We start from the raw sequence: 57671 nt of genomic DNA, 5'->3' as shown, positions 1-57671 counted from the left end.
CGGCCGGCCACGAGGCTGACGGCCTTGCCACTCCGTCCGGCGCGGCCCGTGCGGCCGATGCGGTGCACGTAGTCTTCGGCATCGTAGGGCAGCTCCAGATTGACGATGAGATCGATGTCGTTCACGTCCAGTCCACGGGCGGCCACGTCGGTGGCGACCAGGACTTCCACGTTGCCGCTGCGGAAGTTCCGCATCACGCGCTCGCGCATGGTCTGGTTGATGTCCCCATGCAGGCGGTCGGCGGCGTAGCCACGGGCCACGAGGGCGTCGGTGGCGTCATCCACGGCACGCTTGGTGTTGGCGAAAACGATGGTCAGGCGAGGGGACTCGATGTCGATGACACGGCAGAGGACCTCCAGCTTGGAACGGCCCTGCACTTCGTAGTAGCGCTGCTCGATGGTCGGGGTGGTCAGCGCCTTCTGCTGAATGGTGATCGTGGCGGCATTGCGCGTGTAGTTTTCCACCAGGCGGCGGATGCGAGGCTCAAAGGTGGCGGAGAAGAAGATCGTCTGGCGCTCCTCGGGCACGGCGGCCATCAGGCGGTCGATGTCGTCGCTGAAGCCCATGTCCAGCATCTCGTCGGCTTCGTCAAAGACGAGCGCCTTCAGGCCGTCGAGCTTGATCAAACCGCGCTCCATGAAGTCCAGAATACGGCCCGGGGTGCCGACGACGATCTGGGAGCCGCTCTGTAGCGCACGGATCTGGCGGTCGTAGGAAGCGCCGCCGTAAACCGGCGTGGCGCGCACGCCTTCCTTGAAGGAGGCCAGTTTGTGGATCTCTGCGCAGACCTGCATGGCCAGCTCGCGGGTGGGGCAGAGAATGAGGGCCTGCACATGGCGCTGGGAGCCGTCCACCCCCTGCACCACGGGGATGCCGAAGGCCATCGTCTTGCCGGAACCGGTCTGGCTCTGGCCCACGACGTCACGTCCGGTGATTGCCACGGGAATGGCTTCCGCCTGGATGGGTGAGGGCTGCTCAAAGCCGAGGGATTTGACGGCTTCAAGAAGCTCGGGGGCGATTCCCAGTTCTGGGAAGGTGTGGGTACTCATAAAACTAAAACGAAACGTGCCCTCAGAATTTGAGGGGTGTCATACTTCCACCGATAGAGGAGATAAGCAAGGTGTTTGATCGCCAGGGGGAGGGGAGGGGGAGGGCCGGGCCAGCTGGCGGCGGGCATGCAGGCGAAGTTCCAACCCACTTTTCAAAGGGCTGCAGCGGCTGCTCGATGATGGGATGTGCGTCAGCTCAATGCCTTGACACGCGCAGGCGCACGAAACGTTGGGCCACATCTGCGGCCGCAGGCACGGTGACCTTTATTTGCTGGGTCAGGCCATCGTCGCTGACCACCAGGGGCGCGCTGGTGCCGTTGGTGCTCCAACTCTGCGGGTTGAGATCATCGCTCCACTCGACGGCATAAGTGATATCCGTCGCCGCCTTGTTTCTGGTGTAAGTAAAGTCCAGCCCTCCGCTGTTTCTGGATGGAGTCGCTGGCATGGCGTCGCTAAGAACGGGATTTTTGGCCGTGGCGAATTCCATCAAGTTCACCACCCCATCACCGTCTGGGTCAGCCAAATCGCCGCTGATCGACAGATCTGCCAAGGTGCTGGTGGAGAAACGTGAGGCGAGCCAGGCATGCCATGCTGTGCCGGGCGTGATGGCCGCGAGGGCGCTGGGATCTGCCAAAGCGGCGTTGACAGGAGCGCTCAGAATGAGCCGGAACAAGCGGATGTCAGCGGTCGTCGTGTCAGGCAGCAGGGATATGGTGATGGTCTTGCTCGTTTCACCGGCGTCGAAGGTCAAGGCGCCGCTGGCTCCAGTGAAGTCAGTGCCGGCCAGCGCTGTGTCGTTTTGGGTGGACCAGGAAATGCTCACCGATTGAGTGGCAGGGAAGGATAATGCGACGGTGAATGTTACGGTCGAAGCGGAACCGTTTGCTCCGAGCAGCGGGCCCATGCTGGGCTGGATGCTGGCAAGCTTGTTCTGGTCGACAGTCGTCCAGTCATCGGCCACGATGCCGCCGGTGTCGCTGCTGTTTGGATTGAAGCACCAAAAAGTCCAGCTGATGCCCCTTTTTCCTGCCTCGAGGTCGTTGCTGCCGTTGAGGTCGAAGTCTCCATCCATGTAATCGGTGAGCTTGTCCATCCATTGCTGGTCGCTCAAGGTCTGGAGCTTGCTGCCAAACTCGCCGACGATCACAGGTGCGAGGTTGTTTCTGAAAACATAGCCCCAGTAGCCGTCCCATACGCCGCCGAGGTTCTGCGGATAGTTTGCTGCGCTAAACCAGCTCTGGGCGGCGACGCTCGAGGGGTAGTCGTGGATGGAATAGACCAGCTTGTGCTGGGTATTCAAAGTCACAGGCAGGGTGGCTACTCCCTTTAAATTCCCGCCCCACCAATAGGACTGTCCGCCGAACTGTTCGACGCCCTCGATGATGATGAGCCAGTTTGGATTGGCCGCGAGAATCGCGTTGCCACAGCGTTCGGCGGCCTTGTTCCAATCCGTCGCGGGAGAGCTGTTTCCCCAGGTGGCGGTGCGCTTGGGTTCGTTGGAAAGATCAGCGCCGATCACCGTGGTGTTGCCTGCATAGCGACTGGCAAGCATCACCCAGTCATCAGTCCATCGTTGCTCGGTGTAATAAGCATCACCGCTGATGAACCAGAGGTCTTCATTCAAATAACCGTCTGCGGCGGAAGAATGGCGGTCCAGGAACACCCGCAGACCTATCTGTCCGCAATACTCGATCACCTTGTCGAGGCATTGCAGGGGGGCAAGACCCTGCAGCTCGGGATTAAGGGCAAAGTTGATGCTGTTCGTGGCGGCCCCTGCGCGCAGCATCGCATTGGAGTACGGGAGGCGCAGCGTGTTGAAGCCAAGAGTTTTGATTTGATCCAGGGCGGATTTGTAGCTCCGCGCCCAGAGGCCGTGGAGGACCATGTTCGTCGTCTCGAACCCGAACCAGTTGATCCCGGTGATGCGCACTGTGCTGCCCGCTGCATCCACAATCTGACTCCCGTTTGTGGAGAGAAATCCGGTGCCCGCGGAGACTGCGGAGCGCACCACCGTCACGTCACTGATCGAAATCGCTGGCGGTGTGCTGACCACAATGGAGAACGTTTTCGATGCCGTTTTTGCAGGCGAGGAGCTGTCCGTAGCCACTACCGTAAAGTTTGCGGTGCCCGTCGAGGTCGGTGAACCGGAGAGCACCCCGGAGGTGCTGAGAGTGATTCCAGCCGGCATGGCGCCCGCGCTCAATGACCATGCATAAGGTCCCGCGCCGCCCGTGACGGCGAGCGCCTGCGAATACGGGCTGCCAACGATGCAGCCGGGCAATGCGCTGGTGGTGATGACGGGGTTGGATGTGCTGCCGCCCACCGCCACGCCATTGAAGATGTAGTTGGTTGGCGGCTGCGCTTGATCGGCCGGGTCGGCGCTGAAGCCGACAGCCACGCTGGCACCCACCGAGATGGCGGCATTGTAACCGGCGTTCTGAACGATGTAATGGGTGCCGGTGTGACTTGTGATGGTCCCATTCCAAAGATTCGTAATCGTGCCGGCGAAGTCGAACTCCAGCGTCCATCCGTTTACCGATGTGTCGCCGTTGTTGGTCACGGTGATTTCACCGTTGTAGCCCGTCGCCCAGGAGCTTGTGACTGAAAATGCCACGGCCACGCTGGAAGAAAAAGATGGATAGGCATTCTGCACCAGTTCCACGAACTGGGAGTCGAACCAGCGCCCCGAGACAGGTGCGTTCGGCAGGGCGCCGGTCATTTGATAGCCATTGAGCGAGTTGCCCTGGTAGGTGGGGTCGCACATGCGGTCAAAGCCCTTGCCGTCGGGGTTGTCGGGGCCGGTGGGAATCAACGAGCTGGAGCCGTCCGATTCACCCGGTGGTTTCACCCAGACGAAAGCATCGTAGCCTGGCGCGGGATTCACCATGGGCCTTGCGCCGATCCCGGCGCCGCTCTGGTTGCCCCAGTTTCCTTTGTGGATCCGTTTGTCGAGCGTGGTCGCGCGGACAAAAGTGCTCAACGTGGTGGATGTGGAGGGCCCGGCCGGACGGCTCGTTCCGCCCCAGCCATTGCGCGATGTGTCCAGCAACAGGCCGATGGTGGCCGGATAAGCATCCGTTCCGCTGATCAACGCTGCGCGCAGTGCTGTCGCATAGTGCTGTTCGTCGATGAAATCATTCCAGTCATACCACACCGCCACAGACCGCACGGGTTTTCCGCCGATCATCTGGCTCGCGGTCATATACGGCTCCGCAAAAACGTTGTAGTTCGCTGTGTTGCTGATAAAGCCGTCCACCTTGCTGATGCCACCCGGAATCCCCGCGCCGACCTGTTTCAAAAGGGTGACAAAAGGATTGAAGTTGTTCGACCAACCGAGCCATCCCGCATGGGCCACATCGATATACGCATAGGTATTGGGCAGTGAGCGCAACGTGCCAACGGCATATTGGATGCCCTGAACATAGGCACCCGTCGAACTGGCCTCCGCGACCTTCGGGAAGCTCAGGTTGGTGATCAAGTTTGGCAGCGAGTCGGGCTCGATGACCATCACAATGCGCAGACCGCTGTATTTGGGCTGGCTGATGATGTTGTAAATGGCGTCGATGTATTCGGTCTTATAGCGAAGGAGTCCATTTTGTGCGATGAGCAGTTCGCCATTCGAAGCCAGTGCTGCGCCGTCGCGATTGGGCAGGTCGTAGATGACGATGCCGACCGCATTCGCGCCCTGGATCAGCGCTTGATCCAGGTGGCCGGCCAGGCCGCGAGGATAGGACCCAGTGCCATTCACCGCGGCGATGCTGTCCAGCCAGAGGAAGGTGGGATAACCTGCAACCCGTCGCATTTGCTGACCCAGCGCGCCCCCATGAACATCGGCGGATGCATTCACCAAGCTCGTGTAGTCCACGTTTCGATAAAACGTCGCGCCGACGAAGGGGTTGTCCAGATGCACCGGTGTCTGCGATATGGCAGTCGCCGATAGCGCCAGCGCGGCAATCGCATTGGTCAGAGCCCATGTGAGGGGAAAGCGCATGACTTTCAAGTTTTCGAAGATGAGTTTTTTCCGGTGATGATGTTCCTGCGCCTTAACGCAAGGCATGAAGCAGGATCGCCAGCAAGACGACACCCAAGGCTCCGAGGACTGCGAATGCCATTTTGCGCCGCTGGCTGGACGACGCTTTTTGGAATTTGCGCCACAGGAAAGCCGAGCTGACAAGGCAGACCGCGATGTAAACGACGAAAGACAAAGGGGAGCTGTTCATGGCAAAGAGGTGCGTGCGGCCGGTTGCTACTTGTCCTTCCGCAGGATGATGCTCCTGGCGGTGAGCCTGCCGCCGTCCGACACGGACTCCACGGTCACGCTGGCGCCGTCTTTAATGTCGGAGATTTTCAGGGGCTTGCCTTGCTGGCGGATCTTGGTGCTGTCGGTGATGGTGAATGTCAGTTCGCGCCCGGCCATCACTACGACCTGTCTGGCCCCCGCGTCCACTTTCGCAACTGTGCCAAGCCAGGACTGCGGAGTGCCTGTGTTGTCCACGGCGACTGGCTGCGTTTCCAGCTTTGTAATCATACCGTACTCGGCGAAAGACGCTTTGTGATGAGCGGCCAGTTCGTCGTTGAAGCCTGGCGGCTGGAGCGTGGCAGCCCACGAGGCCAGCCTGGTCTGCAAGCGCGCGGCGACCTCCGGCTTTTCTTTGATCAGGTTGCGACTCAAGTCCTCGCCCTCCGGTGTGGTGATGTCGAAGAGCATGCGCTCGTGTTCGCCGAGCTGAATGAGCTTCCAGGGATGCTCCTGGATGGCCGCCTGGGACAACCAGCGCCAGTAGATCGCCTCATGAGGCGCCGCCTTGTTCTGCCCGGTGAGGAACGGCATCAAGTTCACGCCATCGAGATTGTCGTGTGGCAGGCCTGCGAGAGCGACGGCCGTGGCTGCGACGTCGAGGCTGATGACGGGCTGGTCGTAGATCGTGCCTGCGGGCCATTTGCCGGGCCATGCTGCAACGAACGGCGTGCGAATGCCACCCTCGCTCAGCATGCCCTTCTGCCCGCGCATCGGAAGGTTGACGGAGCCATCCCACCCCTCGCCGAGAGGCGCTCCGTTGTCGCTGATGAAGAAGATGAGGGTGTCTTTCTCCGCTCCCATCTCCCTGAGCTTTGAGCGAATGCGGCCAAGACCTTCATCCATCGCGGCGATCATGGCCAGCGCCTGCCGTCGTGGCAGAGGCAGGTTTGCAGGTGTCTGTGAGAACCAAGGCTCTGGAGATTCCAGCGGCACGTGAGGTGCAAACCAGGCGAGGTAGAAAAACCAAGGCTGCTTTGGCTGCCTGGCGCGGCGATCAAGGAACCCGAGCGCGGCCTCCGTCTGCACCTCCACACGAAACCGGTCGTCCTTGACGAGGTGCGGGGCGTCAGCAAACGGCCGGCCCTTCAAGTCGTGCGAGGCATAGTATTGGGTGCGCTCCCCGCGCCAGTATTCATCGAAGCCCTGCGCGTGCGGCATGAGCTCCTTGTGCAGGAGCGGTGCATTGCCCTGGCCTTTGCTTATGTCCAGGCCCCACTTGCCGGCCATGCCAGAGACATAGCCCGCGGGCTTGAGCCGTTCGGCAATGGTCAATTCGGAAAGAGGCAGCAAGCCCCTGCGGTTATCCTCCAATCCGAACCGCTGCTGGTAGCGACCTGTGAGGACGCCTCCGCGGGAGGGGGCGCATTGCGGTGCAGTTACGTAGCCGCGTTTAAAGAGCACCCCTTCGCGCGTAAGCTGGTCGAGATTCGGTGTGCGGATGTCCTTGTCCGCTCCTTGCGCACCCAGATCGGCCCAGCCGTGGTCATCGGAGTAGATGAGCAGGATGTTGGGCTTGTCTGCGGCGAGGCTTGAACTGCAAAGCGTGCAGAGGAGCGCAGCGCGAATGGCGTTAAGTTTCATGGATTCGAGTTGGGAAATTTAGAGGCTTCGATGATTCGATACAGGCAGAGGCAGGCGCTGGGTTCGGCTCTTCAAGGCGCGAATGGTGGATAAGCATTCCGCACCAGTTCCTCGAACTGCGCCTGGAACCAGCGCCCGGCGGCGGGTGCGTCCGGGAGGGCATTGGTTCGGGTATGTCCGTTCAAATCGTTGCCTTTGTAGGAGGGATCGCACATTCGGTCGAAGCCCTTGCCATCCGGGTTTTCAGGGCCTTTTGGGATGAGTTTGCTGGAACCGTCGGAGTATCCCGGAGGCTTCACCCAGACGAATGCGTCATAGTTAGGCGCTGGATTTGCCATCGGACGTGCTCCGATGCCTGCGCCGCTTTGGTTGCCCCAGTTGCCTTTATGGGTGCGTTTGTCGAGCGTGCTCTCTCGAACGAAGGTGCGGAGATCGGTCGAGGAACTTGGGCCTGCGGGCCGGTTCGGGCCGCCCCAACCGTTGCGCGATGTGTCAAGCAGCAGACCGAGGGTGGCCGGATAAGCATCGGCTCCCTTGATCAATTCGTCGCGCAACGCATTGGCGTAGCTTTGCTCCTCAATGTGATCGTTCCAGTCATACCAGCCTCGCAGCGAGCGCACCTCCCGCCCTTTGATTTTTTGATCTGGCCTCATGTAGGGTTCGGCGAAGACGTTGTAGTTTGCCGTGTTGCTGATGAGTCCGTCCACCTTGCTGTTGCCGCCGGGGATGCCTTTCCCCACCCGCTTCAACAGTTCGGCGAAGGGCTTCAGGTTGTGCGGCCAGCCCAGCCAGCCAGCGTGGGCCACATCAATATAGGCGTAGGTGTTTCCAAGAGATCGAAGGGTGCCGATGGCATATTGTACGCCCTCGACATAGACGCCGGTGCGCTGCGCCTCGGCAACGCGGGGGAACTTGAGGTTTGTGATCAGATTTGGCAGTGAATCCGGTTCGATCACCATCACGACACGCAGCGCGGCATACTTCGGCTGGTTCAGGATTTTGAAAATCGCGTCGATGTATTCGGCCTTGTACCTTTGAAAGCCATTCTGCGCGATGAGCAGTTCACCATTCGATGCGAGTGCCGAACCATCGCGGTTCGGCATGTCGTAAATCACAATGCCAATGGCGTTTGCGTTCTGGGCAAGCGCTTCATCCAAATGCCCCGCCAGGCCGCGCCCATAGGAGCCGGCACCTTGCACTGCAGCAATGCTGTCAAGCCACACAAAGGTGGGAAACTCAGCCACGCGGCGCATCTGCTGTGCCAGAGGGGCCGTCTGGCCGTCCGCTGCCGCATTCACCGCGGCAGTGTATTCCACGTTTCGATAAAAATTCGCCCCCACGAAGGGATTATCCAAATGCCCGTCATCGGGCTGGGAGGTGCCCTCGCGGATCTTCGACTCGTCCGCCGGCAGTCGGCCCACCACCCCGCGCTCAGCATCGAGCACCAAGGCTTCGCCAGCAACCAGCAGGACGGCGGGTTGCTCCGGGGGCGTCACTTCCACGCGGCCCTCAAACACATGCACCTCGACACTTTCAGCCCCGGCCGCCAGAACGCCAAATCGCGTGCCAAGGTCCACCACGCGACCCGCGCATGTCTCGACTGCAAACCCTCGCCCCTCGGGCGGGACGGCGACCGTGAGACGTCCGCTGAGGAGCCGCATTTCCGCAGGCCCCAGACGCTGGACGCGTGCGGGCCCGTGAACGGTAACTCTGGCGCCATGAGCGAAGTCGAGCGTCGTCGAACCACTCTCAACCACCAGAGGAGCAGGCCCCTTTGCCTCATGCCACAAGTTCGCCACGAAGAATACGAATACAAGTCCCGCCGCCGCAGCAGCCAGGAGCGGACGCCGTGAAAACCAGCGCTTCTCACGGACTGGCGCGGATGTATCTGAAGAGGTCAGCAGTTCATTCACGGCCTCCAAGGAGACTGCATGAGCTTCCAGGGCCACGTCCAGGTTCATGTAGCGCAGATACAACCGCGCCACGGCATCATCCTGCTTGAGGGCAGCTTCCAGAATCCTGTCTTCCTCCTCCGTGGTGAGTCCGGAGATGTGGCGCTGGATGAGATCGTGCCAGTCCGTTTTCATATGGGTTCTTCCGTTCCAAGAGTGCGCTCCACACAATCAAGCAAGGCATGCCGGATGCGGTGGAGCAGTTTGTAGAGCGCCATCGGCGTCTGGCCGCGCCGGGTGGCAAGATCGTCGATGCGGGTGCCTTTCGTGTAGGCGGTGAGCACGAGATCTTTTTGTGAGACGGGGAGCTTTTGCAGGCAGCGCTCCAGTGCTTCGCGCTCCGAAAGATGCTGCGGCTCCTGCTCTACGGCCAGGTCCGCCAGGCGGCTCACCAGTTCGTCATCAAACACATGGCGGTCACGCACCCGGCGCCGCAGGTGCATCCGTGCCATGTTTCGCGCTACGCCAAAGGCCCAGGGCCGGAACTCCTCCGCCGAGGCGAAGCCCTGCCAAAGTGCCACGATGACCTCCTGCATGACCTCCGAAGCCTCCTGCCTCGTGGGCAGCAAGGACCGGACGAATGTATGCAATGCCACCTCGTGCTCCGCATAGAGGCGGAGAAACTGGTCATGCTGAGGAAGGTTTGACGGTGGAGGCATGGTGACGACAACACCACTCGTTGCCAGTCAACGGCTCATTTGCCGAAAAAAATTTCAGGAGCGGGGCGCAGCAACTTCATTTCCTGCCCATGGATGACTGCGACCGATGGTTCCGCCAGAGGTTTGAGGCGTGTTTGGAGTTTTGCGCGGCGCGGATTCATAGTGACATGCCTGCGCGGTGAATGTGGAAGCTGATTTTAAGACAACAGCCTTTGCCACAGCTGCCAGAATGCGTCGTCCTCGCCCCCCTGACAGCCAAAAAAAAGCCATTCTCCAGCATGGACGAGTGCAAAAGTTTCCCTAGAATCGCGTTTTCGTCAGTTACCAACCCACGGGCACCACCATGCCCGTACTCCAACCATGTCCACAGCTTCAGCTCCTTCGTCGTCGTCTCCCACGTCCCTGCGCAACGCCGTCATCCGCCTCGCGGGCAATTCTCAGGACGGCATTCAGTCCATCGGCGGGTTCCTCGCACGTCTCGCAGGCCGCACGGCGCAGGAAGTGATGACATACATGACCATTCCGTCCACGATTTCGGGCGGGCCTTCGATTTTCCAGGTGCATCTGGGTTCTGGCGAAGTGCTGCATGAAGGGGATGAGGCGGACGTGCTCGTGGCCTTTTACAAGCACAGCTACCAGAACCACATCGGCGCTCTGCGTGATGGCGGCATCTGCTTCTACGACACGGCAGACATGACGCCCGAGGACATCAAAAACGAGCGTGGCATCATCCACATCGGCGTGCCCTTCACCTCCGCGACTGTGGAGGCGGTGGGCGGATCCACCCGCGACCGCGGCAAGAACATGTTTGTGCTTGGCATGGTGTGCGCCGTCTTCAATCTGGACAAGGAAAAGCTGGTGGGCATCGTCAGCCGCCAGTTTGGCAAGAAGGATGAAAGCGTGCTGCGCAATGCGCTGCTGGCCTTTGACGCCGGCTTTGCCTACCAGGTGGGCGACGTGGAGAAATTCGCGTTTGTGCCTGGCGAAGCTCCCGGCGGCCACCGCATCAGCGCAGACGGCAACCAGATGCTCACCCTGGGCCTCATCGCCGCTGGTGTGCGCTACGGCTCCGCATATCCGATCACTCCTTGGTCTTCGATCATGGAAACGCTGCGTGCTGAACTTCCGAAATATGGCGGCATCTACGTGCAGGCCGAGGACGAACTGGCCGCTGTGGCCATGACCATCGGTGCCGCATTTGCAGGGCACCTCGCCATCACCGGCAGTGCAGGCCCGGGCCTGAGCCTGAAGATGGAAGCGCTCGGCTACGCCAGCATGGCGGAAATTCCCCTTATCGTGGTGAACGTGCAGCGCGGCGGCCCTTCCACAGGCCTGCCCACCAGCGTGGAGCAGTCTGACCTCATGCAGGCCATCTACGGCAGCCACGGCGACAGCCCGCGCATCGTGCTCGCTCCGAAGGACGTCGAAGACTGCTTCTACATCGCTCTCGAGGCTGGCAAGCTCGCCAAGAAATTCTCCTGCCCGGTCATAATCCTGAGCGATCAGGCCCTGAGCAGCCGCATCGAGGCTTTCGAAGAGCCCGATCTCGACAAACACTGGGTGGAGCCGGAGCTGGATCTCTCCACGCGCCCTGCCGACTTCAAGCCCTATCCGCTGGACGCCATCACCCGCCATGCCCCTCCGGGTGCCAAGATGGCTGGCGGCAAGTACCCTATCTCCACCGGTCTGGAGCACGACGAAATGGGCCACCCCAGCGGCAGCCCGAAGATGCACACGCTCATGACCGCCAAGCGCCGCAACAAGCTGGTGCAGCTTGCCAAAGAACTGCCGCTACCCGAGATCCATGGCGATCAAGAAGGGGACGTCCTCGTCATTGGCTGGGGAAGCACCTACGGCCCCATCAAGGAGAGTGTGGACCGCATGCGCGCCGAAGGGCACAAGGTGGGTGCCATGCACCTGCGTCACCTGCACCCCATGCCGGACGGACTGGACGGCCTCTTCAAGAAGTTCAAGCACGTCGTCTGTGTGGAGATGAACGACTCCGGCCTCTACGGCTACGGCCAGCTCGCCACCCTCCTGCGCGCCAGCCTCGCAGATCCGCGCATCAAATCCGTCTGCAAGACCGACGGCCTCGCCTTCCGCATCCGTGAGATCGTCACCGGCGTGGAGAAAATCATGAGCGCCCAGGCCTGATCTGAAACCGCAGCAGTACAATTTTTAACTTTCCCATCCCCATGTCCACCGCCATCGACACCCCCGCCGCTCCTGCCGCGGACAAGCTCACGAAAAAAGCCCTTACCGCCGACCACCCGACGTGGTGCCCCGGCTGCGGCGACTTCGCCGTGCTGAACATCTTTTACCGCGTGCTGGAGAAGCTGCAGTATCCCCATGAAAACATCGTCTGCGTGGCCGGCATCGGCTGCTCCAGCCGCTTCCCGTATTTCATGAACACGCACGGCATCCACTTCATCCACGGCCGTGCTTTGCCCCTCGCCACCGGCATCTCCCTCAGCCGTCCCGACGTGCACGTCTTCGTCTTCGGCGGTGACGGCGACGGCTTCTCCATCGGCGGCAACCACCTCAACCACGCTGCGCGCAAAAACATCAAGCTCACCTACGTCATCATGGACAACTTCGTCTATGGCCTGACCAAGAAGCAGACCAGCCCGACGAGCCCCATCGGCTTCAAGAGCAAGACCGATCCGACCGGCAGCATCGACCGCCCGATCAACCCCATGCGCCAGCTCCTCGCCAGCGGCGCCACCTTCATCGCCCGCACTCATGCCGCGCAGGTGAAGCACATGGAGGCCATGTTTGAGCGCGCCATTTTGCATGATGGCTTCAGCGTGGTGGAGTGCCTCAGCGAGTGCGTCATGTTCTACGCCGGTGCCTTTGACGACAGCACACCCCGCAAAGGTGGCACCTACGACCTCATCGACGAAACGCAGCACGACGTCACCGACGAAACAGCCGCGTTTAAGCTGGCCGAAAATCTCGCTCCTGGAAAATTCGGCGTCTATTACCAGGTCAACCGCCCCACCAAGAATGCGCTGGAGCAGAAGTGGATCGACGACACCCAGTCCAAGCTCGGCGGTGTTTCGCAGAAGGAGATTCTGCAGAAGCGCTTTGAAGCGATGCGCTAGAGCAGCGGCTGCGCCGTCAAGGCGCGGTCCATGATCAGACTTTAAGCCCCGCCATGACAGGCGGGGCTTTTTGCTGTAAGGGAAGTGACGCAGGCGCTTCTGCCTGCAAGTCGGGTTTCCCAACGTTCTTATCGCAGCCTCGCAAGCACTTCATGAAGAAAGCGCTCAAGTCCTTGCTGCTTGCATGCCTCATGGCGAGCTGCCAGTCCCATGAATCGCGAATTCCGCTTTTTGAAGCGAGGCATGATCAGCCGATTTCGGTCACGGTCAGAACCCGTGACGAGGCGGAACTCAAGCTCTGGGAAAACTGCCACAGGCGTGATGTGGGGTTTGTTGTCAAAAACTCCCATGGACAGTCAATGCCACGCACTCTTGTCTGCATCTTCTGGGCTGACACCTCAGAGCTGGAGCGTGCAAGACACGATGCCACGGAGATCAAGGTCCTGGTGCAAAAGGAAAAGGAAACGGACGCGTTTCTGATTGGTAAGCATGACGCCATCATGCTGGGGCAACGAATCGAGAAGCCGGGAACGTACCTGCTGGAGTTTTACGTCCATTGCTATGATCGCAAACATCGCCTCCTCTACTCCGGCAAGACCAGGAAGATTCGCGTCCATATGGCAGACCGCACCTTTTTGGAGGGGCGAACAAGCCGAGAGGCTTCGGAAATAACCTTGTGGGTCCACTCGAGTGGTAAGCTTTGAATGAGACGGCTGCGGCGTCTTGACCTCGCGGCTGGCTCCGCCACCTTGAAGACCTCCCCTCATGCGCATCCACACCCTCGATCTCCACTTCATCGGCATTCCCGGCCTCATCGCTTCGTTCCTGGTGGAAAGCGGCGGGGAATATGCGCTGATTGAAACGGGGCCAGGCTCCACACTGGAGACGCTGCGTGCGGCGATTCGTAACTCGGGTGTGAATGAAGCGGCGATCAAGAAGGTCTTCGTCACCCACATTCACCTCGATCATGCCGGGGCTGCCGGATGGTTCGCGCAGCAGGGGGCCACGGTGTACTGTCACCCGAATGCCACCCGGCATCTGATTGATCCATCCAAACTGATCGAAAGCGCCCGCATGGTCTACGGTGATCAAATGGATACCCTGTGGGGCGAGATGCTGCCTGCGCCCGCGGAGCGCGTGGTGGCTTTGCAGGACGGTGAAAAGGTGCCGCTTGGCGAGGTCGAGATCATCGCCTGGGACACGCCCGGTCATGCGCGGCATCATCATGCCTTTCTGATTGGCGATGTTTGTTTTACGGGCGACGTGGCTGGGATGCGCCTGGAACACAGCCGCTACCTTTCCGTGACCGCTGCGCCACCGCAGTTTGACCCGGTCGCTTATGGGCGGTCGCTTCAGCGCCTGCTGGCGGCAAATTTCAAAACACTTTACCTCACTCATTTTGGCAGAGTGGATGATGTGGAATGGCATCTAAGCCACTACCGGGACCGCGTCTCTGAAGTCTATGAGCGCGTGGCTGCTGATTTCAAAGCGGGTGTCAGCACGGAGGAAAATCGCAGCCGGTACGCCGCTGCCGAGCACACCATCGCCATGGCGGCGGGCGTGGATGAAGCGCTCTGGCGCAAAGGGGAGGACGCCAACGTCACGTCCATGTGCGCCGATGGCGTGCGCCTCTATTGCGAGAAAGGACGCTGAAGGCTCGGACGTTTTCTGACGGTCAGGTTGAGCAGCCACTCCACAACCCAACCCAACCGCCAGCATGATCGAGCTGTGGTCACACATTTTTTATGCTTGGGGCGAAGAATTTCAAAAAATTCCCTTAACCATTCCAAAATATTGATGTAAGTTTACAAATTGTTGCAACGGAAACGATTATGAGTAACCTCGCTTTTGAATTGGAAAATGGCCGGGAAAAAAAGGCTTCGGCCATCCCCGGCATCTCGGCAGGACGCATGGTGGAATTCTCCGCCGCAGCAGCCGACGCGCAGGCTACTTACGAGCGCTGGCATGCAGAACTCCAGTCTGTGCAGGGGCAGCACCGGGCGCGTGCACTGGAGCTGCAGCAGATGACGCGGCTGCATGAGCAGAAGACTTCCGAGGTGAACCGCCTTCTCAGCCTGGAGGCCAGCATGAATGAGCAGCTGTCCAAGCTGAACGGGCACCGTGAGCTGCTGCAGGGCCGGTTGCAGGAAATCAACAACCGCTACCTGCAGGAGCAGGGCCGTTTGGAGAAGACACAGCAGCAGGTGAGCGAGTGGGAAGGGCACAAGCAGGCCATGGAGGCGCAGGTGGCCGCCGCATCCAAGCAGCTGTCCGGTCTGAAGGCCGAGTCCGCGCTGCTGAATGAACGCAGTTCGGAGCTTTCCGATTTGCTGCAGAAGGCGATCGATGAAGTGACCCGCCAGCAAGAGCGGATCGTCGAGGCGCGTGGCGCCGTGGTGCGGCACGAGACTCGGCAGCAGGAACTCACGATCAACATCGCGCGGCTGGAAGTGAATGCGCAGCAGATCGAAGCGAACGTAAAGCTTAAGCAGGAGCGCCTGAACTATCTGGAAGAAGCAGGCAGCAGAGCCACGGGGCATGTGGTGGACCTGACCGCGCGCTACCAGACGCTGGAGCAAAATTTTTCACAGCTCACTGCGCAGTGCCGCGAGAGCGAGGCCTCGCTGAATCTGACCCGGGGTGCCATCTCGGACGAGCGGGCACGGCTTCAGGAGATTCGGCAGGCGGTGGAAAAAACCGGCCGGCACCACACCGATCTCGAAAATGCCATCAGCGACCTCGCCAACCAGCGCGAGGCGGCGGCGGCGGCACTCAATGACCTTCATGCCGAGGCGGATCAGCATGAGGAAGCCTTGCTTCTTCTCCGACAGCAACGTGCGGAAAGCCAGATCGAAATGGAAGACCTGCGCGACCGCGAGAAGGCGGCTGCACAGACCTTGCTCGCACGGCGGGAAGAACTCGTCCGAGCGGAGGAAAAGCTCGGCATCACCCTCAATGAATGTGCGGAGGCTGTATCCCAGCTGGCAGATCTGGGGCGTGCGGTGGCCGAGCAACAGCGGCTGGAAGCCGGGGTCGCTGCGCAGATGCAGCTTTTGAAACAGGAGGTGGCGGACCTCGGAGCCAAGCGCCAGGAACTGCAGGAACAGATCGGCCAGAAGGAAAGTGCGCTGGCAGAACTGGGAGAGCAGCATCGCTCTCTCGGTGCGGAGATTGTCGTTTTGACAGGCACGCGGCAGACCACGGCAGATGCGGTCGAAGCCTGCCGCGCCGAACTGGCCGGCACGCAGCAGAAACTGCAGAACACGCAGAGCGAGTGTGAAGCCGCAGAAAGACGCCTGAGCGCACTGAATCAGACCTTGCAGGTGCGCACGGAGGAGGAAGCCATTCTTGGCGACCGCATACACGCCCTGGAGCAGAAGTCGAGGCAGCTTGAAACGCAGACCCTGGAGCAGACCAGCGCACTCGAAAAGCTGCGGCAGGAGCGCATCGGTGCGGAGATCGAGCTTCAACGCCTCGGCCAGCAGCATGAAGAGGTGGGCATTCGCCTTGAGACGCGCCAGACAGAACTGGACGCCACCACGACTCGCCTGCAGCAGACGCATTCCGAATGCCAGCAGGTGGAGGAGAGACGCACCGCCCTGAACCACGAGGTGGAAAATCTGCTCATGCGGCAGCAAAACCAGGAGGCAATCCTGCGTGAGATCGAAGCGCAGATCGCCCGCCGTGAGCAGGAGCGTGAAACTTCCACCGCAGCGGCCCGGCAGGCGCAGCAGGAGCACGAGGCCGCCGCTGCCAGCGTTGTGACCGTGCGCAAGGAACTTGCCGAGCAGCAAGTCTGCCTGACGGAGACCACGGCCAAGCTTTCCGAACTGCAGTCCCGGGTGCAGACGACCGAAAACAGCCTCACGAGCACTCGTGTCACTCTGGCCGGCCAGGAGCAGAAGCTGCTCGAAACGCGCGGAGCGCTCGATGCCGTGACGCAGGAGCTTGCGCTGGCGCATGACATCAAGGTCACTCTCGAAGCGCTGACTTCACGGCAGGCCAACGTGGCGGCTGCCGAGCAGCATCTGGCAGATCTCAAGCAGCAGGTGGAGACGGCATCCCAGCGCCGCACTCAGCTCGACTCCGTGCTGAGCGAAACCACCCAGCAGCTCGCCACCGCCACTGCACGTTGCGATGCCGTCAATCATCAGGAAACCGAATCCCGTCAGCAGGTCGAACTGCTGACCGCCCAGGAAAAAGACCTGCGTGAGGAGATTGCGACGCTGACCACCTCGGCGCAGCAGGAGCGCAGCATGTACGACGAACTGCGCTCTCTTTCGAAAGAAGCCCGCCGCGTGCACGATCAGGAAAGCGCGGAGCTTTCATCGCGCATCCAGCACGCGCGTCAGCAGCTCGCTGGCTGGGAGTCGCAGATTACTTCGTTGCTTGACTGGAAGGAGAGGATGGACCGGAGCCTGAAACAGCAGCAGACCGCCGAGCCTGACTCTGCGGAAGCGCGCAATGCCATGCACGAAGTGCACATGACTCTCGGCGCACTGCGCCACCTGGTGGAGCAGTTCCAGGCGAGCAAACTGGAGCCCGTTTCTCCAGCGCCGGCCGCCTTTGCAGCGGATGCCCCGGCTGCCATTCTGCGTGCGAAGCTTTCGAGCACGACGCTCGCCTCCGCGAACGCCGCCGGTTTGTCCTCCCTTGGCGAAGGCAGATTGAACGGCGGGCTCGGCCGCCTGCGGGAAGAACTTCAACGCGAGGAAACACGCCTGCACCTGCTGCGCCAGAATTCCCGCACCTTGGAGCTGCGTGCGCGCAGCCGTGCGCAGTTGCTCGCCGGTTCGGACGAAGGAGCGGTGCAGACCACAGAGGCCCTGGAGGCACAGTCGAGCTGGGATGCACGGGTCAAGCAGGCCGCGCTTGATGAACAAAACCTCATGGAAAAAATCACCACGCTGAAAGCTCAGATCGCCGAGATCCGGGGAGAATACCAAGCCCAGATCGAAGCCTCCAAAGGCGCCGCTTGATCGCGGCTCCTTGGGCGAGGGAAGAAACGAGCATTATCTGGGACGGGGGCGGCGGCGGGTGCTCACCACGCGGGAGCGGGCGCTCAGCTGCATCTTGCGCCCCAGCACCAGCAGGATCATCAGCACCACAGCGCGGGTCATCCACCAGCGCTTGTCACTGGGCTCCGAAGCTACCGCCGACTCCAGTGCAGACGCGACTGCCGCGGACGGTTTCACCGCTCCGGATCCTCCACCAGGCACAGCCATGGGCATTGTGGCTGCGGGAGCGGCCAGCGTGGCCGGGGCCAGTGTTGCGGCGGGCGGGGCAGGGGCAGGAGCCGGGCTGGTCATGGAAGCACTGGCGGCTTTTTTGTCCGCCTCCTGCTCGAAAGGATCATCAGCATATTCGGTGTCATAGGTGTACTCGGGTTCCTGCACACTGAAGGGCACCTCGGTCACGCGTCCGTCCTGCTCAAACACACCACGGATCGTCTGCATCGGTCCGGTCTGCTCAAAGATCTCGAAGCCCAGCCAGAAGTCCTCAAGACGTTTGCCATAGATGACCTGCGTGAAGGTCACATCCATTTTCCGCGCGGAATAGTCCGGCTCCGTCATCGGCGGCGTCTGCGCCGGCTCCGGCCACAGCGCCTCAAAACGCACCCCAGAACCGAGCGTGGCCTCCTGGGCATTGATTCGCAGAAGCACGTGCTTGTTCAGATATTCCGCGATGCGCGGCTGCGCCGCCGTCAGTTCCGCCATGCTGATCTTCTGGTCTCCATCCGTGTCGATGCCCACAAACCTTGTGAGCGTCAGGAGATTGAATGTGAATCGAATCTCCAGCTGGTGCGGCTTCGGGCGCACGCGCATCTCGCTCTGGTCCGCAGGGTGGGAGAAGGCGGACTGACAGAGGACGAATGCTGCCCAAAAGCAGAAGCTCTTCATGCCTGAGGTTGTTGAAAGCGGCGCCATCGGATGATGCCATAGACGAGCAGAGCAAGGGCGAGGGCAACAAAAAGTACTTCATCTGACTTTAACTTATCTGCGTTACTGATCAGATTTTTGAATGCTGACATTGCAGGCAGAGAAAGTGCAAAAAGAACCGTTATTACGACTGTGAAGGTCCACCGACACAAGCGGCTTGGAAGCGCTTCGTTTGAAGTCAGGCTGATGAGCGCGAAGCCGAGGCTAAAAGCCAGGATGCCAGACAACATCGACCATGTTTCTTCGGGGAAAATGTATTGCACCCAAAGCGTCAGACGCGGCTGAAGGTCTTCAGGTTTTGGATGCCAGACAAACTCGGAGATTTGAATCAAATTTCCCGCTGCATAGTGAGCGATAAGCAAAAACCAGCCAAATAAAACGCCGTCCACGACAGCCAGCAGCCGTCTTGTCCAGCGTTTGTTGGGTTCAGTGGTCATTCATCATTCCAGCGTGATCCACATGGGCGAGACCCACACAAGCTCTCCGTTGGTCTGCTCGCCGCGGAAGTAGTAGTAGCTGGTCTTGCCTTTCTCGGGCTTCGGATCGGTCCAGGTGATGTCGATGGTTTTCTCCTTGGCGATGGTCATGGGGATTTCGACGTTGTCCTTGACCATCGTGACTTTCTCAAAGGGCATGGTGCCGATGAGCTTGAGCTTGAAGGTGGGCGCGCCTTTGACGGAGAATTCGTCTCCCATCATGCGCTCTTTGCCGTCGGCGGCAGTGCAGCGGCTGTCGGCGATGATGTTGTCGGTGGCGCCGTAGGTGTGACGCTGGCGCATGGCTTTGATGATGCCTTCGCGGCTGTAGTCCTCGGCGAGGATCATGGCGTAGCTGATGTGGGTGCTGCCGTGGTCGCTGCTGCTTTCAAAGCCGAAGCGGTAGCCTTTGGCAAAGGCATCGCTGATCCAGCCGCCCGGTTCCCAGCCACCAATGGCGTCGTTCTCTGTGGGGCAGCGGGGGCAGCCGGGGTATTCGTAGTTTTGGCGTGCGCCCTGGTAGACTTCCACCATCGGCTCAAATTCTCCGCCCCAGTTGCGCCAGTCCGTTCCCATGCTGCCCACGCTGGTATGGCTGGCGCAGACGCCACCAAATTTTTTGAGGTATTTGTACAGCATGTTGGTGTCCGGGGCGGGTTCGTGCACTCGGGCGTCGCTGATGGGCAGGCGGGGCAGGGTACGCACGCCACGCTGGGCAAAGACCACATTGCGGTGGCCTTCGGGGTAGCTCACGCTGCGCTCGTAGCTGAACATGGGGGTGAAGGCCTTGGGCAGGAAAAAGGCGTCCGTGGTCTTCTGCGTGAGCCACCAGGTGTACTCGCGGCCTCCGCCGTTGTCGTGGTCACCGTTGCCGATCCAGTCCATGGAAGCGGCGTCGATGGCGTAGCGCCACATGTCTTCCAGCGGGCCGTCATTTGCGCCGTCTCCGCTGATCTCGGTATGGCGGTGGAATTCTCCGCGCAGGATCTGCCGCTCCGTGCCGGCAATGGTGGAGCGATAGCCGCGTATGGCGCTGAGTTCCGCGCGTTCCGCCGTAGTGCGCTTGCTGGGAGCTGGATTGTCCAGCACAGCGGCGGTGAGGGGACGCAGCTCGCACGGTTTCACGGCGCCTGCCGCGTTCAGGCGGCTGAAGTACACATCATTGTCAAAGGGGTCCTTGCTTGCGTCCAGAGAGGCATTGCCGCCTTTGCCACCTGGGATTTTGGCGCGGTTGAAATCGGCCATGCGGTCCTGGCGGTGATCGCTGCTATGCGCGAGGAAGAGGGCCTTGGGTCCCGCCGCGAGTGCGGGAAGATTGTACATCAGGTTGTCGCTGTGGGGGATGGTGATGGGACCCACCCATTCCTTGCCATCGAGATAAGCCGCCACGCTGCCCCAGGTGCTGCCCAGCGGGCCACGGAAGCTGTTTAAGCGCGTGCGTGCGATGAGCCAGATGCGCCCTTCAGTGTCGCAGATGATGCGGCCAAGATTGTTGTAGGTCTGCGGGCCTGTCGCTTCGGCGTGCGCCCCCGGTGCGCCTCGGCGTTCGGCAGGACGCTCAAAGGCGAGTCCATCCGGAGCTTCAGGGCTTTTGGCAGGCGCTGGAGCGGTGACGTCCGCGCCGCGGCCTTTGCCCTTGCCTTTTTTGCCAGCTGCTCGGGCGGCCTGGGCGCCCGGCATCGCATCGGCGATGCTTCCCTGCGGCTCCTGCAGCGTCTTGCCGTCCCACACCACGATGCCGATTTCACGATTGCGGTACAAGCCGATGCCGTCATTGCTGTCATAGGCGCCCCAGTCCTTGCCCCAGGTTTCTCCGCTTTTTTCATACGCCACCCACACCGCGCCCTGATGATCGTAAGCCACAGAGGCGCGCGCTTCATACTGGGCGGTGTTTGCCACGGCCATGGGCTTGAAAGGGCCGCTGCCATTCGCGCCAAGCACGCACAGCCACACGTCGTAGTCGCCCTTTTCATAGGTGTCCCAGCCCAGGGCAAACTGACCGCTGCTCTCGGCGCGCGGATCCGCGCTGAGAGATGGATTCCAGCAGTTGCCGCTGCTGTTGGAAACAGTCTGTGCAGCCGCCCACGCTCCATCCTGATGGGTGCGGGTGCGGATCTCAAATTTGCCGTCCTTCGCCGCCATCCACGCCACCATCACCGTGCCTTTCGTGGAATGCGCTGCCACAGGGCAGAGGTCATTGCCCGGGGAGCTGGAGAGGTTCTCCACCGGCCCGAGCTTCTCCTGGGTGTAATGACGCGCCAGAACCTCGAAATTGCCGTCCACTCGCTCGCTCCACACGATCCATGCTCCGCCCTTGCCATCGAGCGAGACGGCGGACTTGTAAATGTCACGTCCGGCTTCCGTGACGGCGATGCGGTCCTCCTCCCATTTGTTCCCCTTGCGCAGGTGCAGCCACAGCTGGTCGCCTCCCGTGGGCGTGGCGAGGTAGGAGAAGTCCTCCGGCTCCTTTTCCAGTCTTCGTGCGCGTTCATCGCGGTCCAGGCCGGGGGTGAAACTCTGGTAAACTAGAAAGCCGTGTCCATCCGGGCCGATGGCCAGGGCAGGGAAGTCATCATCCGTACGCTCTGGAGAGAGCTTGCGCAGATTGAAGGCCGTGCTCTGCACTGCCACGCGCCCATCCATGAGGTCGAGCGCCTCGCCGGGCGTCACATCGCCCAGTTTGAAAGTTACGTTGCACTGCGCGGTGGTGACCTCCACGCTGCTTTCGGGAGTAATATCCTTGAGCTTTACATAGACCCCGTTTTCAAAAATAGGGCCGAGCTGCTTGGCCATCCCGCCGATCTTTTTGGGATTGTTACCACGCGCACCCTTGGCACCAGCCCCCTGCGGCGTGCGGGTGGATGCCTTCCAGGAAGTCTTGTCCTTGACGCCATCCTGCTGCTCAAAGCGGTAGCCCGTGACTTCCGATACCTCCCCGGGTGTCACCTTGATGCTGCCATCCCAGACGGTGCCGGCTTTGTCATTGAGGCCGAGCTGGATCAGCAGCTCGGTATCGGCGGCGGAGGCGAGGCCACCGAGCAGGACGAGGGGAAAGAGAATGGATTTCATGGCTGGGAGCGGCGTTAAACGAAGGGATTTGGCCAATCTCGCGCCGAGTTTTGAGAAGATTTCGCGCCGATGTAAATCGGGAATTGACCTTCGACATGGAAACCGCCTAAAACGATAAACTGAATGAATGCCATCCGGCGGTTGGTAAAAAAGCTGCTTGGATTGCGTATGTTCAGGGCCGTGCGCGCTGCGGCTCTCTCATCTGACAAACCTAACATACTCCTACATTACATACACCACATGAAGAAGACAGCACTCACCCTCCTCTGCATCGCCGCCAGCCTCGCCACCGCCAGCGCGGACGACGTCATCAAGGGCGCGATGAAGAAGAATTGGAAACCCGAGGATGCCATCGCCAAAAAGGTTGGCAAGGGCGAAGCCACCGACGCCGAGCTCGACACCTTGATCAAGTGCGTGCAGGCCATCTGCGCCGCCACGCCGCCGAGGGGCGAAAAGGCTGCCTGGGTGGAAAAGTGCAAGGCCATGGTTGCCGCTCTGCAAAAAGTGAAGGCAAAAGACACCGCTGGAATCAGCGAGTTCAAAAAGGCCAACGACTGCAAGGCCTGTCACAACGTCTTCAAGCCTGCCGCCAAATAAGGCCCGGCTGACAAAATTGGTCTCAATCGAGATTTTCGGAGGCTCCGTTCACCCGAACGGAGCCTTCTTTATTTCTGCTTCTTGCGTGTCCCGGCGGATGCTCCAATATCCGGGCAAACCATGCCCACCACGTACCACATCGTCCCCACCGAAGCCCACAACGCCCTCGTCCGCGCCGCCTACCAGCACCGCGGCTACACCCAGGCTGAGGCCGAGGACGGCGCCCGATTTTGCGAGATGGCCTCGGCCCACGGCATTCGCACGCACAACGCCATCAAGGCCCTGCACCTGGACCACCTCTTCGGCAGCGCCACGGGCGGCTGCAAGCCCGGCGCGGAGATCGAAGTGATCAAGAAGCCCTTTGCTGCCAGCGAGGCCTGGGACGGAAAGCTCAAGCTCGGTCAGAGCGTCGCCTTCAGCGCCATGGAGCGCTGCATGCAGATGGCAGACAAGTACGGCATCGGCCAGGTCAGCGTGGACAATGCCTTCCACTACCTCTGGGGCGGCGGCTACGTCATGGATGCGGCCAAAAAAGGCTACATCGCCTACACGAATTGCACCTCCACCCTTGGTGAGGTCGTTCCCTTCGGCGGCAAGTTCCCTGTGCTCGGCACCAATCCCCACTCCTGGGGGCTGCCTACGCAGGACGCCTGCGGCTTCCCCATCGTGATCGACTGGGCCACCTCCACCGTGGCCATGGGCCGCGTGCAGCAGCTCAAGCGTGAAGGCAAGCCCCTCCCTCCCGGTGCTGCCGTGGACAAGGACGGCAAGCCCACCACCGACGCCAACGAAGCCGCCTGGCTGCTCCCCTTCGGCGCGCATAAAGGCTACGGCCTCTCCCTCCTCATCGAAGTCATGGGCGGCATGATCGGCGGCGGCATCCCCACCCTGCGCGGAGGCGGTGCGCACCCCGACATCAAGTCCAAGCCCTTTCCAGCAGGCGAGAAGCGCACCTCCTCCTTCTACTTCCAAGTCATCCACCCGGACGCCATCAGCACCGGCCTCTTCTCCAACGGCCGCAGCTTCAATGAAAACGTGAAGGTGGTGATCGACGACATCCTCGGCCACGGTAATGAGTCCTGCATGCTCCCCGGCCAGCCCGAAGCCCAGAACGCCGCCCACACCGCCAAAGCTGGCGGTCTGCTCTTCAGCACCGCGGAAGTGGAAGCGCTGAACGAAATTGCTGATGAGGCAGGCGTGAAGCGCTTCGATGTGGCCGCGCTGGGCACCTACGAGGTGCCGTAAATCCGGGTCATTCCAGGTTGAAGAATTCAGGCTGCCGCAGCGAGGAACGCCGAGAAGGGGCTTCGCGCGGCTGCGTGTGCGCCATGCGTTGCCTGAATCGCTCCGTTAGCCGGGACGAATCTGACCGTGGTCAACAACACTCGGGCAATGACCTCGTGCACGTCTGGGTCCGAAACTGTGTCTTTGCCTGGGGCCTCAATGCCAACGGCGAACTGGGAGACACCACCACCGACAATCGCTCCGTGTCCGTGTTTACCCACCTCTCCCTCACGGCACCGCCGTGAGCGGAGCATGGAGTGCCATACGTTCTAGATGCCGTGCAGGACCTGTCCTGGCTGCGCGAATCTAGTAAATCATCGCATTGTCCGGCGCGGTCGTTTCTTCCACCTTGGTAGCTTCGATGATTGGAACTGTTTGATTGCCTTCCTTCTTGTAGTTCATTTTACCGACAACCTTGACCCAGGTCATGTCTTTGATCTCGGGGGCTTTTTTGCCGAAATCGATGGGGACGGAGTATGGGCGGGCATCAGCGGCGCAGCACTGGACGAGCATGCGGAAAATGCGCATGCGGTGGCCTTCGGCGTTGTTGACCTTTTCAGGGAGGATCTGCGCCACGGTCTCGACCATCTGGCCGGTCAGCACCTTCTGAATCTCCGTGTCGCCGCCGGTGTAATACAGTTCGGGCACTTCGAGGATGAAGTTGCCTTCCTTGCTCTGCGGCACCTGCTTTTTGAGGTCTTCAAAGGTAAAGCTGCCCTGGCTTTTCGCTGCCTGTCCGGGAGGCGGCATGGATTTCGGCGGCGTCTGGGTCTCCGCAGCGGCGGCAGAGGCGGTGGCGACTCCGGGCGGCGGAGTTCTGGCTGGCGCGGTGGCTGCAGGAGCAGTGGCTGTAGGAGGGCTGTCCGTCGTTGTGGCGGCCGGAGGCAGATCGGTTTGTTTCGTGGTCGTGATGACGGCGGCCACTTCGGGCTTCGCTGCAGCCTTGGATTTGTTTTGCAGGGAGAACTGCTCCGCTCGTGAGGTGTCCTGGTAATTCGGATCGTACAGCCCTTTGTTGACGATGGCATTCGGGCTGTATTGATCCGGGGTGGAAAGCGCAGCCCAGGACAGCGGTGCAGCCAGAATAAGCAGCACGAGGATGCGGCCCGGCCAGGAACTTTCCTCTAAAATGCCGTGGGCGTGGCCCTCATGGCTGTGATCGTGATGATGATGCCCGTGCCCGCAGCAGCCGGCTTTGTGTGCGTGATCGTGGGAATGGTCATGCCCGCAGTCCTTGTGCTCATGATCGTGGTCATGGCCGCAGGTGCCGTGTTCGTGCTTGTGCTCATGGGCGTGATCATGCCCGCAGTCGCCGTGCTGATGTTCATGGCCGTGGTCGTGTCCGCAGCCACCGTGCTTGTGCGCATGGTCGTGGCCGCAGTCCTTGTGATCATGATCGTGGGCGTGGTCATGGTCATCATGCGAGTGGCCGTGGTCGTGGCCTTCGCAGCCCGCGTCTTCGGCTCCAATGGTCAGCAGGTTGAAGAGTCCGAGCACGGCCAGGCCGATGCCGGACACGAGTACCATCGGGCGGAAAATGCCGTCCGGCGGCAGGTAGTTGACCAGCCGGCCGCTGGTGTAAAAGTACAGCAGCACGCCGCCCCAAAGCAGGAGCATGGCGACACTGAGAAGGTGAACGAGGGTGCGGGTGGCACTCATGGCGGTTTAGGATTTGGTGTGAAGTTTGAGGATCAGGTCCATCCAAGGCACAGAAAGGAGACCGATCAGGACGAAAAGCCCCACGAGCAGGTATACGACCACCTTGCGCTGGAAGACGCTGGAGTACATGAAGAGAAGCTTGATGTCCATCATCGGGCCGAAGACCAGGAAGGCCAGTTTGGCCGCCATGGAGAATGCCGTCATCGGCGCGGCAATGAAGGCATCCGAGGTGCTGCAAAGCGAGAGCACGATGGCCAGTCCCATGAGGGAGGGAATCGCCAGCCAGTCATTGCCAGCGACCGTGTTCAGTAGGGACTGGTTGATCTGGGTGTTAAAGCCCGAAGTAATCACAACGCCGATGGCAAAGTACATCGCCGTATCCAGGAAGTCGCGCATGGAGCTGCGCATGGCGTGCACCAGCTTGCCGTTAAATCCCGCAGCAGGAGCGTGCACATGACCGCCGTCCGCCTCGAGGCTTTCGATCTTATTGGCGATGCTCGCCCGCAGCACCTGGCCCGGTTTGAAGCGCAGCACCACAAGGCCGATGATCACCGCGACTAGGTAGCCGAGAGAGAGGCGCGCGATCGTCATGCTTGCATTTCCAGCCGTGGCCACGGACAGACCCTGAAACTCCTTGAAGGCCGTCATCGTGCTGATGGCTACGATGGGGTTCATGATCGGAGCGGACAGCATGTACGTCACCGCACAGGAAAGAGGGAGGCCCTTCTGCACCAGCCGGCGGATCACTGGAACCACGGCGCATTCACACACCGGAAACACCAGTCCCAAAAAACCCGCGATCAGCGTGGCCAGCACCTTGCTCTTCGGCAGCACCCGGTCCAGCAGCTTCGCCGGCAGAAAGGCGTCAATGATGCCCGAAAAGATCGTTCCAATGAGTATGTAGGGAGCGCCTTCGAAGACGATGCTCAGGAAGGCCATGAGGAAATCCCCAAAGCGGCTGGGTGCGGGCAGATCGGCGAGAAAAATCATGAGGTTGGAACGGAGAGTCATAAACGCGCCGGGAAGGCGGGTTCAAGCGGGAAAGAACGGGGGAAACGCGGAATGTTGTATGTCAAACTCCGAATGGGATTGCGGCGGAGGAGTGGTTTTGGTGGAATATCCCCATGAATGAGAGACCGGAACGGCGCTGGGGGTGTCTGCAATGGAGTATTGTGCTGGCCGTGGTTTTGCTGGGCGGGATGCTGATTGCATCGTTTTTTCCCATGGTTTCCAGACAAGGTCGGCAGACGGAAGGGGTAAATAACTGCAGGCAGATTATTATGAGCTTGAAAATGTATGCCAGGAACAACGGTTCAGCCTATCCAGATTCAGTTCATTACGAAAAGGCAGCTTCATCGAATCAAGCGTTTCGCAGGCTGTTCCAAGAGGGAATTGTGGAGGCTGAAGGCATCTTTGGCTGTTCTAACAGCGTTTTCGTTCCCGATGGGAAGATTGGGAATGCTCCGGGCTTCACCAAGGCTCTTACTCCTGGCGAGTGCCATTGGATGCTGCTAAAATCTCAAACGGACACATCCGCTGGCGATATTCCTGTTGTCGTGGAAAATGCACTCAATGCTTCTTGGCCGCCGAGATGGGATGCCTCGGGAGAATCAGGACGCAAGCGTGGACGCTCATGGCCTGGTGGCAAAATCCTCATCGGTCGCAATGACGGCTCAGTAGCTGCTGAAAAACTACGCCCGGACGGCACCGTTGACTGGCACTCTTCAGGCGATCTCGGTCCGGATGGAAAAAGCTGGATCGACTCACTGACTCCAGAGCAGGGGGGTAGTCTTTCCTACTGGGACATTGAGGAGAAATAGCCCCGCACTGTGCCTGCTTTGCGCATCCATGGGCAGGATTTGCGATGCTCTATGAAGGTGGGGGAGGTGTGCGTTGATGGGGTAACGCGCACCAACTCCACACCGACTCATACCATGAAATCCATTCTTGTTCCCCTGTTCCTCAGTCTGGCCATGACCGCCACCGTGTTCGCCGCATGGCCCATCAATGACGAGTGCCCGGTGGACCACAAGGCTTCGCGTCCGATCTACCGCGTGAAGACGGACGAAGGCTTTGTGTCTTTCTGCTGCACCGAATGCATGCAAAAGTTTGCCAAATCTCCCGGATCCTACCCGGTGAAGAAAAAAGAAGTGGCGAAATGATCACGCGCCAGCGTCTTGGAAGATAGAATCCTGCAAGCAAACTGCGTTTGTGCCGGGAACTATCTTCCATCGGCATGCCAAATCATCCTTTCGATCTCAGCCAGCGTTCCATCTGGGTCTTCGGCGGCGCGGGTTATCTCGGCGCTGCCGTGATTGCACAACTGGCGGAGTTGAAGGCCCGCGTCCTTTGCGTGGATCTTGAGGACCGTGCTGCGCAGATGGTCGCCAAGGCCGGCTTGCAGGCGCAGGTGGCTGCAGCCTCGCTCAATGCATCGGACGTCTCCGCTGTGGAGGAGTTTGTTCAGGCTCAAATCTCAGCTCACGGCGTGCCCGACGGGCTGGTGGTGATGACGTATGCCTCCACAGCCAAACGCTTCGATGATCTCACACCGGAGGATTTTGACATGGCAAACCACGGCAATCTCACCGCCACCTTTGCCTTGGCTCGTGCCGTTGGGGCTCGGATGGCGGAGCAGGGCAGGGGCAGCATGGTGCTGTTTTCCAGCATGTATGGCAGCGTCTCGCCCGATCCCGCCGTGTATGCCGCTCCGATGAACCCGAACCCCATCGAGTATGGTGTCGGCAAGGCTGGAATCCAGCAAATGGCGCGGTATCTGGCCGTGCATTGGGGCAGGCAAAGCGTTCGCTGCAACAGCATCTCCCCCGGTCCCTTTCCCAATCCCTCGCTGCAGCTTCAGAAGCCGGAATTCATCGAGCGCCTCGCGCAAAAAGTGCCGCTTGGGCGCGTTGGGCAGGCGGCGGAGATCGCGGGGGCGGTGACTTTCCTGCTCAGTGATGCCTCTTCTTTCATCACCGGCCAGAACCTCGCCGTGGATGGTGGGTGGACGGCCTGGTAGCACTTACAGCGTCTCGCCGCGAATCAGCTTCGGCATCAGGCGGATGGCCCGCGGAGGCAGTGTGCCGGTCTCGGCCAGCTGCCGCGCTGCTTTGCACACACTGCGGGCGAACTGGCTGGTGTTTGAAGCATAGCGGGTGGCGGCCGGCACCGTGTGCTGCAGAAAGGTTTCGTCATCACGCGAGATCACCGCCATGTCCTGCGGAACGCGTTTGCCACGCTGTGCAAGAAACATCAAAACCGTCACCACATGCAGCGCCCGTGCCACCACGCAAGCCGTGGGCGGTCGTGAGGAGTGCAGCGCTTTTTCCAGGGTGGCACAGAGGCTTGCGGCCGTGCCATCGTGCAGGATCACCTGCAAGGCGGGTGCTTGGCTGCTTGCCAGGGCCTCGCGCAGTCCCTGCTCGCTCTCAAGATCTCCGCCGTAATCTCCCGTGGGCCGGATGAATGCGATGTTGCGGTGGCCTTTCCGGCAAAGCATGCCGCCGGCATGACGGCAGAGTGCGCGGTAGTCCGTGTCGATGGAGGGCAGGCTGATCTCCGGCGCGCAGGAACCCACCACGAGGCAGGGCACATGCTGGCGCATGAACCAGCTTTGCACCGGGGCCAGGGAACCAAACAGCAGCCACGCCGCCGCCGGGGAGCGCGCCGTCAGAGCCTCCAGCGCACGTGCCGGCTTGGCGGAAAAGCAGGCGGTGCTCACGTGCACCTCGAAGCTGAAGCCGAAGCGCGAGAGCTGGTCGCGCATTTCATCGACCATCACCACTGTGCTGGGAGACATCTCCAGCAGAGGGCGTGGAGAGATGAGGGCGATCGTGCGTGAGCGCGTCGTTCGGGTCTCGGCTTTGGCGGCCAGTTTGATGCGCCGTCGCTGACGGTCCGCCACCTCCACGCTGCCATCCCGCTCCAGCTCCTGCAGTGCCTCGCGCAACGTGTGCCGGCTTACCTGCAGGCGCTCGCACAGCTCCCGTTCTCCAGGCAGGTGGCCCTGCCAATGCCCCGCGAGGATGGACTCCCGCAGACTCTGCGCCGTCAGCGTGACAAGCGAGACACGCTGCGGAAGGCGCGGGCTGGTGGAGGCATCGGAAGACATCTGGTTTGGATAACAGACCAGAATCAAGGCCTTGTGGCAACTCGTTTCGACTGCCTCTTCTCCGCAGAACTCATGAAACTCTTCGCACTTTGTCTCGCCTTCGCCTGTCTGGCCCGTGCTGAAAGCACCGTCACTTTCAATCTCGATCCCACGCCGGAAAATCCGCGCAATTCGGAAGGCTCCTTTGCCACTCTGGCCTCCGGTCGCATCATTTTCTGCTACTCGCATTTCTACGGCGGCGCGCGCGATGAGAGCCCTGCGCGCATTGTGCGGATTCATTCCGATGACCAGGGCCGCACCTGGAGCGCTCCCGTGACTGTGGTGGAAAACAACGGCGGCAACAACGTGATGAGCGTGTCCCTGCTGCGTCTTGCCAGCGGCAAGCTGGCCATGTTTTACTGCATCAAGAACAGCTGGATCGACTGCCGGCCCTACATGCGCGTCTCCACCGACGAAGGCGAGACTTGGACAGAGCCGAAGCTCGCCCTCCAGGCTCCCGGCTACTTTGTCATGAACAACGACCGCGTCATCCAGACCAGCAAGGGCCGCATCGTCATTCCGCTGGCCTTCCACCGCTCCCGTGGCACCGATCCCAGCACCATCAAATCCTGGGACGGAAGAGCCATTGCAATGTGGATCTACTCGGACGACGAAGGCACCACATGGACTGAGTCTTCAAGCTGGTGGGCCATGCCGGTGCCAAGCGGAAGCGGATTGCAGGAACCGGGCGTCGTCGAGCTGGCAGACGGCTCCCTCTTCTCCTGGTGCCGCACGGATCGCGGCGCGCAGTACGGTTTCTACTCCAAGGATGCAGCCAAAACGTTTTCGCCTCCGGAGCCGACGGAAATGAAATCTCCGAACGGACCCGCAAGCATCAAACTTCTGCCTGGCAGCAGCGACCTTCTCGCGATCTACAACGACCACTCCGGCAAGTTTCCGTTTCCGCCCAAGAAGCGCAATCCCTACGTCGCCGCCATCTCGTCCGACGGTGGCAAAACCTGGCCGCAGCGCAAGCTTATCGAGAGCGACCCCGAAGGCATCTACCATTACACCGCCATCCACTTCGTGGGAGATGCCATGCTGATCGGCTATTGTGCAGGCGACAGCAAAGTCGGCGCGCTCAACCGGCTGCGCATCCGCCGCATCAGCCTGGACTGGCTGAAGCAGCCCTAACATGATAGAAGACACGCATGCGCCTCCTCATACTCCTCCTTTGCTGCTGCGCCTCTGCCATCGCGGCTGCTCCGCTAAAAACAGCCGAGCTCCTGGCAGCAGGGAAGGAGCCGGTGCGCATCGTTTGCATCGGGGACAGCATCACCGGCGTGTATTATCACAGCGGGGGGCGCAGGGCCTACCCTGAAATGCTTCAGCTCGCGTTGCAGCAGCTTTACCCGCAGGCACAAGTCTCGGTGCATAATGCCGGACGCAGCGGCGACACCACCACGGGCGGGCTCAAACGTCTGGAGGCCGACGTTCTCTCGCACAAACCCCAGCTGGTGACAATCATGTTTGGCATGAACGATCTGGTGGGCACTTCGGTGGAGGTTTTTAAAAAGAACCTCCGCGAGATGATCACTCGCTGCCGCAATGCGGGTGCCGAAGTTCTCTTGTGCACACAGAACTCCATTGTCGAAACTCCGCAGCGGCCTTGTGCCCGCCTCGCGGAATTCACGCAGGCCATTCGTGAAACCGCGAAGGACGAATCTCTCGTGGTTGCGGACTGCTTCGCTGCCTTCGAGGCAGTGCACGGCGCTGATCCTGCTGAATGGGATCTTCTCCTCAGCGACACCATTCACCCCAACATGGCCGGGCATAAGCTCTTTGCCGAAACTCTCGCACAGGCCATCACTGGGAGCTCCGTATCGCTCCAGAAAGTCGGGCCGCCCACGCCTGCGCTGGCGCACACGTTTGCAAAGCTCAAGGCAGGGCAGCCACTCCAGGTGCTTGCCATGCCGCCGTATGACGCGCTCATCACACCCGCAATAAAACGCCTGTTCCCCGAAGCAGTCGTCAAAGTGGCATCCTGGCCCGTTGAAGGCCAGTCGCTGGCGCAGCTTGAGACATCTGCACGCAAGGTGCGTGGCGCAGTGCAGGATCTTGTGATCATCGCGGTTCCCGTGGAACTGCCGCTGGAGAATCAGGTGCAGTTTCATCACAGCTATTCATGGATCATGAACTGGTCCCTGAGCTTTGGCATGCAGCAGTGGGACGTGGTCGCGGCACTGCCATCAGCGGCAAGGCCGGCGCTCAGCCCGGCGGAACGCCGCCAGGAGGCCTTCGCCCGGCGCCTCATCATGGCGCAGGATCTTTCCATGATCTCGCGTAACAATGAAGACGACTCTCCACTGGCCGAAGTCCTTGCTGGCTGGCTGTTGGCTCAGATGTCCATGGATTCCGCAGGTCATGCCATTCCACCTTTGCGCCAGTGAAAATGATCTTATGAAACGCGTCCTGCTGTTCATCGCTTTGTTTGCCCCGGCATTGCTCGCGGCGCAGCCTCCACGTCCGCACAACGCTGCCAGGCTTCTCGTCGTCAATGATGACGGCTTCAGCGCCTTTCACAGCGGACGCTACAAGTCAGCCGAAGATTTGCGCCAGGCCATGCTGACCTACAAGGACACCCAGGTGGCCGTGATGGAATGGTGCATCATCGCCGGCAGCCGCGCCAACTACCCGAGCAAAGTCACCCAGTTGATCGGCGCGGGCATGACGGAGTTTCCACGTCGTGGAGACAAGCTCGCACACGAAACCCTCCAGCGCATGGCGGATGCGGGAGAAAACACGCTGAAGATTGTGGCAGACGCCTGCCATGAGGCCGGGCTGTCCTGCTATGCCTCCCTGCGGATGAACGGTGACTATGCGGCAAACATGTGGGGCGGCAGTTTTCCGCGCTACGCCAACAGCACCTTCTGGTGGGAGCATCCGGAATTCCGTGTGGCCGATGCCAAAGGCCAGCCCACCGCCCGATTTTCCTTTGCCTTTCCTGAAGTGCGCGCGTTCAAGCTGAACATCCTGCGCGAGGCCGTGAAGCAGGACATCGATGGCATCAATCTCGACTTCCAGCGCCATCCGGTTTTCTTCGGTTTTGAGAAGCCCATGGCAGATGCGTTCATGGCCAGATATGGCGTGGACGCCGCCACGGTGGGGCAGGATGACCCACGCTGGGTCCCCCTGCGCTATGCCGTCATGACGGAATTTGTGCGCGAAGTGCGGCAGATCCTGAATGAAGCAGGCAGGGCAAAAAACAAGCGCCTCGGCCTCTCGGTGCGCATTGACTGGCAGAAGTATCCCACCTGGGGTTGCGACATAAACACATGGCTGAAAGATGGCTTGCTCGACTACCTGGTGGTGGGCCAGTACGGCCTCGGCGGATACGATTTTGACATCGCGCCTTTTGTACAAATGGCGAAGGGCAGCGGCTGCGCGGTGCTCTTTGGGGAGGAGGCGATCACCAAAGGCCATGATCGCACCGCCGAGGAGGATCGGCTCATCGCCGCTGGCAAGCTCAAACCGCCGCCCAGCGAGCATCTCACCCGTGCGCAGTACGAGGCGCGCGCGGCCAAGGTGTATGCCGCGGGCGCTGATGGCCTGCATCTTTTCAATGAGACGCGGAAAGAAATGTTCCTGGGACTCGGTGATGTAAAGACTGCCTTGCAGCGTTGAGCCATGCTCGGCGCTGCCTGTCCTCTGTTCACCATCCCATCATGAAAGCACTGCTCGTTCCAGCGTTCCTACTCTCCATCTTCTGCATGCTGCCAGTTGCTCGGGCGGCCGAGACGGTTCGCATCGCCACCTTCGACGTGGATGCCACGCCTCCGCTCGGCGCTGCCATGGCCTATGACCCGGTGAAGCGTGTGGATGACCTCACCCTGCGTTGCCGTGGCATCGTCATCCTCGGGGGCGGTCAGCCGGTTGTGCTTTGCGCCGTGGACTGGATCGGCATCGCCAATGAAGGGCATGACGCTTTTCGCACTGCACTTGCGGAAGCAGCAGGCACCGTGCCTGGTCGCGTGGCTGTGCACACCTTGCATCAGCACGACGCTCCCGGTTGCGACTTCACAGCAGAGAAAATCATCCAGGAACTAGGAGTGAAAGGCTACACCCGTTTTGAAGGCACCTTTCACCGGCAGGTCATCCAGCGTGCGGCAGATGCCATTCGTGCGGCCCTGCCAAATGCGCAGCCTGCCACGCATTATGGCTATGGTGAGGCCGTGGTGAAGGACGTGGCTTCCAACCGCCGCGTGGAGCGCACCCCCGAAGGAAAGGTGGGCCGCATGCGCGGCAGCAGTTGCAAAATCGAAGGCCTCATCGCCTTGCCTGAAGGGCTGATTGACCCCGTTGTGTCCCTCCTCAGTTTTTGGAATGGAGACAAACCCATCGCGGTGCTCAGCGCCTATGCCTGCCATCCGCAGAGCTACTACCGCCTCGGCATTCCCAGCCCGGACTTTCCGGGCATCGCACGCTTCATTCGCGGGCAGGATGTGAATGCCGCGCTGCATGTCCACTTCAACGGTGCCGGTGGCAATGTCGCGGCAGGCAAGTACAACGACGGTGCGCAGAGCAACCGCGTCATTCTCGCCACCCGTCTTGCTGCCGGCATGAGGGAGGCCTATGACAAAACCACAAAGCAGCCGCTTGCCACCACAGACATCGGCTGGGGCAGCGTGCCTGTGAAGCTGCCGCTGTCCCCGCGGCTGAACGAGGATGACTTGATCGCAAAGCTCAAGGCCACCGAAGCCAAAGGCTACATCTCCTTTGCCGACCAGCTTGCCTTTGTGCGCCGGAGCAAGGCTGGGAAGGAAATCGACATCACCTGCCTTCAAGTTGGCGACTCACGCATGCTGCACCTGCCTGGCGAGCTCTTTGTGGAATACCAGCTCGCAGCCAAGGCCATGCGCCCGGACCTCCACGTCATGATGGCCGCCTATGGCAACTACGGTCCCGGCTACATCGGCACCGCCGCCGCCTACCCCGAGGGCGGCTACGAAACAGGTCCCACATCTTCCAATGTTGCCCCCGAAGTTGAACAGGTCTTGACGGCTGCCATGCAGCACTTGCTGGGAAAAAAACCGTGAGGTGGGAACGCGCGCTGACATAGTGAAGCTTCTCGCATGACCACCGAAGACCTTCTGCCACGCCTTCAATCCGCCGGTCTGATCGGCGGTGCCGACATACGCATCACACCGCTGACGGGGGGAGTCTCCAGCGACATCGTGCTGGTGGAATCATCCACGCGGAAGCTTGTGGTCAAGGCGGCCCTGGAAAAGCTTCGCGTCAAGGATGACTGGTTCGTCGATGTCTCACGCAATCGCGTGGAGCAGTCCTTCTTTGAGTATGTTGCTCCCGTCATGCCCGCCTCCGTGCCGCGCATCCTGGGCGGCGGCGATGGCTGGTTTGCCATGGAATATCTCGGAGATGAACTTCAGAACTGGAAGTCCCTGCTCCTCGCGGGTCAGATCGAACCCGAAACCGCACGGATGGCAGGCGATGTTCTCGGGCGCATGCACGCCGCATCCTGGGGCGATCCCGACGCCCGCGAGCGCTTTGCCACCTTGCCGAATTTCCAGGCGCTGCGCATCGATCCCTACCTGCTGACCACCGCCGGCCGCGTGCCGGCCGCCGCCGCATTTCTGCAGGCCGAGGCCGCACGGCTCGCGGCTGCAAAACTCGCGCTGGTGCATGGCGACTACAGTCCCAAAAACCTGCTCGTCGGCCACGGACGGCTCATTGTGCTGGATGCCGAGTGCGCGTGGTTTGGCGATCCAGCCTTCGATGCCGCCTTTCTGCTCACGCATTTGCATCTCAAAGGCCTTTTGAATCCGCAGGCACTTCAGCTCGTGCCAGCGTTTTGGTCTGCCTACACGTCCGCCTGCGGTCACGATCTTGAACAAGACACCGTGCGCCTTCTGCTCTGCCTGCTGCTTGCGCGCGTGCATGGAAAATCGCCCGCCGAGTATCTTTCCGCCGAACATCGAGACATCGTCACGCGTTTCGTTCAGTCCCATCTTTTATCTCCACCGCTCTCGCTGGCCGCGCTTACGGCAGCGTGGGCCGCGCATTCATGAAAATCACTTCTCTTGACGCTCTGCAAATCTTCGACAGCCGCGGAAATCCCACCGTGGAAGTCATCGCCACACTGGAAGACGGCACCACCGGCCACGGTCTTGTGCCTTCCGGCGCATCCACCGGCCATCATGAAGCCCTGGAGCTGCGCGATGGCGACAAAGCCCGCTTCCGTGGCAAATCCGTGTACAAAGCCGTCTCTCATGTGAAAGGCGAGATCGCCAGTGCCGCCATCGGCCGCGAGGTGTTTGATCAGGCCGGACTGGATGGTGCACTGATTGCGCTTGATGGCACGCCTGGAAAATCCCGCCTCGGCGCCAATGCCATTCTCGGTGCCAGCATGGCTGTGGCCCAGGCTGCGGCAAATGTGAAACGCATTCCCTTGTTCGAATCCCTCGGAGAGGGGCAGGGGACTCTGCTGCCGCTTCCCGAAATCCAGATCTTTGGCGGTGGCAAGCACGCGCAGGGCCGCATCGATATCCAGGACTTCATGATCATGGCTCTCACCGCGAAGAGTTATGAGGAGACGCTTGAAGTAACCGCCAATGTCTTTCACGCTGCTGCCGAGGTCATGCGCGAGCGGGGGCTCCTCGCCGGTGTGGCCGATGAGGGCGGCTACTGGCCCATGTTTGACCGCAATGAAGACGTCTTCGATGCGCTCATGGTGTCCATCGAACGCGCAGGCTACACTCCAGGGAAAGAAGTCGGCATCTCTCTCGACATCGCCGCCACAGATCTGTTTAACGACGGCCACTACACACTCGGCTTGGAGCAGCGCCGGTTCACCTCCGAGCAGTTCGCCGCGCTCATGATCGAGTGGGTGGGCAAATACCCCATCGTCTCGATCGAAGATCCCATGGCCGAGGACGACTGGGCGGGCTGGAAGATCGTGCGTGAAGCCATCGGCGGAAAATGCCAGCTCATTGGCGACGACCATTTCACCACAAACATCGAGCGCATAGAGCGTGGCATCGCTGCAAACACCGCCAACGCCGTGCTCATCAAGCTCAATCAAATCGGCACCGTCACTGAAACCCTTGCCGCCATCCGCCGCACGCAGGCCGCGGGCTGGCTGCCCGTTGTTTCTGCACGCTCTGGAGAAACCGAGGATGCCTTCATCGCCCACCTCTCCGTGGCCACCAATGCCGGACAGCTCAAAGTAGGCTCCTTCAGCCGCAGTGAACGCATGGCCAAATGGAATGAGGTGCTGCGCATCCAGCGCCATCTCGGCTCCCGCGCCCGGTTCATCGGAGCCGGTATTTTCACCAGTGCGGGCATTCACCTTCCATGACTCCCGCCGTTCAACTCGTGACCGATTATGAGAACGACGGTGTCGTGCTCGTCCGCGCGTTTCTCAGTGCTGAAGAAGTGGCCGCAGTGCGTGCCGAACTGGAGCGCTACATCCGCGATGATCTCAGCGCCCAGCCTCCGGATGCCCGTACTTTCGAGAAGGATGAAAAAACCGTGCGCAATCTCTGGCGCCTGGAAAAATACAATGAGTGGTTCCGCCAGCTCGGCGAACGCGCCGACATCCGCGCCCTCGTCGCGCCACTGCTGCATGGCGAGCCGGTGCTGGTGGGTGTTGAGACTTTCAACAAGCCCGCACGCATCGGCTCCGGCGTCCCTTATCATCAGGACAACGCCTACTTCTGCCAGACACCGCCGGACATGCTCACCGTCTGGATCGCCATTGATCCGGTCACCGAGGCCAATGGCCCCGTCTTCTTCGTCAAAGGCTCTCATCATGCCGGCATGCAGCCCACAAAGCCCAGCGGCGTGCGGGGCAACAGCATCGGCATGGCGTCTCCTCCTGCCGTCCCACTCCGCGATCAGTTCTGCGGCCTGCTCGCTCCTGGAGATGCCACCATTCATCAGTGCGAGACGATCCACCACTCCGCGCCAAACACCACGGACTTCGCCCGGCTCGGTTTGCTCCTCGTTTACCGCGGCAGCCACACGCAGACCGACCCCGCACTCAAAGCCGCCTACTCCACCGCTGTGGCCATGACTCCACCCGCATGAATCGCATTTTACGCTTTCTTCTCCTGCTCGCTGCATCCGCCGCAGCGCGGGACATCCACGTCGGCACAGACAAGGACATGCCCACGATCGCCCATGCCATCAAAGCTGCCCTTCCCGGCGATGTGATTCATCTCGAGCCCAGGGTGTATCGCGACTATGCCGGTTTCTACGGCAAGAAAGGCGAGCCCGGCAAACCCATCACCCTAGATGGCCACGGCGCGATCTTGGAGGGCAGCGATACGCTAAATCCGGCGCAATGGACCGAGGTTTCTCCCGGCCTCTTTAAAAACGAGGCGCTGCTGCCTCGTTTGGATGACGCTGTGATTGGCCGCTGGTTCTTTCTGTGGGGCGGGCAGATGAACCACATGGGCCGCACCTCCAAAGGCCGCAGCGCACCTCTCAAAAAACCTGAGGATCTCCAGCCCGGTGAATGGACCTTTGTCAAAGATCCCTCCCGTGCGAAGCCTTCCTCTCTGCAGATCTACGGCGACTTCTATCTCAGGCTGCCGGCCGGCCAAAAGCTCGCCGACGCTCAGATCTTTGCCCCGGTGCGCAGCGCAGGAGTGCAGATGGGCGGAGACAATGCGCATCTTGTCATCAAGAACCTCACCGCCACTCATCCTTACAATGATGGCTTCAACATTCATGGCGACTGCCGTGACGTCGTTTTCGAAAACATTGCTGCGATCGAGTGCGGTGACGACGGCATCAGCGCGCATGAGTCGGCGCAGTATCGCGTCGATGGCTTTCTGAGCATCGGCAACAGCACCGGCATCACGGACACAGGCACGGCACAGACGAGTTACACCAACGTCTTCCTCGCCAGAAACATCGGCTTCGATCTCTTCTTTCTCGATGAAGGGCGCTACACCCTCACCAATGCTTTCGTGCTGTCGTCCGCACAAAACGGTCTCTCCATCACCGGGCGCGCCAATGGGGACTGCCGCATGAAAATGGAAAATGTCCTCCTCCGTCGCCTCGTGAAACCCCACACCGGCAGCGTCGCCGCCCGGGCCGCGCTTGAGGCAAAGAACTGCACCTTTGAAAACATGGAGATCAAGGTGGAAGGCAGCGCACACTGGGACAACTGCCTCATCAACGGCCGGCCCTTCCCCGAAGGCGCCCCGGCCACCGGTGCTGATGCCAGTGCGCTCATGAAACTCATGCCAAAGGATTTCAAACCGTGAGAGCCATTCTCTTCCTCCTCTTTGCTGCTCAGACTTTCGCGGAGGATGTGAAGCCGTCCATCCGGGGCATTTGGATGATGGGACAGTCCTTGTGCGATGGTTCGGAGTCGCTGCCGGTCGTCACGGAAAGAGACAGCGGCTGGGGAAATCTGGCTTTTCAGCGCGGAGTTCGCACCTGGTTGCCGGGTGATCATTCGGCATCTCCGGAGCAGCGTGCGGCCGCGCAGTTTGCCATCATGCCCCTGTGCGCGCAGGTCAATGGCGGCCTCGGCGAAACCGCCGCAAACGGCATCGCAGACCATTGGCGCGCGGCGCTGGTTTCGAGAGACAAATCTCGGGTTGGCAAATCGGTGCCGCCTTTTCTCGTGGCCTGTGCAGGGCAGGGGGGACGGCAGATTCAGGAGCTTTCCAGCGCCGATCTTTCCACCGATGCCCGCACGCCTTCTTCGCGTCAGCACGGCGGTGGTTACTATAAGACAAGTCTGGACGATGCACACCGTGCCGTCGTTCAGGCAAAGGCTGCGGGGAAAGAGTTTCGCATCGCCGCCCTGTACTGGATGCAGGGCGAAGGCAATGGCGGCCCCACGGGCGGCATCGTCCCGACGCGCTGGGATGCTGAGCTTCCCCATGCTGAAGGTCTCGCATGGTATCGTGATCAACTCATCGCCTACCGCAGGCAATGGTCCGCGGATTTGTGCGCCATCACCGGTCAGAAGGACCCTCTGCCGCTGTTTACTTATCAAACTCTTGGTCCGGCGGGCGAGGCACAGCTGATGGCGGCGGATGCAGATCCAAACATCTGGCTTGTGGGTCCCCACTACGCTGTTCCCAGCGCCATCAACAGCCGCACCAAGCCCGATCGCCACGGCGATCCCATCCATCTCTCCGCCGATGGCGAGCGCTGGTGGGGCGAGCAAGTGGGCAAGGTCATGCATCGCGTGCTCGACCAAGGTGAGGACTGGCAGCCTGTGCGGCCACGCAAAGCGCAGCTCGATGCATCTCGCGACAGCATCCTCATCGACTTCGCCGTCCCCCGCCCGCCGCTGGTTCTGGACACCGATTTTCTCGCCCGCCAGGAGATCGTTGCCCCGGGCGGTTTTTCCTCCCTTGCAGGCTTTCGTGTGCGCGAGGGCACGGGGCAGTTGGTCACTCTGAGTTCGGTTGAAGTCGCTTCTCCCACCCAAATACGCCTGCGTCTGTCCCAGGCGCTGCCTGCAGGCAGAAAATGCCAGGTCAGCTACGGCCATCCATTTTCCTTTGCACTCGGTACGATTTCCAAGCTCACGGAAGGAGCCGGACCGTTGGCAGAAATGGTGCTGTCAGCGTCGGCCGCCGGGCGGCTCCGGCCGCTCCTCGCGGAAGGCGCCTTCTTTGTGACCACCATTTCGGGTCCGGTGACTCGCGTCCCAATTCGGGAAGTGGGCGAGGTCAATGGCACGACCGTGCTGCGCTACTCTCCAGCGGAATTGCGCAATGGAGTCAAATTCGCAGCCGGTCAGGAACTCGTGGTCCAGCGATCTTTCAGCTATGGCAATCTGCGCGACTCCGACGACGAACGGTCTGTCCATGTCTTCGGAGACGCCACCTATGGCACCCGCGCAGGCCGGCCCTATCCCTTGTGGAACTGGTGCGTCCTGTTCTCCGATTTCAGCGTGGATTAATTCGACACGCCATCTGCGCAAGAATCTGCGATGACATGACCGTTCTTACCATTCGCCCATGAAGCTCTCCCTCTGCCTTTTCAGCTGCCTTCTGCACCTCCCGCTTTGTGCGGCCGAGAAGGTCTTCTTTGCCTTCGATGATCACAATGTCGCCTGGCAGCACAATTTGAAGCTGACGTTGGAGACGGCGCAGAAACATCCGGGAAATCCGGTGCTGCGCAATGGCCCCCCAGGCTCTCCGGATCACGGCCACGCCGTTCTCTACGGAACGGTGCTCAAGCAGGGAGATGTCTTTCGCATGTGGTATCTCGGCATGCATGAGCCTGCGGTCGTCAAAGGTCAGGCCCCCGGCTGGTGGCGTCCCATGTGCTATGCAGAGAGCAAGGACGGCATCACCTGGACCAAGCCCGAACTCGGTCTTGTCGAGTTCAATGGCAGCATCAAAAACAACATCTGCCTGATCGAAGGAGATCCTTGGTCCATGACTCGCGTGAACGATTTTCTCTCGGTGCTCTATGAGCCTGATGAACCCGATCCCGCAAAACGCTTCAAGTGTGCTTTCATCGCACACATGCCCATTGAGGATGTCAAAGGTGGTCGCAGCAAGATCGGGCCCAACGAAAAGCGCTGGGGCGCCTTCGTCACCGCCACCAGTGCAGACGGCCTGAAATGGAAATGCGTCGGCGACCGTCCCGCCAATGCCGGGGGCGAGCGTTTTGAAGTCAGCGGTCTCTACCGTTTCGGCGATTTTTACTATGCCACCGGCCAGCTCCTCAGCCCATGGTCATGGCGCGCGGACGGCAGGGACATTGGCCGCGACATGCTGGCCTATCGGTCCCCAGATTTTGTGTCTTGGTCCAAGGCGAAGGCCTTCTCTTACGCACGTCCCGGCCAGCTTTCCGACCCGCCCGTCAAAGGACAGCAGATGCACATGGGCGCAGGATTGTGGAACCGCGGCAATGTCATGGTCGGCCTCCATGGCATGTGGCAGGACGCCGAAGAAAAGCCCCCCAAGGACAAGAGCTGGAACTTTGGCGTGCGCGTGGACCTCGGGCTCATGATCAGCAACGATGGCGTGCACTTTCGCGAACCGGTTCCAGGGTTTCAGCTCATCCCTCGAGGAAAGCCCGGTGAGTGGGATGACATCGCCATTTTGCAGGGCCATGCTTTTGTCAATGAAGGAGACAAGACCATGATCTGGTATTCTCATTGGAATACCGGTGGTGATCTCGAAAACATGGACATCGGACTCGCCACCTTGCGCCGCGATGGCTTCGGCTCCCTCTCATGCAAGGTGGCCGACGAAGAAGGGCATTTCATTACCAGCACGTTTACTGCCAGAGACATCGCGGTGAATGTGGACGGCATCATGCCAGAGTCTCCGCTCAGCGTTGAGTTGCTCGATCACCTCGACCATCCGCTTGCCGGCTATACGTGCAAAGTATCCACCAATGGCGTCCGCGTCCCCCTGGCCTGGTCCAGTCCTCTCCCGGCAGGCAAGAAACTCGCTCTGCGCGTGAACTATGCCCCGGGCAGCTCGGCAAAGGTTTATGCGGTCTACATCACTGAATAGCGGTCATTTTCCTGCGCACCCTAAAGATTTGATACAGCCGCTTTCATGAGCCGCTGCGAAACAGCGGGCGCCCAGGCAGAAAGGATCCATTGCGTGCCAGGACAGGTGCCGGTTGATCGTTCGGATGAAGGGAAATTTTACTGGAAAAAGGGTGCCTGCACCGGACAATCGATTTAACTCAAGATCATTTTTTTACCACGATCATGCCACCATTGGACACCCCTCTCCGTTTTCTGAGGTTGATAGCTTTGTCTGGAAGCCTGCTGGCTCCTGTGATTGCAAAGGCAGCGGTTTACGAAGTAGGCCCGGGCAAGACGCATGAAGACATCGGCTCCGTGCCATGGCACGCACTGGCGCCCGGAGATGTGGTCCGCATCAACTGGCGCAAGCAGCCCTATCATGAGAAGTGGGTGCTGGCCTGCCGCGGAACGGCAAGAAGTCCCATCACCGTCAGCGGAGTGCCGGGGCCGGGTGGCAAGCTGCCAGTGATCGACGGTGAAAACGCAATGACCAGCCCCATGGTCAAATACTGGGGCGAGGAGCGTGGCGTCGTGAAGATTGGTGGAGCGAATGTGCCGGCAGTGACAGCACCCGCTCATATCGTTCTGGAGAATCTCGACATCCGAAATGGCAGGTCCTCTTTCAGCTTCACCGGCAGGCGTGGTCCTACCCCATACAAAAAAGATGCCGCGAGTGTGAATGTAGAGATCGTTGATCATCTGGTGCTGAGAAACCTGACTCTGCACGGCAGCAGCAATGGTCTCATGATCAGCCCGCAATCCAGAAATGTCCGCGTGGAACGCTGCCATATTTATGACAACGGCAACCCCGGAAGCATCTCGGAGCACAACGCTTACACCGAGTGCAACGGCATAGTCTTTGAGGGCAATCACTTCGGACCGCTGCGCACAGGCTGCCTGGGTAACAATCTCAAGGACCGCTCTGCAGGACTGGTGGTGTCCTACAACTGGATTGAAGGCGGCAACAGGCAGCTCGATCTCGTGGACGCCACCGGCAATCCGGAGCTCAATGCATCGTCTTCTTATCGCGACACTTACGTCTTTGGCAATGTTTTCATCGAGCGCGATGGCGACGGCAACAACCAGATCGTTCATTACGGCGGAGACAGCGGCAAGACCGGCGGTTACCGCAAAGGCGTCCTCCACTTTTATAACAACACCGTCGTATCCACTCGGGACAAGCCCATCGCTTTGTTCCGCCTGTCGACGGAAAATGAAACAGTCGACTGCCAGGGAAACATCCTGCATGCGACCACCAAAGGAAAAAATCTTTCCCTCGTCTGCAAGGTTGGCGTGCTGAAGATGGGCAAAAACTGGCTCACGGAAGGCTGGATTCCCACGGAAGATGAATTCACCGGAACCATCGAAACGCTGACCCCCTCGGACGTCGGTGCCGATCCCGGCTTCGTCTCCCTGGCAGACCAAGATTTCACCCTGGCTCCCAATTCGCCGTGCCTGGGCGCGGCGCCTGAGCTCTCTCGCGGGCTGCTTCCGGTGCTCTATCGTTACGTCCGGCATCAGCAGATCGAAAAGCTGCCCTCTGACCAGAAGCGGAACATGGGGGCGGAATGAAGCAGGGCGCATCTTTTGCCATGAATCTCCGCCGTGTCATACTGCCTCTTCTGATCGTCACCGAAGCATGCTTTGGGGCAGCGGTGCCGCAGCTTCAGGATCCATGGGATGCAGGCTATTCCAATCTGGACGCCACCGGCCCTTACGTGATGGGCTGTTGGAAGTTCGATGACATGCCGCAGACCGATGCCTCTGGCCGCGGTGCCAGTCTGTCCCTTTATCCCGCTAACCCAGTTCCGGATGGGCGTTTTTACGGTGGGCTCAAATGTGGTCCGCATGTCAGAACCCTCCCCGGGCTGCCACATCTTTCCCCTCAGGGCGCATTCTCTGCTGAAATGTGGGTGAAAGTGACAGACAACTCATCGTCTGCGCAGGCGGCGCTCTGTTTGTTGGACAAACAAGGCGCGCAAATGGAGGACTTTTGCTGGAACCTGTTGCCGGCCGACGAGCGTGGCCTGCGCCAGATGATGGTTCGTTTAGGTTTTGGAACGTTTGTCAAAGAGCACGTTTCCACCCCAGTGGCTCTTCCACTCAATGAGTGGCGGCATTTGGCCTTCACCTATGATGGAGCGGGCAAAGTGGTGTTTTATGTCGATTCGCAGTCCGTCGGAGAATCTTTTGCGGAACGCTGCGGTGCCTCCCATCCTGGTGCTCAGCCGTTGAGCGTGGGCGCCAACGTCCTCGGAAACGCGGTGTTTCCGGGTGTCGTCGACGAGGTACGCCTCTGTTCGGGCGTGCGCGAGTTCGCGGCTTTCGCATTGGAGATCCTTGGCACCTCTCATGTCTGGGAACGCTTGTCGCGCTCCCAGTCCATGAAGATCAGATGCGCCAATCTGCGCACGCAGCCATTGCGCGGCATGGAGATGACCTATGTGGTCGATGGTGTCCCGCAGTCGTTCATTTTTCCCGACCTCGCTCCGGGTGCTGCCAATGAAAATGAATTCGGCCCGGACACTGCCCTCAAGCCCGGCACCTACACGCTGGAGGTGGTCATGGGCAGCGGCACCACCCGCGTCAGCCGGAAAAAAGATTTTAAAATCATTGGCAGGCGCAGGCAGATGTTTCCGGTCATCATGGATGGTGTCGGCCAGAGCGACCTGCCCTGGCTGCAAGCCCTGGGCTGCACACACTGGGCGGGCATCGGCAATGATGACGCACCCTACGCCGGCACTGCTGACAGGCAGCGTCCACCGCTGGTTCAGGCAAAGCTTGAGGCGGGTCTTTTGTCCGGCCTGAAAGCCGTGGGATCGGTGAACTATGACAAGCTCATGCTCGCCATGAAGCATTTCAAGGTGGGGCGTGATGGCAAGGAATACTCTCCGCCCGAGCTCAATGTCGCCAGCCCGGAAGCTGTCGCCTTCATGTTCGGCTGCGGCAACATGTTCACCGTTTATTACCGCGCCAACAACCTGTGGTCCGGCGTCATGATCAATTCTTCGCTCGGCAAAGCAAAGCCGGGTTTCAGTGCCAAGGAGCAGGAAGCCTACCGCACCTTCAGCGGGCAGGACATTCCCGCCGAGGTCCAGGGGGAATCCGTCGACTGGCGCATGCTTGCCGGCTTCCCGGAGAATCGCATGATTTCAGACGATCATCCCATCCTGAAATACTACCGCTGGTACTGGTCTGAAGGCAATGGATGGAAGGAAATGAATGATGCCTGGCGCCGATCCTACGATCGGCGCAAGCAGGACCGTGATGAAACCTGGATCATGCATTACCCCTCGGTGCGTCAGCCGTCAAAAGCAGGTGCTTACAGCTTGGTTGCGAACATCGGAGACCAGAGCATGGACTCTCGAAACCCTTTGCTGGCAGGTCTCTGTGCGGATCAGCAGATCGCCATGAGAGCTGCGCATGGAACTGAAATGGGCATCTATGGCATCGTTCCCCTGAGCTGGGAGCGCAGTCTGGTTTCTCCTTTTGGAGCAGAAGGCACCGTGGATGCCATCGTGCAGGCAGATCGCACGGCGCAGTTGCAGCGCATTACGATGGCCTCCGCCATTCTGAAGGAAAACGTCTGGATGACGATGTCGCGCCCGGTGAAAAGCCTCGTCCTCACCGACGGCTTCGCCCTGCGCCCGGCTGAGAAGGACGCATCTTATAACAAGTTCAGCACCACACATCCGCAGAGCAGGTCTGCCTTGAGCGATGTCGCTCAGCGCCTGCTTTTCCCGCTGGGCCCCATGCTGGCAAGACGTCAGGTGCTGCGTTCTCCGGTGGTCATGCTCGAAAGTTTCACTTCGCAGGTGATGGCGGGACGCGGTCTTTATTGCGGTGGTTCGCCACGCACCCTGGAAGTATGGCAGGCTCTGCAGCATGCCCACATTCAGGCAGATCTGCTGTATGAGGAGACTCTCCTTCAGGGCGGCTTGGATGACCGCAAAGTCCTGTTCCTCACCGACTGCGATGTCCTCCCCGTCAGTATCGTGGAAAAAATCAGGCAATGGCAGGAGGCGGGCGGCAAAGTCATCGCAGATGATCATCTTTGCCCTGCGCTCAAAGCCGATGCCGTTCTGCCAGAGCAGGCGGCACCCGCCACACCCGCTGTCGCTGCCCCGGCAAACAGTCCCCCCGTGGACAATTCGGGAACTCCGCCTCAGGATGCTCCTCCGGCTCAGCCTCTGTGGGAAAAACTCGCCCAGGCTTGCAAAGACTGCGGCTGGCAGCCGGCACTAAGCTGTGACAGCCCGGACATCATTCTGCATGCCAGCCAGACTGGAGAGGCAACCTGTCTTTTCGTCATGAATGACCGCCGGGAGCCCGGCATCTACGTCGGCCAGCATGGCAAGGTGATGGAGTCCGGCCTGCCCGTCTCTGCCAGCCTGAACCTTGGCCAGGAAAAAGTGAACGTCTATGATCTCACCCATTCACGCTTCTTGCTGCCAAAGCGCGAGGACAGCGGACTCGTCATTCCATTGCAGCTTGGCCCGGCGGAGGGCCGCGTGCTGCTGCTCTCGCCTTCTCCCTTGATCGAAATGCAACTCGATGTGCCGGTGGTTGGCACCTGCGGAAACGTGGCCGAGGTGCGCATCGGCCTCAGCACCTCGGGCGGAAGGCCCATGCCGGCGGCCATTCCGGTGGAGGTGACCATTCGCGATGCTGACGGCGCTCCCGCCGAGTTTGAAGGTTACCACGTCGTGGACAATGGCGAGCTGATCCTGCCTCTGGATCTCGCCAGAAACGAAACGCCGGGAATCTGGGAGGTGCGTGTGCGCGAGCTTGCCTCGGGCATGGAAGCGGTGAAGTGGATGCGCGTGAGCCGCTGAGATTGCGGTCGCATTTGCACATCGAAACATCCGCGCCTATCTGAAAGCGCATGATGAAAGCATTCTCTCTTGAAGGTCGGACGGCATTGGTGACGGGTTCTTCGCAAGGCATCGGCCTTGCCCTGGCGGGCGGCCTCCACGCCGCAGGCGCACAGGTTTTTTGCCATGGCCTGCCGCAGAGACCTTCGGACTTCCCAGATTGGGCCGGCTATCTCTCCTGCGACCTCTGCGCACCCAATGCACCTGCGGAACTGGTGGCCTCCGCTTTTGCCAAGGCGCCGAACCTGGACACTCTCATCTGCAATGCGGGCAGCTTCTTCGATGTTCCGTTCCTGGAAATGACCCGCGAACGCTGGGACAAAACCGTGCAGCTCAACATGGCTTCGGTCTTTTTCACCGCGCAGGCATTTGCACAGCGCCTCGTGGCGGAAAAGCGCGGCGGCTCAATTGTGATCACCTCCTCGACGAACGGCTTCCAGGCCGAGGCGGACTCCTGCGCCTATGACGCCAGCAAAGGCGCGCTGGTCATGCTCACAAAATCCCTCGCCGTCGCTCTCGCAGATCACGGCATCCGCGTGAACGGCGTGGCGCCGGGCTTGATCAAGACGCCGCTGACCTCGCAGTTGCAGGATTCGCAGGTGCAGCACTACGAAAAGAAAATCCTGCTGGGCCGTCTCGGTGTGCCGGAGGATGTGGCAGGCGCCGCCGTGTTTCTCTGCTCGGATGCAGCAGGCTACATCACCGGCGAGACCATCATCATTGATGGCGGCCTGACGACGTGGCAGATCGGCCGGAGGTGAGCAGTCCGACCGTCAGGGTGATCACTGTTCCGAGCAGGCTGAACCAGATGAAGGAAAACAGCTGAACGGGTTTTTCGGCGGTGAAAAACCCGTTTTGATACAGATACAGGGCCACCAGAGTGACAAACCCCACAAGGCATCCGGACAGCGCACCGCGTGTGGTGGCCCTGTGTGTGAACATCCCCAAAAAGAACAGCCCTAGCAGCGGACCGCCAAACAGCCCCATGACGGTGTTGACAGACTCCACCAGATTTCCGGACATAAGCGAGACTGCGAAAGCGAGGCCCACGACAATGATGCCATACATCACGGTGATCCAGCGTGCATGGCCCACCTGCTCGGCGTTGGTTTCTCCGCTCGCTGCACCGAGGCGCTGCTTGAAATCCACCACCGTGGCGGACGCCATGGAATTGAGTCCCGCCGAGATCGTGGACATGCTGGCGGCATAGATCGCTGCGATGAGAAGTCCCGGTAGTCCGGCTGGAAGCTGCGTCACCACGAAATAAGGCAGGATTTGATCCTCCTTGGCGATCAGCCCGGCCGCCATCGGGTCTCCATGCGTCTTGTAAAAAGCGTAGAGCACCAGCCCTGTGCCATAAAACAGCACCAGGACAGGCAGCAGCATCAAGAGCTTGATCCACAGCGACTGCTGCGCCTCCCGCAGACTGCCCGCGCTCAGATAGCGCTGCACAGACACCTGGTCGGTCGCCATTTGCACAAGGTGCAGGAACGCCGCTGCGCACAGCACCGACCAAAAGTTCACCCGCTCAGTGAAGCTGAAGTTAAAGCTCAAATCCATGAGCCCGTCTGACACCGCCGTTGACCACACGCCTCCGAGTCCCCCGGGGATTTTGCCTGCCGCCACCAGCATGATCGTGAGCTGTCCTCCGAACAGCACGATCAGTTGCAGCACGTCCGTCCAGATCACCGCCCGCATGCCGCCCATGGCGGTGTAGATCGTCGTCAGCGCACCACTGGCAAGAATGGTGATCCAAAGCGGCATGCCGGTGACTTTTTCCAGCGCTAGGGCAGGGGCGTAAGTCGCCGCTGCCAGCCAGAGCGCCACGCGGAAAATGAACAGGCCAGAGGCCAGCAGACGCACGGAAAGAGAAAAGCGTTCTTCCAGAAACTGATAGGCGGTGAAGTAGCGCGACTGGTAAAACTTCGGCAGCATGTAAACAGCCGCGAATGGTGTGGCGAGGAAAAAGGCCAGCATCACATAGCCAAAGTCGAAACCATTCTTATACACGTCCGCCGGCCCGGAAAGATAGCTGATGCCCGAAAACAGCGCGGCCAGAATCGACATGCCCACCAGCATGCTGTTCATGCCACGGCCGGCCAGAAAGTAGTCTCCCAGAGACTTCGAGCCACGTGCTGAAAGAAGGCCCACCCCCACCGATGCACCGAGGTACACGCCGAAGATCGTATAGTCGAGCCAGGGAAAATGCGTCATGGGTCAGGTGCGTTAATGGCACAGTAAAACGTGCCTGGACCATGGTGTTTCTGGTCCGATTGTCATACCACTGTTTTCAGAAGAAAAGCGGCTGGTTCGGCGGTATTTAAAAGCATGAAATCTGCGGCCCTGCCATCCACCACCTCCCTGGCGCTCTTCTTTTCCTTGCTGCTCGCTTCCTTGGCTCCCCACCTCCATGGCGGAGATTGGGAGGCCCTGCCTCCTCTTCCGCAGCCAAATGGTGGATTTGTCTGCTGCACCGCGGAGGGCAGGATCGCCATCGTCGGCGGCACCAACTGGAACGGAGGAGTGAAGAACTGGCTGAAGGCGCTTCATGAGTATGACCCCGCAGCCAGGCGCTGGACTCATGTGCGTGATCTTGAATCTCCGGTGGCCTATGGCATCAGCATTCAGAACGGGTCGGCTCTCCAGTATCTAGGCGGGAGCGATGGCAAAGCTCCTTCCCGCAGGCTGGTGGTCGTGAATCCAGTGGAAACGATCATCGCACAGGGCATCGAGTTGCCGCCGGCGGTGGTGTTGTCAGCCGGTGGCATGGTGGGCGAATCCATCGTTTTCACGGGCGGCACGGATGATGCGGCAAACATCGCAGGTATCACCCGGAAGACTTATGAAATCACGCGGGAAGGGGTGCAGGAGCGCGCAGACTATCCGGGAAAACCCTTTGCCGTCGCTGCATCCGCCGTGGTGGGGCATGAACTCTTCGTCTTCGGTGGCATGAATCAGGACGCCTCTACGAAGGAACCCCTGAACTCGGCGGAAGCCTTTGCATTCTCGCCAGCAAAGAATGAATGGCGAAAGCTGCGCTCCCTGCCTGCCGCGACTCGCGGATTGTCCGCGGTGGCGCTGGATGATCGGCACATTTACCTCGCAGGCGGCTACACCAGTGATTTTTCAGCGGAAGCCCTGATCTATGATGTGAAGTCCGACAGTTACGCCAAAGCAAGGGCGCTGCCTTACGCGGCCATGGTGGGCCTGGTAAAACTCGACGGCTTTGTCTATTGCCTCGGCGGTGAAGACAAGAAGCAGTCGCGCACGGACAAGTTTTTCCGCATCCCATTGTCGGATCTCAAGTGAATCAGAAAGATCACGTGCCGCCGGTCTCGATCTGATTCATCGGACCTGCCCCGCCTGTTTGGCCGCGCGATAATCGTCGATGCGTTTTTTTGAATCGGGTGTCAGACGATCCAGTTCAAGTTCAAACGTCTGTCCGTCTTCGCGCTGGATCAGCACGGCATCTTTGGTGAGTGTCAGGATCTTGGCGCGCAGGCTTCTGCCATCCGTGCTTTGCAGTTCTATCATGCCGCTCTCTGCACTGCGCTCAGGTAGCGCGGCTGCCGGATTCTTCTGCACCGCGGGTGCGGGCACAGGCGCTGTGAAAACTGGAGTGCCAGTGGAGTTCGGCTGAGACGCATCTTGAGAGAAATACATCCATCCGAATACCCCGGCGCAGCCAAGCAGGGCCGCCTGAAAGACATACCCCAGGAGCGAACCTGCAGCCCCAGCCTCTTGTTCAGCGGCGGATTCACCCGGTGGGTCGGGCGGATACAGCTTGGGGTGCAGCTTGTGCTTCGCCGCCTCCCATGCGTTCTGATGCGCATTCCCCGCAGGACCTTCAAAGACAGCCTTGATCAAGTTGCTCGCGCCACCCCTTGTCGGCGGCACAGGCATCTTGAGGAACTCCAGCACCGCTTTCTGCTTCGGCAGGATCGGCTCTTCGCGCCAGGCTTCGCCCGGATGTTTCGCATTCGCCTTGGGCGGAGTCTCCATGGGTGGTCGGTGAATGTGGGCGGCTTACGCGCGGTTGCAGCGTGACGCTTTGGACTTGGCTACGGAGTCACTCGCATCTTCTGAAACGGCACGCTTTCGCACACTGCGAGGATGATTTCCTGCATGCGGTTGCCGGAGACCTTTGCTTTGCGCAGGATCTCTTCCACCGACGGCTTGTCGGAATACTCGAGGCCGCGCCCCAGGGCGTAAATGAGAAGATTGTCGGCGAAGTTCTTCACAAACTGGTCGCTCATGTCGCGCACCAAAATGCTGCGCAGGTCGGCCAGATTGGCAAAGGTCTGTCCCCGCACCAGCATGCCGGAGGCGTCGATCGGCTGCTTCTTTTCTTCGTCTCGCCAGTGGCCGATGGCATCGTAGTTCTCAAAGGCAAATCCCATCGGGTCCAGGAAGGCATGGCAGCCGGCGCAGGAGGCGTTGCTCCGGTGTTCCGCAAACTGCTGCCGCAGGGTCATCTTGCCAAACTGCTGCTTCTTTTCATCCAGCGGAGGCACGCCGCCCGGTGCTGGTGGTGGCGGTGTGCCAAGAATGTTTTCCAGCAGATACTTGCCCCGTTTGACCGGAGAGGTGCGCGTGGGCGTGGAAGTCAGCGTCAGTATGCTCCCCTGCGTGAGGATGCCGCCACGTGGCGTCCCCTGCAGAGACACCTTCTGGTACTTTTCACCTTTCACACCTTGAAGGCCATAGAAGCGGGCCAGCTTCTCATTCACAAACGTGTAATCCGCATTGAGAAAGGCGATCACGTCCAGGTTGTTGCGCAGGATGTTGTCAAAGAACGTCTGCGTTTCCTTCTTCATCATGTATCCCATCCCACCCTTCCAGTCGGGGTAGCGTTTCTGGTCCACATCCACGATGTCCATGTCGCGCAGCTGCAGCCACTGCCCGGCAAAGTCTTCCGTCAGGCTCCAGGCGCGGTAGTCGCCAATCATCCGCTTCACTTCCTGACCAAGGTTTTTCCGCAGCTCGCCTTTGGCGGCCAGTTGCAGCAGCTTGTCATCGGGCGGGGAAGCCCACAGAAAATAGGAAAGACGTGAGGCGAGGCTGTACTCGTCGATCAAAGCGACCCCGTTCTGCGCCGGTCCCACGGGCATTGGGGAGCTGTGGTATAGAAATCCCGGAGACATCAGCATGCCGCGCAGCACATAGCCCAGGGCCTCCAGCGGTGGCAGGTTCTCCTTGAGGCCCAGGTCTGCAATGCCTTGCCATTTGACCTTTTCGGCATCACGCAGCGGACGGCGGAAGACGCGCTGCCCGAGTTTTTCCACCAGACCGTGAACGTCTGCTGCAGCAATGCCGCCCGGCTGGTCCGTCGGACCTTCCACTGTGAGCTCATGCAGCCAGAAGTTGCGGTCCTGGTGTGTCTTTTCATCGTAAAAATCGTTCAGGAACCAGACCTGGATCTCTTGCTTGCCCGCTGGAAGCTCGACCTCTGTTTTGAACCATTGCGGCGTCTGGTCTTTCGCCGTGATCGAGAAAGAGCCCGCGTTCTTGCCGCCGATGCGCACATCAAATTTCGCCGGTTCGCCTCCCGCCTGCTGCGCGCCGGCCTTGATGATGAGACGATACTTTCCTGCCGTGGCCAGATCCAGGTGATGCTTCACATAGCCATTCGAGGGCAGTTCAATGGTGCCTGTGTCACGGGAAGCATTGCCCTGGCCGTTTTCGAAATCTTCGCCGCTGAGCTTGATGGCTGGAAGTCCAGCAGGCTTGCCATCCAGCAGCCACTGCACCAGCCGGGTGCCTCGCGGCGGCAGCAGTCCGTCTGGTCCCTCGACGTCGATCTTGTCCAGCGCCAGATTCCGGTCGCGCTTGTCGGGATCAGGATTCTGGGGATCAGCGAAATCATTGAGGAATCTCACCACGATTTTGTGTTCTCCGCTTTTCAGCGGGATTGTTTGCTGAATGGTCTGCCAGGGGCCCTTGTCTCCGCGATAGGGGGCTGTGACATCAAACGTGCCGAGCTCCTTGTCATCGACCAGCAGCGCTGCTTTCGCCGCATCCGGCCCGGCCTGTGTCGCGGACAGTCGGAATTTCAGCTGGTAGTTGCCGCTGGCTGGGGCGGTAAATTTGGTCGCGGCATCCGCATTGCTGTGGAACCAGCGCACACCATCCCACTCTTTGGTCTCTCCCTTCTGATTCCAAAATTTCTTGGCCCCGAGCTCCAAATCCAACCGTTCCACATCCGAGGTGTCCAGCGCCTTGTCCGCCACAGCATTGGCCGCGCGAATGTACTTCTCCATCAGCAGCGGGGAGATGCTCAGCACATCCCCGATGTTGTCAAAACCGTATCCGGTGTCATCGGGCGGAAATTCATTGGCCGGCTTCATGTCCACCAGCAGCAGGTCACGGACCGTGTTGTTGTACTCAGTCCGGTTCAGGCGGCGGTAGGTGATGTGCCCGGGATCAATCTTTTGCGGATCAAACCAAAACACCGTGTTGTCGATCCACGCCACGATCTCATCGCGCTCCGGCAGCGAAGGTTTCTCCTTCTTCTCAGGCGGCATCACATGCGTGACAAGCTGCTGCCGGGCATGATCCCACAGCACCTTGTCGCCGATCAGCTTGCCATACTCAGGATACTCATCCAGGGCGAAGTCGCCCTTGTCCGTTCCATCGCCGTGGCAGTCGTAGCAGTACTTTTGCAGCAGCGGCAGAATGCGCTGGTTGTAGGCATCCTGGCCACGCTCGGCGGCAGTCAGCAGGCAGGGCAGGGAAAGAGTGGACGCGAAAAGAAAACGACGAAGCATGAAAATGGGGAAGGGGGGTATTTTTGAATACGCTCCCAAGGTGGCAGGGATTTCGCCGAAACCAACGGCACATTGTGCGTGATTTGCGGTTGCGTGCCCGCGGGCTTGCGCTGAAGAAGCCCGCCCCCTTTTTGATCCCATGTCCCAATCCGCTCTCGAAACCGGCAAAGCCTTCCTCGCTGAAAATGCCAAAAAAGCAGGCGTCACCACCACCCCCAGTGGCCTCCAATACGAAGTGCTGACCCCCGGCGCCGGCAAAAGCCCCAAGGCCAGGGACACCGTCGTGGTCAATTATCGTGGCACCCTGCTCAATGGCGTGGAATTCGACAGCTCCTACCTCGCCGGACGCGAGCCCGCTGAATTTCCGCTCAAGCGCGTCATCAAAGGCTGGACCGAGGGACTTCAGCTTATGCAGGAGGGGGCCAAATTCCGCTTCTTCATCCCGTCCGAGCTCGCCTATGGCCAAGCGTGGTGCGGGCATCGACATCGGCCCCAACGAAACCCTCATCTTTGAGGTGGAACTCCTGAAAGTCTGGGAGGATTAGGCGCGATTTGTTCTGTCCATGAATCAAATCGACCTCAAGGACAGAGTTGCCATCATCACCGGTGGCGCATGCGGAATCGGCTACGCCATTGCAGAGCGCCTGTTGCGTTCGGGCGCGGGTGTGTGCCTCTGGGATATCGATGCCGCTGCACTTGAAACCGCCAAAGCCGAGCTTTCGTCTCTCGGCAAGGTCCATACCGCCACCGTGGATCTCACCAGCATCACCTCCGTGGAAAGCGCCACCGCATCCACCATCGCCGCTTTCGACAAGATCGACATTCTCGTGAACAACGCGGGCATCGCTGGCACGAATGCAAAAGTTTGGGAGACCGACCCCGCCGAATGGCAGCGCGTCATGGCCATCAATTTGAACGGCCCCTTCCACTGCTGCCATGCCGTTGTTCCTCACATGCTGAAAAACGGCTACGGCCGCATCGTCAACATCGCCTCCATCGCCGGCAAGGAGGGCAATCCCAACGCCGCCCACTACAGCGCCTCCAAAGCAGGAGTGGTCGCCCTCACCAAGTCTCTCGGCAAGGAGCTCGCCACCAGCAATATCATCGTCAATGCGGTCACTCCCGCAGTGATCGAGACCGACATCCTCAAGCAGCTGACACAGCAGCATGTGGACTACATGCTCTCCAAAATCCCCATGAACCGTTTCGGCAAAAAAGAAGAGGCCGCTGCCCTCGTCGCCTGGCTCTCCTCCGAAGACTGCTCCTTCACCACCGGCGCCGTCTTTGATCTCTCTGGCGGACGTGCCACCTATTGATCGAATCGGCTGCCACTGCAGGAATTCGATCACTGCCAGATTTATCCAGGTTCATGAGGAGGTGCACGCTCCTTGCCTGAGGCATTGCATTGTCCCGTGGCCGCCGGGTCAGGGATTTCAGCGTCTCTCAACGAAGCCTCACAAGACTTGAATGCGCATCATGCCTGATCGTTTTCGTGGCAACGAAGCGTACTTTGCAAATGTCCCTGATCTCCGCAGAAAACTCCAGGCCCGGATCGCATGACTGGCAGCTCACCCGCATGCGCCTCGACAAGAACGAGGGCTTCCGCACCTCCTTCATCGAAGGCTACTGCTCCCGCCAGTCCGTGAAGGCTGGCGATACCCTGGACATCTTCGTCAGCACCAAACCCACGGCGCGCTTCAAACTCGAAATCTTCCGCACCGGCTACTACGGCGGCTGCGGCGCACGCCTGATGCAGGAATTCGGCCCCTTTGAAGGCAAAGAACAGCCGGTGCCTCCAATCGGTGAAAAACGCCTCCGCGAATGCCGCTGGGAAAAGTCGACCTCCATCACCATTCCGCAGGACTGGCTCAGCGGTGTCTATCTCGGCAGGCTCACCACGCTGCCAGCCTCGAAGAACGAACCTTACTGGCAGAGCTACATTGTCTTCATCATCACCGATGACCGCAAGGCCGACATCCTTTTCCAGTGCAGTGACAACACCTGGCAGGCCTACAACAAGTGGCCGGACAATTACTCGCTCTACACCGATCCCAAGGGCAATCAGGGGCCATGGTCCGATGTCAGCTTTGATCGCCCGTATGCGAAGTATGCGCAGATCTACGAGAATCCTCAGTCCATGGGCAGCGGCGAGTGGCTGTGCTTTGAGTTTCCCGCCGCCTACTGGCTGGAGAAGGAAGGCTACGACGTGACCTACTGCTCGAATGCCGACATGATCACCCCGGATCACGGCTTGAAATGCAAGGCCTTCATCAGCATCGGGCACGACGAGTACTGGGACATCCGCCAGCATGACAGCGTGGCAAAGATGCGCGATGCCGGCGTCAACCTCCTCTTCCTTTCCGGCAATTCCGTCTGCTGGGTCACGCCTTTCTCACACAATGCCGATGGCTTACCCAATCGTCGCATCTTCCGCGGCGGGCCCTACGGGGGTGACTACAAGTATGCCGTGGATCGCGAGAAAGACCACGGCCCCTATCCGCATCGCGGGCCGGATGAGGGCTACCTCATGGGCGTGCGCAACATCGATCCCGTCAACGGCGGTGGCGACTGGATCTGCACCAAGCCCGCGCACTGGGTGTTTGAAGGCACCGGCATGAAACAGGGTGACCCCATTCCTGGCATGATCGGCTGGGAATATCATGGTGATGCCCCCAAGGATCTGCCCGGCCTTGAAATCCTTGCCGCCGGCACCGCGTTCCAGGGCGGCAGCAATCCGCAGCAGTGGCAGGCCGTGATCTTCGACGGCCCCAAAGGCAACTTCATCTTCAATGCCTCCACCATCTGGTGGGCGCAGGGCCTGAGCAAACCTCCCGGCCACATGCCCGTCTGGAGCCACTTCTCCCGCCCCCACGGCACCGATACACGCGTCCAGCGCATCACCGCAAATCTGCTCAAGAAAGCCATCAGAGGATAGTCGTTCCATCGGTCTTCTCGCCGTATGCAGCTTGCTAGCCGCCAATGAGCAAACGACACTAAAGGGTATCGCGTAGCCGTCAGCAAAGTGGTCCTCACAGTGTGCTCTGTGCGGCGCTCCGCAAGCATTTCCAGCCCCGTTCCCCTCACGCTAGGATCGCCTTCGCCACCTCGCCGCTCACATCCGTCAGCCGGAAATTCCTTCCCGCATAGCGATACGTCAGCCGCTCATGGTTGATGCCCAGCAGATGCAGCACCGTCGCATGCAGATCATGCGTGCCGATGATTCCCGTCTCCGCCGTGTTCCCCATCTCATTCGTGCTGCCATACGTAAAGCCGCCCTTCACCCCGCCGCCGGCCATCCACATCGTATAGCCGCCGCCGTTATGACCGCGTCCATTATACGGCTCATTGTCATACCCGCTACCCCGGCCAAACTCCCCACCCCAGATGATGAGCGTATCCTTCAGCATGTCCCGCTGCTTCAGGTCGGCAATCAGCCCCGCAATCGGCTTGTCAATCGACGTGCACTGCCTCGCCAGATTGTCGCGCAACCCATTGTGATGATCCCATCCCGGGGAAGTGAGCTGGATAAACCGCACACCCTTCTCCGCCATCCGCCGCGCCATCAGACACTGCGTCCCAAAGCGCTCCGTATTCCCATCATCCAGACCATAAAGCTCACGAATGTGCTGCGGTTCCTTGTCCAGATCCAGCACCTCCGGCACACTCGTCTGCATCTTGTACGCCAGCTCATAGCTTTGGATGATGCCCTCGATCTCCGGGTTCC

43 protein-coding genes and 1 pseudogene (2 of these 44 only partly in view) are annotated in these 57671 nt (G+C 60.2%); 28 read left to right on the top strand and 16 right to left on the bottom strand.

Annotated features, from left to right (window positions below):
* The 6 genes from ACILSO_RS07200 to ACILSO_RS07175 form a co-directional block, all read right to left on the bottom strand.
* Positions 1–1049: the beginning of a DEAD/DEAH box helicase gene (locus ACILSO_RS07200; RefSeq protein WP_395736702.1), read on the bottom strand. It extends 1327 nt beyond the left edge of the window; 1049 of the gene's 2376 nt are visible here — the first part of the coding sequence; its start codon is at positions 1047–1049; the stop codon falls past the left edge of the window.
* Positions 1050–1245: 196 nt separating this feature from the next.
* A complete protein-coding gene (locus tag ACILSO_RS07195; RefSeq protein ID WP_395736701.1) occupies positions 1246–5040 on the bottom strand; it encodes a glycoside hydrolase family 6 protein in 3795 nt (1264 codons plus the stop codon).
* 52 nt (positions 5041–5092) lie between these two features.
* Complete coding sequence (locus ACILSO_RS07190; protein WP_395736700.1) at positions 5093–5269, bottom strand: hypothetical protein; 177 nt, start codon at positions 5267–5269, stop codon at positions 5093–5095.
* A 26-nt stretch (positions 5270–5295) separates the two neighbouring features.
* Positions 5296–6930 carry a sulfatase-like hydrolase/transferase gene (locus ACILSO_RS07185; protein WP_395736699.1) on the bottom strand — a complete coding sequence of 545 codons (1635 nt, stop codon included), beginning with the start codon at positions 6928–6930 and terminating at the stop codon, positions 5296–5298.
* 71 nt (positions 6931–7001) lie between these two features.
* On the bottom strand, positions 7002–9017 hold the full coding sequence (locus tag ACILSO_RS07180) for a glycoside hydrolase family 6 protein (RefSeq protein ID WP_395736698.1): 2016 nt from the start codon (positions 9015–9017) through the stop codon (positions 7002–7004).
* The gene (locus ACILSO_RS07175) at positions 9014–9541 is read right to left on the bottom strand and encodes a sigma-70 family RNA polymerase sigma factor (protein WP_395736697.1); all 528 of its coding nucleotides are present in this window, start codon (positions 9539–9541) and stop codon (positions 9014–9016) included. Before ACILSO_RS07175 ends, ACILSO_RS07180 begins: the two co-directional genes overlap by 4 nt.
* Positions 9542–9901: 360 nt before the next feature.
* Here ACILSO_RS07175 and ACILSO_RS07170 point away from each other — a divergent pair, with 360 nt between their 5' ends.
* The 5 genes from ACILSO_RS07170 (at position 9902) to ACILSO_RS07150 (ending at position 17624) form a co-directional block, all read left to right on the top strand.
* Positions 9902–11695: a 2-oxoacid:acceptor oxidoreductase subunit alpha gene (locus ACILSO_RS07170; protein ID WP_395736696.1), complete on the top strand. Its 1794-nt coding sequence runs from the start codon at positions 9902–9904 to the stop codon at positions 11693–11695.
* Between the two features lie 41 nt (positions 11696–11736).
* Entirely contained in the window at positions 11737–12645 is a 909-nt protein-coding gene (locus tag ACILSO_RS07165; protein ID WP_395736695.1) for a thiamine pyrophosphate-dependent enzyme, read from the top strand.
* A 152-nt stretch (positions 12646–12797) separates the two neighbouring features.
* Entirely contained in the window at positions 12798–13349 is a 552-nt protein-coding gene (locus ACILSO_RS07160) for a hypothetical protein (protein ID WP_395736694.1), read from the top strand.
* A gap of 61 nt (positions 13350–13410) precedes the next feature.
* Positions 13411–14298 carry an MBL fold metallo-hydrolase gene (locus ACILSO_RS07155; RefSeq protein WP_395736693.1) on the top strand — a complete coding sequence of 296 codons (888 nt, stop codon included), beginning with the start codon at positions 13411–13413 and terminating at the stop codon, positions 14296–14298.
* A 179-nt stretch (positions 14299–14477) separates the two neighbouring features.
* Positions 14478–17624: a hypothetical protein gene (locus ACILSO_RS07150; RefSeq protein WP_395736692.1), complete on the top strand. Its 3147-nt coding sequence runs from the start codon at positions 14478–14480 to the stop codon at positions 17622–17624.
* 33 nt (positions 17625–17657) lie between these two features.
* Here ACILSO_RS07150 and ACILSO_RS07145 read toward each other — a convergent pair whose 3' ends face one another.
* From ACILSO_RS07145 to ACILSO_RS07135, 3 genes are read right to left on the bottom strand one after another with little or no spacing between them, the layout of a single operon-like run.
* A complete protein-coding gene (locus ACILSO_RS07145; RefSeq protein ID WP_395736691.1) occupies positions 17658–18545 on the bottom strand; it encodes a hypothetical protein in 888 nt (295 codons plus the stop codon).
* A complete protein-coding gene (locus tag ACILSO_RS07140; RefSeq protein WP_395736690.1) occupies positions 18542–19021 on the bottom strand; it encodes a hypothetical protein in 480 nt (159 codons plus the stop codon). Before ACILSO_RS07140 ends, ACILSO_RS07145 begins: the two co-directional genes overlap by 4 nt.
* A gap of 3 nt (positions 19022–19024) precedes the next feature.
* On the bottom strand, positions 19025–22129 hold the full coding sequence (locus ACILSO_RS07135; RefSeq protein WP_395736689.1) for a DUF3604 domain-containing protein: 3105 nt from the start codon (positions 22127–22129) through the stop codon (positions 19025–19027).
* Between the two features lie 240 nt (positions 22130–22369).
* Between ACILSO_RS07135 and ACILSO_RS07130 the strand changes: the two genes are divergently transcribed.
* The 3 genes from ACILSO_RS07130 (at position 22370) to ACILSO_RS07120 (ending at position 24255) form a co-directional block, all read left to right on the top strand.
* The gene (locus ACILSO_RS07130; RefSeq protein WP_395736688.1) at positions 22370–22726 is read left to right on the top strand and encodes a hypothetical protein; all 357 of its coding nucleotides are present in this window, start codon (positions 22370–22372) and stop codon (positions 22724–22726) included.
* Positions 22727–22846: 120 nt separating this feature from the next.
* A complete protein-coding gene (locus ACILSO_RS07125) occupies positions 22847–23971 on the top strand; it encodes an Ldh family oxidoreductase (protein ID WP_395736687.1) in 1125 nt (374 codons plus the stop codon).
* A gap of 155 nt (positions 23972–24126) precedes the next feature.
* Entirely contained in the window at positions 24127–24255 is a 129-nt protein-coding gene (locus ACILSO_RS07120) for a hypothetical protein (RefSeq protein ID WP_395736686.1), read from the top strand.
* Between the two features lie 61 nt (positions 24256–24316).
* Here ACILSO_RS07120 and ACILSO_RS07115 read toward each other — a convergent pair whose 3' ends face one another.
* Together ACILSO_RS07115 and ACILSO_RS07110 are read right to left on the bottom strand one after the other, a co-directional pair.
* Positions 24317–25669, bottom strand: a complete 1353-nt coding sequence (locus ACILSO_RS07115; RefSeq protein WP_395736685.1) for a hypothetical protein — start codon at positions 25667–25669, stop codon at positions 24317–24319.
* 6 nt (positions 25670–25675) lie between these two features.
* Entirely contained in the window at positions 25676–26659 is a 984-nt protein-coding gene (locus tag ACILSO_RS07110) for a permease (RefSeq protein ID WP_395736684.1), read from the bottom strand.
* Between the two features lie 134 nt (positions 26660–26793).
* Between ACILSO_RS07110 and ACILSO_RS07105 the strand changes: the two genes are divergently transcribed.
* The 3 genes from ACILSO_RS07105 (at position 26794) to ACILSO_RS07095 (ending at position 28688) form a co-directional block, all read left to right on the top strand.
* Positions 26794–27489, top strand: coding sequence for a hypothetical protein (locus ACILSO_RS07105; RefSeq protein ID WP_395736683.1), 696 nt, complete (start codon positions 26794–26796; stop codon positions 27487–27489).
* A gap of 114 nt (positions 27490–27603) precedes the next feature.
* Positions 27604–27831, top strand: coding sequence for a hypothetical protein (locus tag ACILSO_RS07100; protein ID WP_395736682.1), 228 nt, complete (start codon positions 27604–27606; stop codon positions 27829–27831).
* Positions 27832–27905: 74 nt separating this feature from the next.
* Complete coding sequence (locus tag ACILSO_RS07095; RefSeq protein WP_395736681.1) at positions 27906–28688, top strand: SDR family oxidoreductase; 783 nt, start codon at positions 27906–27908, stop codon at positions 28686–28688.
* Positions 28689–28691: 3 nt separating this feature from the next.
* Here ACILSO_RS07095 and ACILSO_RS07090 read toward each other — a convergent pair whose 3' ends face one another.
* Entirely contained in the window at positions 28692–29780 is a 1089-nt protein-coding gene (locus tag ACILSO_RS07090) for a substrate-binding domain-containing protein (protein WP_395736680.1), read from the bottom strand.
* 72 nt (positions 29781–29852) lie between these two features.
* Here ACILSO_RS07090 and ACILSO_RS07085 point away from each other — a divergent pair, with 72 nt between their 5' ends.
* From ACILSO_RS07085 to ACILSO_RS07025, 13 genes are all read left to right on the top strand, one after another.
* Positions 29853–30953: a sialidase family protein gene (locus tag ACILSO_RS07085; RefSeq protein ID WP_395736679.1), complete on the top strand. Its 1101-nt coding sequence runs from the start codon at positions 29853–29855 to the stop codon at positions 30951–30953.
* A 17-nt stretch (positions 30954–30970) separates the two neighbouring features.
* Complete coding sequence (locus tag ACILSO_RS07080) at positions 30971–32209, top strand: SGNH/GDSL hydrolase family protein (protein ID WP_395736678.1); 1239 nt, start codon at positions 30971–30973, stop codon at positions 32207–32209.
* Between the two features lie 10 nt (positions 32210–32219).
* Entirely contained in the window at positions 32220–33443 is a 1224-nt protein-coding gene (locus tag ACILSO_RS07075; RefSeq protein WP_395736677.1) for a family 10 glycosylhydrolase, read from the top strand.
* A 41-nt stretch (positions 33444–33484) separates the two neighbouring features.
* Positions 33485–34855 carry a hypothetical protein gene (locus tag ACILSO_RS07070; RefSeq protein ID WP_395736676.1) on the top strand — a complete coding sequence of 457 codons (1371 nt, stop codon included), beginning with the start codon at positions 33485–33487 and terminating at the stop codon, positions 34853–34855.
* Positions 34856–34891: 36 nt separating this feature from the next.
* On the top strand, positions 34892–35845 hold the full coding sequence (locus ACILSO_RS07065) for a phosphotransferase family protein (protein WP_395736675.1): 954 nt from the start codon (positions 34892–34894) through the stop codon (positions 35843–35845).
* Positions 35842–37134, top strand: coding sequence for a phosphopyruvate hydratase (gene eno / locus ACILSO_RS07060; protein WP_395736674.1), 1293 nt, complete (start codon positions 35842–35844; stop codon positions 37132–37134). The genes ACILSO_RS07065 and eno overlap by 4 nt, the downstream gene beginning before the upstream one ends.
* Positions 37131–37865 (top strand): phytanoyl-CoA dioxygenase family protein, encoded by a 735-nt coding sequence (locus tag ACILSO_RS07055; RefSeq protein WP_395736673.1) that lies wholly within the window; start codon positions 37131–37133, stop codon positions 37863–37865. The genes eno and ACILSO_RS07055 overlap by 4 nt, the downstream gene beginning before the upstream one ends.
* Positions 37862–39052, top strand: coding sequence for a hypothetical protein (locus tag ACILSO_RS07050; protein WP_395736672.1), 1191 nt, complete (start codon positions 37862–37864; stop codon positions 39050–39052). Before ACILSO_RS07055 ends, ACILSO_RS07050 begins: the two co-directional genes overlap by 4 nt.
* The gene (locus ACILSO_RS07045; protein WP_395736671.1) at positions 39049–40713 is read left to right on the top strand and encodes a phosphate ABC transporter substrate-binding protein; all 1665 of its coding nucleotides are present in this window, start codon (positions 39049–39051) and stop codon (positions 40711–40713) included. Before ACILSO_RS07050 ends, ACILSO_RS07045 begins: the two co-directional genes overlap by 4 nt.
* A gap of 58 nt (positions 40714–40771) precedes the next feature.
* Positions 40772–42286: a hypothetical protein gene (locus tag ACILSO_RS07040; RefSeq protein WP_395736670.1), complete on the top strand. Its 1515-nt coding sequence runs from the start codon at positions 40772–40774 to the stop codon at positions 42284–42286.
* Positions 42287–42558: 272 nt separating this feature from the next.
* A complete protein-coding gene (locus tag ACILSO_RS07035) occupies positions 42559–43878 on the top strand; it encodes a polysaccharide-degrading enzyme (RefSeq protein ID WP_395736669.1) in 1320 nt (439 codons plus the stop codon).
* 20 nt (positions 43879–43898) lie between these two features.
* The gene (locus ACILSO_RS07030) at positions 43899–47141 is read left to right on the top strand and encodes a LamG domain-containing protein (protein ID WP_395736668.1); all 3243 of its coding nucleotides are present in this window, start codon (positions 43899–43901) and stop codon (positions 47139–47141) included.
* A 50-nt stretch (positions 47142–47191) separates the two neighbouring features.
* A complete protein-coding gene (locus ACILSO_RS07025; RefSeq protein WP_395736667.1) occupies positions 47192–47941 on the top strand; it encodes an SDR family NAD(P)-dependent oxidoreductase in 750 nt (249 codons plus the stop codon).
* Here the strand turns inward: ACILSO_RS07025 and ACILSO_RS07020 are convergent.
* Entirely contained in the window at positions 47898–49394 is a 1497-nt protein-coding gene (locus tag ACILSO_RS07020) for a sodium:solute symporter family transporter (RefSeq protein ID WP_395736666.1), read from the bottom strand. The two genes, ACILSO_RS07025 and ACILSO_RS07020, sit on opposite strands and share 44 nt — an antisense overlap.
* Positions 49395–49508: 114 nt before the next feature.
* Between ACILSO_RS07020 and ACILSO_RS07015 the strand changes: the two genes are divergently transcribed.
* A complete protein-coding gene (locus ACILSO_RS07015; RefSeq protein ID WP_395736665.1) occupies positions 49509–50489 on the top strand; it encodes a Kelch repeat-containing protein in 981 nt (326 codons plus the stop codon).
* A 36-nt stretch (positions 50490–50525) separates the two neighbouring features.
* Here the strand turns inward: ACILSO_RS07015 and ACILSO_RS07010 are convergent, their stop codons facing one another.
* Together ACILSO_RS07010 and ACILSO_RS07005 are read right to left on the bottom strand one after the other, a co-directional pair.
* A complete protein-coding gene (locus tag ACILSO_RS07010; RefSeq protein ID WP_395736664.1) occupies positions 50526–51182 on the bottom strand; it encodes a hypothetical protein in 657 nt (218 codons plus the stop codon).
* Positions 51183–51241: 59 nt separating this feature from the next.
* On the bottom strand, positions 51242–53947 hold the full coding sequence (locus ACILSO_RS07005) for a DUF1592 domain-containing protein (protein WP_395736663.1): 2706 nt from the start codon (positions 53945–53947) through the stop codon (positions 51242–51244).
* A 163-nt stretch (positions 53948–54110) separates the two neighbouring features.
* On the opposite strand from ACILSO_RS07005, the pseudogene ACILSO_RS07000 reads away from it, so the two are divergent.
* The 3 genes and pseudogenes from ACILSO_RS07000 to ACILSO_RS06990 form a co-directional block, all read left to right on the top strand.
* Positions 54111–54492, top strand: a pseudogene (locus tag ACILSO_RS07000) (FKBP-type peptidyl-prolyl cis-trans isomerase); the annotation flags it as partial.
* Between the two features lie 18 nt (positions 54493–54510).
* A complete protein-coding gene (locus ACILSO_RS06995; protein WP_395736662.1) occupies positions 54511–55263 on the top strand; it encodes an SDR family NAD(P)-dependent oxidoreductase in 753 nt (250 codons plus the stop codon).
* 200 nt (positions 55264–55463) lie between these two features.
* Positions 55464–56882, top strand: coding sequence for a N,N-dimethylformamidase beta subunit family domain-containing protein (locus tag ACILSO_RS06990; RefSeq protein WP_395736661.1), 1419 nt, complete (start codon positions 55464–55466; stop codon positions 56880–56882).
* 145 nt (positions 56883–57027) lie between these two features.
* On the opposite strand, the gene ACILSO_RS06985 is transcribed toward ACILSO_RS06990, so the two are convergent.
* Positions 57028–57671: the end of a DUF1501 domain-containing protein gene (locus ACILSO_RS06985; RefSeq protein WP_395736660.1), read on the bottom strand. It continues 706 nt past the right edge of the window; 644 of the gene's 1350 nt are visible here — the last part of the coding sequence; the start codon falls outside the window, past its right edge — the gene reads right to left on this strand; the stop codon is at positions 57028–57030.

The organism is Prosthecobacter sp., assembly GCF_044226605.1.
Taxonomy (GTDB): domain Bacteria; phylum Verrucomicrobiota; class Verrucomicrobiia; order Verrucomicrobiales; family Verrucomicrobiaceae; genus Prosthecobacter.
This window is presented reverse-complemented; position numbering and strand designations above follow the sequence as displayed.

Excerpts from the sequence above, each read along its gene's own strand:
- ACILSO_RS07140 (WP_395736690.1), bottom strand. The coding sequence starts at position 19,021 with ATGACCACTGAACCCAACAAACGCTGGACAAGACGGCTGCTGGCTGTC.
- ACILSO_RS07115 (WP_395736685.1), bottom strand. The coding sequence starts at position 25,669 with ATGAGTGCCACCCGCACCCTCGTTCACCTTCTCAGTGTCGCCATGCTC.
- ACILSO_RS07010 (WP_395736664.1), bottom strand. The coding sequence starts at position 51,182 with ATGGAGACTCCGCCCAAGGCGAATGCGAAACATCCGGGCGAAGCCTGG.
- ACILSO_RS07090 (WP_395736680.1), bottom strand. The coding sequence starts at position 29,780 with ATGTCTTCCGATGCCTCCACCAGCCCGCGCCTTCCGCAGCGTGTCTCG.
- ACILSO_RS07015 (WP_395736665.1), top strand. The coding sequence starts at position 49,509 with ATGAAATCTGCGGCCCTGCCATCCACCACCTCCCTGGCGCTCTTCTTT.
- ACILSO_RS07020 (WP_395736666.1), bottom strand. The coding sequence starts at position 49,394 with ATGACGCATTTTCCCTGGCTCGACTATACGATCTTCGGCGTGTACCTC.
- ACILSO_RS06995 (WP_395736662.1), top strand. The coding sequence starts at position 54,511 with ATGAATCAAATCGACCTCAAGGACAGAGTTGCCATCATCACCGGTGGC.
- ACILSO_RS07135 (WP_395736689.1), bottom strand. The coding sequence starts at position 22,129 with ATGAAATCCATTCTCTTTCCCCTCGTCCTGCTCGGTGGCCTCGCCTCC.
- eno (WP_395736674.1), top strand. The coding sequence starts at position 35,842 with ATGAAAATCACTTCTCTTGACGCTCTGCAAATCTTCGACAGCCGCGGA.
- ACILSO_RS07095 (WP_395736681.1), top strand. The coding sequence starts at position 27,906 with ATGCCAAATCATCCTTTCGATCTCAGCCAGCGTTCCATCTGGGTCTTC.
- ACILSO_RS07185 (WP_395736699.1), bottom strand. The coding sequence starts at position 6,930 with ATGAAACTTAACGCCATTCGCGCTGCGCTCCTCTGCACGCTTTGCAGT.
- ACILSO_RS07195 (WP_395736701.1), bottom strand. The coding sequence starts at position 5,040 with ATGCGCTTTCCCCTCACATGGGCTCTGACCAATGCGATTGCCGCGCTG.
- ACILSO_RS07130 (WP_395736688.1), top strand. The coding sequence starts at position 22,370 with ATGAAGAAGACAGCACTCACCCTCCTCTGCATCGCCGCCAGCCTCGCC.
- ACILSO_RS07150 (WP_395736692.1), top strand. The coding sequence starts at position 14,478 with ATGAGTAACCTCGCTTTTGAATTGGAAAATGGCCGGGAAAAAAAGGCT.
- ACILSO_RS07030 (WP_395736668.1), top strand. The coding sequence starts at position 43,899 with ATGAATCTCCGCCGTGTCATACTGCCTCTTCTGATCGTCACCGAAGCA.
- ACILSO_RS07155 (WP_395736693.1), top strand. The coding sequence starts at position 13,411 with ATGCGCATCCACACCCTCGATCTCCACTTCATCGGCATTCCCGGCCTC.
- ACILSO_RS07005 (WP_395736663.1), bottom strand. The coding sequence starts at position 53,947 with ATGCTTCGTCGTTTTCTTTTCGCGTCCACTCTTTCCCTGCCCTGCCTG.
- ACILSO_RS07175 (WP_395736697.1), bottom strand. The coding sequence starts at position 9,541 with ATGCCTCCACCGTCAAACCTTCCTCAGCATGACCAGTTTCTCCGCCTC.
- ACILSO_RS07040 (WP_395736670.1), top strand. The coding sequence starts at position 40,772 with ATGAAGCTCTCCCTCTGCCTTTTCAGCTGCCTTCTGCACCTCCCGCTT.
- ACILSO_RS07165 (WP_395736695.1), top strand. The coding sequence starts at position 11,737 with ATGTCCACCGCCATCGACACCCCCGCCGCTCCTGCCGCGGACAAGCTC.
- ACILSO_RS07190 (WP_395736700.1), bottom strand. The coding sequence starts at position 5,269 with ATGAACAGCTCCCCTTTGTCTTTCGTCGTTTACATCGCGGTCTGCCTT.
- ACILSO_RS07070 (WP_395736676.1), top strand. The coding sequence starts at position 33,485 with ATGAAAGCACTGCTCGTTCCAGCGTTCCTACTCTCCATCTTCTGCATG.
- ACILSO_RS06990 (WP_395736661.1), top strand. The coding sequence starts at position 55,464 with ATGTCCCTGATCTCCGCAGAAAACTCCAGGCCCGGATCGCATGACTGG.
- ACILSO_RS07105 (WP_395736683.1), top strand. The coding sequence starts at position 26,794 with ATGAATGAGAGACCGGAACGGCGCTGGGGGTGTCTGCAATGGAGTATT.
- ACILSO_RS07065 (WP_395736675.1), top strand. The coding sequence starts at position 34,892 with ATGACCACCGAAGACCTTCTGCCACGCCTTCAATCCGCCGGTCTGATC.
- ACILSO_RS07050 (WP_395736672.1), top strand. The coding sequence starts at position 37,862 with ATGAATCGCATTTTACGCTTTCTTCTCCTGCTCGCTGCATCCGCCGCA.
- ACILSO_RS07145 (WP_395736691.1), bottom strand. The coding sequence starts at position 18,545 with ATGAAGAGCTTCTGCTTTTGGGCAGCATTCGTCCTCTGTCAGTCCGCC.
- ACILSO_RS07180 (WP_395736698.1), bottom strand. The coding sequence starts at position 9,017 with ATGAAAACGGACTGGCACGATCTCATCCAGCGCCACATCTCCGGACTC.
- ACILSO_RS07080 (WP_395736678.1), top strand. The coding sequence starts at position 30,971 with ATGCGCCTCCTCATACTCCTCCTTTGCTGCTGCGCCTCTGCCATCGCG.
- ACILSO_RS07160 (WP_395736694.1), top strand. The coding sequence starts at position 12,798 with ATGAAGAAAGCGCTCAAGTCCTTGCTGCTTGCATGCCTCATGGCGAGC.
- ACILSO_RS07025 (WP_395736667.1), top strand. The coding sequence starts at position 47,192 with ATGATGAAAGCATTCTCTCTTGAAGGTCGGACGGCATTGGTGACGGGT.
- ACILSO_RS07085 (WP_395736679.1), top strand. The coding sequence starts at position 29,853 with ATGAAACTCTTCGCACTTTGTCTCGCCTTCGCCTGTCTGGCCCGTGCT.
- ACILSO_RS07125 (WP_395736687.1), top strand. The coding sequence starts at position 22,847 with ATGCCCACCACGTACCACATCGTCCCCACCGAAGCCCACAACGCCCTC.
- ACILSO_RS07075 (WP_395736677.1), top strand. The coding sequence starts at position 32,220 with ATGAAACGCGTCCTGCTGTTCATCGCTTTGTTTGCCCCGGCATTGCTC.
- ACILSO_RS07100 (WP_395736682.1), top strand. The coding sequence starts at position 27,604 with ATGAAATCCATTCTTGTTCCCCTGTTCCTCAGTCTGGCCATGACCGCC.
- ACILSO_RS07110 (WP_395736684.1), bottom strand. The coding sequence starts at position 26,659 with ATGATTTTTCTCGCCGATCTGCCCGCACCCAGCCGCTTTGGGGATTTC.
- ACILSO_RS07055 (WP_395736673.1), top strand. The coding sequence starts at position 37,131 with ATGACTCCCGCCGTTCAACTCGTGACCGATTATGAGAACGACGGTGTC.
- ACILSO_RS07170 (WP_395736696.1), top strand. The coding sequence starts at position 9,902 with ATGTCCACAGCTTCAGCTCCTTCGTCGTCGTCTCCCACGTCCCTGCGC.